Source organism: Variovorax paradoxus B4 (assembly GCF_000463015.1).
Lineage (GTDB): Bacteria > Pseudomonadota > Gammaproteobacteria > Burkholderiales > Burkholderiaceae_C > Variovorax > Variovorax paradoxus_E.
The window spans coordinates 788324-845994 of record NC_022247.1 but is presented as its reverse complement, the minus strand read 5'-3'; the positions used below and the strand labels follow the sequence as shown (position 1 = coordinate 845994).

The window sequence follows — 57671 nt, the reverse complement described above, 5'->3', positions numbered from 1 at the left end:
GCCAGCGGATTGCGCAGCTCGTGCCCGAGCATCGCAAGGAAGTTCGTCACGCGGCGCCCTTCGTCCTCCAGCGCGGTCACGCGGCGGCGCTCCGTGAGGTCGCGCGTGACCTTGGCGAATCCGCGGTGCCTGCCGGAGGCATCGTGCAGCGCGGTGATCACCACGCTGGCCCAGAACCGGCTGCCGTCCTTGCGGATGCGCCAGCCTTCGTCCTCGAAGCGTCCGTCCCGCAGCGCGTTGCGCAGCTCCTGCTCCGGCCAGCCTGCGGCGGCAACCTCCGCCGGATAGAACCTGGAGAAATGCTGTCCGATGATCTCGGAAGCCTCGTAGCCCTTGTTCTTCTGCGCGCCGAGATTCCAGCTCACGATGTGGCCGCCCGGGTCGAGCATGAAGATCGCATAGTCCTTCACACCCTCCACCAGCAGCCGGAAGCGCTCTTCGCTCATGCGCAGCATCTCGTGCTGGCGGCGGTGCTCGCTGCGATCCCTGGTGATGATCGAAAAGCCGCGGACTTCTCCGCTGGCGCCGGTGATCCGCGTGATGACGACACTGGCCCAGAAGCGGGTGCCGTCGCTGCGCAGGCGCCAGCCCTCTTCCGCCAGGCGCCCCTCCCGGCGCGCCGTTTCGAGTTCGTGTTCCGGCCGGTTCTGCTCCAGCAGTTCGCTCGGATAGAAAAGAGAGAAGTGCCGCCCGAGGACTTCCGGGGCGTCGTAGCCATTGAGCCTTCGAGCGCCCTCGTTCCAGCTGATGACGATGCCGCCAGGATCCAGGACGATGATGGCGTAGTCGGTGACCGCATCGACCATCAGCCGGAAATCGGCGTCGGTCAGAGTGCGTTGGTTCAGGGGTGCCCTCCCCGCGCCGTGATCTGCCATTGCTCTTTTTCCCTTCAGTCGCCGCGGGATCGATGCCATAGCGTGTTGTGTGCCCGCCGTGAAACGATGGTGCCAATTTAGGCCGGCAATGGTTGCTTTTGGCGTAGGACAAGGTCCAGATTGCGCACCGCACGCGCGGTGCTGCGGGCCTCAGGCGCTGGAAGGCTTTTCGCGCGGCCATGACGCACCGCCCGGGTTTGCGGGCCTGGGCGCCGCCATCATGAACCGGTTCTTTCCCTCTTTCTTGGCCGCATAGAGCGCCGTGTCGGCCCGCACGAACAGGGACGAAAGATCCTCGTCCTCCTCCGAGATCGCAACGCCGATGCTGGTGGTGGCCTGCAGCGTGCGGCTGGCCAGATGGAAAGCCGGCCGCATGGCGGCCAGCACCTTGCCGGCGACCACCTGGGCCTCGGCGGCGCCGGTGACGCCTTCGAGAAGGATCACGAACTCGTCGCCGGCGTAGCGCGCCGCCATGTCGGTTTCGCGCACGCTCTCCTTGAGCCGGCGGCCGAACTCCCTGAGCACTGCATCGCCCGCCGCATGGCCCAGCGAATCATTGATCGACTTGAAGTAGTCGATGTCCAGGAACAGCAGGCAGACCGGAAGTCCGGCACGCCGGGACCTGGCCATGGCGTCGCGCGCGTGTTCCTCGAACGACCGGCGGTTGGGCAGGCCGGTGAGCGCGTCCTCGCGCGCGAGGGCATCCAGCTTCACCTGCTTTTGCTTGAGCTCGGTGACGTCGTTCGACAGGATGTACAGCCCGGTGACCGCGCCTTCTGCGTTCCTCTGGGGCAGATAGGTCGTCTGCAAGGTCCGCTCGCCGATCAGCAGGCTGGCGGTCTGCTCGAAGGAGACCACCTCGCCCGCGAATGCTCGCGCCAGGAGCGGTTTGCGGATTTCGTAGTGCGCCTCGCCGAGGGCCTCGTGGATGGGCCGGTTCGTCATCGCGTCCGGCGAGACCCCGAGCCAGGCCTGGTATTTGCCGTTGCAGAAGACCACGCGCTCCTCGAGATCCACCTCGGCAAGAAGCGCCGGCACGTTGTCGGTCAACCCGCGCAGGCGCCGCTCGCTTCCGGCGCTGTGCATTTCGGCCTGCTTGCGCTTGCTCACGTCGAAGGTCATCACGTAGTAGCCGGCCAATACGCCGCCGTCGCGGATGTCGGGCGCAAGATGGCACTCGAAGAAGCCTTGCTTGCCGTTGCGCTCGTAGGTGCCTTCGGTCCGGGTTGGCGTTCCCGCGAGCACCTTGGCAATGCCCGGCACGAGCTGCTGGTAGACGTGGTCGGGCAGCGACTCCCGCATGGTCATGCGCCCGATGTCGGCCGGGGTTCTGCCGCGCATGCCGAGCCCGGCCTTGTTCGCGAAAAGGCAGCGCTGGTCGCTGTCGAAGTACGCAACCACCGCCGGCAGGTTGTCGGTCACGTCGCGCAGGAATCTCTCGCTGGCGGCCAGCTTCTCGTTCGCGGCCTGCCGCTCCATCATCAGCAGGTCGAAGGTTCGCGAGAGATCGCCGACCTCGTCGTCCGGCGGCGCCTCCCGCATGGGCGCGTAGGCGGTGGCGGCGCGCGAAACCTGCATGTGCTCGCGCAGGCGCGACAAGGGTGCGAGCTGCGCCCGCGCGGTCATGAAGGCCAGCCCCCCGGCCAGCAGCGTCAGCAGGAGTGCACCGGCCCAGGCGTAGCGCTCGACCTGCTCGATCCGGGCAAAGGCTTCGTCCCGCGGATACATCGCACCCAGCACCCAGTTGGTCTGGCGGATGCGCTTGAAGGCATAGAGGCCATGGACGCCTGCGCGATCGACGGCCTCCATCGTGCCCTCGAAGCCTGCGATGGCGCGCTCGGTGGCGGCGTTCCGGCCCCCGCCGGCGTCCGCGCGCTGAAGAAGCCGGGACTTGTCGGGATGGTCGATGACGATGCCGTCCGTGTTCGCGATGAACATGTACCCGCTCTTGCCGAACTTCACGTTGGAAAGCTCGCCCAGGAAGTTCTGTTCCTTGAGGTTGACGAAGGCCGAAATGACATAGGCGACGTTGCCGCCGCGATCGAGCACGGGTTCGGTCATGGCGATTTGCGCCAGCCCGCTGACGCGGTTGCGGAATGGCTTCGAGATGATGCCCGCCCGGGCGGCGACCGTGCGCTGGAAGTACTCGCGGTCCTTGATGTTGACCTTGCCGATCGGCTGCGTGCCGTTGAGGTTGGCCACGAGCTCGCCGTCCATGCCGGTGAAGGCCACGTTGTCGAACGCCTCCCTGAGCGACTCATGCTGCATGAGCAGGTCCTGCAGTCCTTCGGCGCCAGCCAGATTGCGGCTCTCGACACCGTCGCCGAAGGTCTTGAGCAAGGTGCGCCGGCTCAGGAACTTCTGGTCCATCGCGTCGGCGATGGCCGAGATCCGCTCGAACTCCTCGCTGGCAATGGCCGCCTGCATGTTGCGCTTCACGAAATAGAGCGCTGCGGCGGTGATGCCCATCGTCGTCAGGAAGACGATCGCCAGCACGCCGGCGGACAGGCGGGCGCGCAGGCTCAGGCGGGGCAGGATGGGGAATGGGAGGCGCATCGCAGTCGCTTGATGAGCGCAGCGCGCGTTCAGTTCGCCATCTCGACATCCAGTTGCGCGTCGAACTGGTCGAGCGGCACCGGCCTGCTGAACAGATAGCCCTGGCACAGCATTGCGCCGTGCGCCTGGAGAAATTCGAACTGCGGCTGGGTTTCGACCCCCTCCGCCACGATCTCGAGGTCGAGGTTGCGGGCCATTCCGATGATGGCCTGGATGATCAGCTCGACCTTCGGATCGATGCCGATGCTCTGCACGAAGAACTTGTCGACCTTGATCTGGTTCAGCGGCAGCTGGGTCATGTAGGAAAGCGACGAGAAGCCGGTGCCGAAGTCGTCCATCGAAAAGCGCACGCCCAGGGTCGCGAGCGACTGCATCTTGTCGATCGTTTCGCTCACCTTGTCCTGCAGCAGGCTTTCCGTGAGCTCGAGCTCCAGCCGCGTCGGGTCCGCGCCGGTTCTTTGGAGCACGTCGCGCACGCGGTCCACGAAATCGTCGGTGCGGAACTGGCGCGCGCTGACGTTGACCGCCAGCCGCAGGTGCCGGCGCCTCGGATCATGGCTCCAGCGCTCGAGCTGGATGCAGGCCGTCTCCAGCACCCACATGCCGATCGGCACGATCAGCCCGGTTTCTTCCGCCAGCTCGATGAAGCCCCCGGGCTGCACCAATCCCCGCACCGGGTGCTGCCAGCGGATCAACACCTCGGCGCCCACGATGTGCCCTTCCGACGTCACCTGGGACTGGTAGTGCAGCACGAACTGCCCGCCTGCCAGCGCCGCGTGGAGTTCGCTCTCCAGCGTCGCGCGGGCGGTGATGGCGGTCTGCATCGAGGCCTCGAAAAAGCGCAGCGCGTCGCCGCCTGCGGACTTGGCGTAGAACATGGCGATGTCCGCCTGCTTCAGCAGATCCTCCAGCGACTGATGCGTGCCGCTGAACACCACGGCGCCAATGCTGCAGGTGCTGTGGTACTGGTGGTCGGCGAGCTGGAAAGACCCGTTCAGCGCCGCGAGGATGGCCTCGCCGGCGGCGTTGGCCTGCATCGCGGCAACGCCGGGGTCGTCGCTGAGGTTGTCGAGCAGCATCACGAATTCGTCGCCTCCGAGCCGGGCGACCGTGCCGCCGTCCTTCAGGCTGTCCTGGAGCCGGAAGGCCACCTGCTTCAACAGCGCATCGCCCGTGGCGTGTCCGAGCGCATCGTTGAGCGTCTTGAAATCGTCCAGGTCCATGAACAGCAGCGCGCCATGGCGCGAGCGGCGGACGTTCGAGTCGATGGTGGCTTGCAGTCGATGCAGCAGCAGCCGGCGGTTGGGCAGGCCGGTCAGGGTGTCGTAGAAGGCCAGATGCTCGATCTCGCGGGCGGCCAGCTTGCTCTCGGTGATGTCGCGCAGGATGACGATGAACCGCGCGGCGGCGCCTTCGCCGATCACCTTGCGGGAGACGGAAATCTCGAACCACGTGGCACCCTTGGCGGTTCTGATCTCGAATTGCCGCCCGGCGGAAAACCCTGTTTCGAAGGCGTCGCGCAGCGCCACCATCACCTCGGCAGCGGCATTCGCCGGCAGCAGGTCCGACATCCGCTTGCCCACGGGCTCCCGCACCTTGAACGCGGGCCGGGGCGGCGCGGCGAATGGAAGCTGTAGCACCGGCCATCGATGCCGGCGTCCATCAGCACGTCGGGCAGGGCGTCCAGCGTGGCCTGCAGCTGCGCCTTGCCTTCGAGGATGTCCGCGATGTGGCGCTTCTTCTCGGTCACGTCGCGGTAGACGCACACCAGGCCGCCGTCCGGCGTGGGACTGTTCACCGCAACGATCACCTGGCCGTTCAGCAGCGTGATCTCCTGCTCGTTCTGCGTCAGCAGGTGGCGCGCGTTCAGCTCCGCGATGCGCTGGAACGGCACCAACGGGGCAAGCAACGGCCCTGCCCAGGGAAAGAAATCCACGAACTGGCGGTTCCAGGTGACGACGCGGTCATTGGGGTCGAGCAGCACGAAGCCATCCACCATGGATTCGAGCGCCTGGTCCAGCGTGGCCTTGGAGCGCAGCAGTTCCGCGCGCGCGCGCCACTGCCGCCGCAGCTGCGCAAGGGCGAAATAGGCGACGGCGAGGATCATCAGCGCGAAGGCCAGGGCCGCAGCCGCAATGACATTGCAGTCCCTGCGCCAATCCGCGAGGGCGGACTCGATCGGAATGCTCGCGACGATCAGCAGGCTTCGATGCAGCGTGGGCCGGGCAACGACGATGGCGGGAGCGCCGCTGAGCCGTGAAAGCATGTGCCGGGGACGTCCGTCCGCATGGTCGGTCAAGGGGGGGCTGAGGATGCGCCCGGCAAGGTCGTCGCGCGGCGGCATGCTGGCCAGCAGCAGCCCGGCCTCGCGCTCCAGCGTGACTTCGAGCCCCTTGATGTTGGCCCCTTGCGCAAGGATCGTGGTGAGCATCGAGACCTGCACTTCGGCCACCGCGACAAGCTTGCCGCCGTCCGCGAGCGTGAGTACGTGCGCGAGGTACAGCACCTGCTGAGAAGTTGCCGGGCTGATCGAGGGCGCGCTGATCGACATCACGGATCCGGGGCGGCCCAGAACCTCCTGCAGGAATCCTTTGGGCAGCTGCACCGCCAGCTTTGCTCCCCGCCGGTCGGACGACCCGACCACCTTGCCCTCCGGGGTCAGGAACGCGACGTACCGCGCCAGCAGGCTCTGGCGAATGCTGGTTTCGATCAATTGCGCGGTCTCGGCCAGCGCAATGTCGCCTGCGATGCTGTCTTCGCTGGATTTGCGCAGAAACTGCCCCAGGCCCGCCAGCAGCGTGTTCACCCCAAGCAGGCTGCGGTTGAGCGCAGCCTCCGAGGTGCCGATGAACCGCACGGCCTGGGCCTCGCTGTCGGCCATCTCCTTTTGGCGCATCTGCCAGGCCATCAAGCCGGCAATGGCGAGCACGGCCACGAGAAACAGCGCCGCAACGCCATAGACGAAGCCGGTGATGCGGCTGGGCAGCGGCTTGGTCACTGCCCGACAGGAGCCTTGATCCCCGCGATGGGACCGACGGTCTGGTCCCAGACCTCTGCGCACACGGCCCCGCAGCGCTGCACCCACCGGGTCAGCACGCTCGTGGCGAAAATCTCGCGTCTGCGCCGTTCGTCATCCGCGGAGGGGCGCGCCTCGACCATCGCGCCTTTGGTGCCCTTCATGCAGGTTGCGGCGCCCGTGTTGCACGCAATGCCGTTGCCGGTGTCGCGCTCCGACTCGTTCCAGACCGCGGCTTCGAGTTTCGGCAGCTCGGCTTTCAACAGGGTCTTCAGGTCCGCAGGGAGGGCGTTCCAGGCATCCGTGTTGGCGCCGAAGACGGCCAGGCCCCAGCTGATGGGCATGGTGTAGAGCGAATTCGTCACCCTGTGCAGGCCCAGCGTGTTGCCGGACATCGCGCCGGTGATGGCGCATTCGGTGTTCTCCGAATTCATGTTGGCCATGAGCTCCGCAAATTCGGTGAAAACGGGTACGCCGTTGAGCGCGCGGATGAAGTCGGCCTGGCTGCTGCCCGAAACGCGAACGCGCCGGCCCGCCAGGTCCGAAAGCCGCGTCACGGCCTGCTTGCAGAAGATCACCTGGGCGGGGTACACATACACCGCGAGAAGCTCGACGCCATGGCGTTCGCGCAGCGTCTTCTCGAGGTAGGGCCGGAAGGCCGCGACCACCCGCCGCATCGTGGGCATATCGGGGTTCAGACCGGCGATGTCGGGCGTGCCCAGTTCCGGATACTCGTTGCTGACCTGGCTCAGCAGCGCGGTGCCGAACGGAATCACCCCCAGCCGCATGAGATTGAGCATTTCCTGCCCGGGCACGCCGGCCTGGTTGAACGGCACGATGCTCGCGCTGTACTTGCCCCCGCTCAGGCGGCGCAGGTCCTGGCTCCAGAAACGCTCCTCATGCAGCGTGTACTGGTTCACGCTCGCCAGCCCGCCCACGATCCGCAGCCCCTGCGCGGACGGCGGCGGCTGCTGAGCCTTGCTGTTCGTTGCAGCGAAAGCAAGAAAAAGAACGGCAACGTGCGTCCAGAGCACGCGTTGCCAAGCAGAAGATTCTTCGCCGGACCTCATGGCCCGGATCATGATGCCGAATTGGGCCTTAAGTCACAAATTTTTTACAAAAATGCCGTTTCTGGCGCCAACCGCCCGGAATCGCGAAAGCACGTTGCGTACAGGGCACAGGAATACCATCCGCAGGGCCGAATTCCCGCCCCATTCATCCAGATTCCAGATCGATGCCAGCGCCCGAGCTTTCCAGCCGCCAACTGCGTGCGTTCACGGCCTTGGCCGAGCAGTGCAACTTCACGCGCGCGGCACAGACCTGCCATTTGTCGCAGCCCGCCTTCAGCGCGCTGATCCGCACGCTCGAGGAAACGCTCGGCGCCCGGCTGTTCGACCGCGACACGCGCAGCGTGCAGCTCACGCCAGAGGGCCGGCTGTTCGAACCCTCGGCGCGGCGGCTGCTGGACGACATGCAGGGCGCCATCGGCGACCTGGCCGACCACGCCCAGCGGCGCAAGGGCCGCGTGAGCGTGGCGGCCCTGCCCTCCCTGGCCGCCGGCCGGCTGCCGGCCATCCTGGCGGAGTTCATGCAGGCGTGGCCCGGCATCACGGTCGAGCTGCACGATGCGCTCTCGGACGCCTGCATTGCCCAGCTGCGCAGCCACCAGGCGGACTTCGCGCTCGCGGCAACGGGCGCCGGCGCCGCCGCGGCCAGCGACCTGCGCGGGCGCAAGCTCTGCGACGACCGCTTTCACCTGGTCTGCCGCAAGGACCATCCGCTCGCCAGCGCCGCCAGGCTCACGGCAAGGCAGCTCGCGCCATGGCCTTTCATCCAGATGGCGCGCAACAGCAGCGTGCGCCAGTCGCTCGACGCGGCGCTGCACCCGCTGCGGCTCAATGCGGTGTTCGAGGTCGAGCATCTGGCCACGGTGATGGGGCTGGTCGAGGCCGGCATCGGCATCAGCGTGGTGCCGGAACTCACGCTCTTCCACTTCCAGCGCGAGACGCTGGTGACGCGGCCGCTGCCGCTGCCCGGCCTCACGCGCACCATCTACCTGGTGCAGCGCCGGGAGGGAAGCCTCTCGGTGGCGGCGCAGACGCTGCACGACCTGATCCTCGAGCGGCTGGGCACGCCGGCCTGACAGCCCGCCCGGGAAAAAAAACGGCCCGAAGGCCGTTTTGCGTGGAGGCAGCCTTGCGGCTGCGATCCATTTACTTCTTGGCAGCCTTCTTGGCGGGTGCGGCCTTCTTGGCCGGCGCTGCCTTCTTGGCTGCGGGCTTGGCGGCTGCCTTGTCGGCCTTGCGCTTTGCAGCCTTGGGGTCGATGGCAGCCTTGAATGCTGCGCCCGGCACGAACTTCGGCACCTTCTGCGCGGCGATCTTGATCTTTGCGCCGGCCTGGGGGTTGAAGCCGGTGCGCGCAGCGCGCGCCACTTGCTTGAAGGTTCCGAAGCCGATGAGCTGCACGGGGTCGCCCTTCTTCACTGCGGCGACGATGGAGCCCGTGACGGTTTCCAGGATGCGGGCGGCTTCAGCCTTGCTGACGTTGTGGGCGGTGGCGATCTTTTCGACCAGTTCGATACGGTTCACTTGAAAATTTCCTTTGGTTTGTTCTCGTCATGTTGCCAATGACGGCGCAGCGGCTGAGGCCGGCTGCAAGCGGCGCGGAGTGTAGCGCACGAGCGGCCGCCCTCAGGCCGAAGCCTTGATGGCATCCGTCAAAAACCGCACGAATGCCTTGCCTGCATCGGGCAACGACCGGCCCGCGAGCGTTTCGACTTCGAGGTGGCGCTCGTTCATTTCGCGGTCCTTCAGCGGGATGGCCACCAGGGCCTTCGACTTCAGCTGCGTGCGGATCGACAGCTCGCCATAGAAGGCGATGGTGCCGCCCCCCGCGGCCGCAAAGCTCACCAGCGCATTCGCATGGTTGCTCGACATGGCCTGCAGGTACTGCAGCCCCTGCCTGCTGCAGCTGATGTCGAGCAGCTGCCGGATGGAGCTGTCCCGCGGCGGCAGGCCCAGCGGATAGGCCACCACCTGGCGCAGGGAGAGCTGCCGCTGCGCTGCCAGCGGATGGTCGCTGGCCATCACGGCGAGGATCGGGCTCGGATGACGCAGCTCGATCCTGATGCCGGGCTCGGGCACCGAGCTCAGGGTGATGCCCACGTCCGCTTCGCCGTCGCGTATGCGCCCGGGAATCTCGCTGGGCGAGCAGACCTCCAGATGAAAGCGGATGCCTTCGTGCCTGGCGCGAAAGCGCGAGATCAGCGTGGGCAGGAAGTCGAACGCAAAGCCCTCCGTGCTCGCCACGCGCACCCGCCCGCTGCGCAGCCCGCGCAGGCCCTGGATCTCGCCGGCCACGCGCTCGATGTCCTGCTGCACCCGCTTGGCATGCGCGGCCAGCAGTTCGCCGGCCGCATTGGGCACCATGCCGCGCGCGTGCCGGTCGAACAGCAGGGTGTCGAGCTCGCGCTCCAGGCGCGCCACCTGCCGGCTCACGGCGGAAGGCGCCACGTTGAGCTTGAGCGCGGCCTCCTTCACCGAACCGGTCCTGACCACCTCCAGGAAGTAGCGGACCGCGGTCTCCTGCAGCGCGTGAAGCGACATGTTTCTTCCTTGTCGCAGTGGGGCGACGAGCGTTGGTCGATTGCCGAATCGGCAATCCACAATTCTAAACATTGCGCTTGTGGCAGCGCGTTGCGGCTCCTAGGATGAACCTGCATCCCCGCTCTGTTCCTCCAGGAGTCCTTCATGAAACGCCTCCCCGCACTGGCCCGCATGGTGCTGTTGTCCTGCCTCGGCCTGGCGCCGCTCGCCGCCCTGGCCGCGGAGACCGGGTTTCCGTCGCGCCCGGTCACGCTCGTGATTCCCTTTCCGCCCGGCGGCGCCACCGACGTGAACGGCCGCGTGATCGCCCAGCGCCTGGGCAAGGAGCTCGGCCAGCCCGTGGTCATCGAGAACCGCGGCGGCGCCGGCACGGTGATTGGCGCAAGCTACGTTTCCAAGGCGGCGCCCGACGGCTACACGCTGCTGATCAGTTCGGGCACCACTTTCACCGTGAATCCCGCCATCCGTCCCAACCTTCCCTACGACCCGGTCAAGGGCTTCGAGCCGATCGGCCTGGCCGGGCGCGTGGGCCTCATCCTGCTTGCGAACAGCGAGGTGCCGGTGCAGACCGTCAAGCAGTTCGTCGACTACGTGAAGGCCTCGCCCGGGAAGTATTCGTACGCGTCCTTCGGCACCGGCACCACCTCTCAGTTCGCCGGCGAGACCATCCTGCATGCCGCCGGCCTCAAGATGACGCACGTGCCCTACAAGGGCAGCGCCCCGGCCATGACCGACCTGATGGGCGGGCAGGTTCCGTTCAGCGTCGACACCGTGAGCGCGGCCATTCCCCAGCTCAAGAGCGGCAAGATCAAGGCCATAGCGGTGACCACGGCCAAGCGCTCGACCCTGCTGCCCGACGTGCCCACCATGGCCGAGAGCGGCTACCCCGAGGTCAGCACCGACACCTGGCTGGTCCTGGCCGCGCCGAAGGGCCTGCCGGCCGAGGTGAAGGCCAAGCTCGAGAAGGCGCTGGCCGCGACCATTGCCGATCCCGACACGCGCGCCAAGCTCAGTGCCCAGGGCCTGGAGCCGGGCTACAGCAATTCGGCCGCCGTGAGCGAATTGATCAACAAGGAATTGCCGCTGATGCGCGCCATTGCCGCGCGCGCCAACATCACCGCAGATTGATGAACGCCCCCGAAGCGACATGAGCAGCCACACCGAATTGATCGAACAATCCGCCGTCGAACTGCGCCGGCTCATCGGCAGCAAGGCGGTCTCGCCGGTCGAGCTGCTCGAAGCCTGCATCGCGCGCATCGAACGCGTGAACCCTTTCATCAACGCCGTGACCGCCACCTGCTTCGAGCGCGCGAGGGCCGAGGCCCGGGCGGCGGAAAGCGCCGTCATGCGCGGCAATCCGCTGGGCCTGCTGCACGGCCTGCCGCTCGGCGTGAAGGACCTCGAGCCCACCGAAGGCCTTCTCACCACCTGGGGCTCCGCGATCTTCCGCGACCACGTGCCGCAGGAAGACATCGAGCTGGTGGCCCGCCTTCGCAAGGCCGGCGCCATCGTGGCGGGCAAGACCAACGTTCCGGAAATGGGTGCCGGCGCCAACTCGCGCAACGAGGTGTGGGGCGCCACCGGCAACCCCTTCGATCCGAACCTGAATGCCGGCGGCTCCTCCGGCGGCTCGGCCGCCGCGCTGGCCTGCGACATGCTGCCCGTGTGCACCGGCTCCGACACCGGCGGCTCGCTGCGCATTCCGGCCGCCAAGTGCGGCGTGGTGGGCTTCCGGCCCTCGCCGGGCATCGTGCCGAGCGTGCGAAAGCTGCTGGGCTGGACGCCCATCTCGGTCGTGGGCCCGATGGGCCGCACGGTGGAAGACGCCTGCCTGCAGATGGCCGCCTCCGCCGGCATGCACGCGGGCGATCCGCTGAGCTATCCGCTCGATCCGCTCAGCTTCCTGAAGCCGGCCGGCATCGACCTGAGCAACCTGCGCGTGGCGTGGACCGAGGACTTCGGCACCTGCGCGGTGGACGACGGCATCCGCGCCACCATGCGCAGCAAGATCGGCGCGATGCGGCACCTGTTCAAGCGCTGCGACAAGGTCGAGCTCGACCTCGGCGAAGCGCACCGCTGCTTCGACGTGCTGCGCGCCGAGGCCTTCGTGGCCGGCATGCATGCCGCCTACCAGCGCGACCCCGCCAGCCTGGGTCCCAACTCCCGCGCCAACTACGAGATGGGCGCGCAGATGAGCCTGCTCGACAGCGCCTGGGCCCAGGCCGAGCAGACCCGGCTCATCAAGCGCTTCCAGGCCACCTTCGCCGACTACGACCTGATCCTCTCGCCCACCACGCCCGTGTCGCCCTTTCCGTGGACGCAGCTGTACGCGGACACCATCAACGGCGAGAAGCAGGCGAACTACTACCGCTGGCTGGCGCTGACCTACGTCGTCACGCTGACGACGCACCCGGCGCTGTCGCTGCCCTGCGGCCTCGACCATGCGGGCATGCCGTTCGGGCTGCAGATCGTGGGTGCCTTCAGGGCCGACCACCAGGTGCTGGGCGCGGCGCACGCCATGGAAAAGGCATTCGCCGCCGACGCGCAGCTGCGCCGCCCGCGCCCCGACCTGGCGTCCTTGCGCGCGGCCGAACCGGCGCTCACCTCGATCGTCACGGCGCCGCCGGGTGCGGGCAGCAGCGCGCCTGCCGCCGCCACCTCCGCCGTCTGAGAAGGCCCAGTGGCCGGCCACCGCGCCGGCCTTGACCTTGACACGGTGTCAACGCGGAAACTGGACATGCGCTCCACATGGCGCGCATCCTCTCTTGTTTTCTCGTTGGAGAGTTCGAATGAACCACGCGCATTCCGGCCCGCCGGAGCACCCGCATCTCGAAAGCCGCCACGCGCCGCACGCACATGCGCCCGTGGGCGAGGCGCCGGTCGAGGCCGCCGGAACCATCTACACCTGCCCCATGCATCCGGAGATCCGGCAGGACCATCCGGGCAACTGTCCCAAGTGCGGCATGACGCTGGAACCCGTGATGCCGACGCTCGAGGAGGGCGAAGACCCCGAACTGCGCGACTTCAAGCGGCGCTTCGTGTGGACGCTGCCGCTCACCATCGCGGTCACCGTGCTCGCGATGGCGGGGCACCGCCTGCAGTGGTTCGAGATGGCCACGCAGAGCTGGATCGAACTGGTTCTTTCGGCGCCGATCGTGCTCTGGGCGGGATGGCCGTTCTTCGAGCGTGCCGTGCAATCCGTTGCAAACCGCAGCCCCAACATGTGGACGCTCATCGGCCTGGGCACCTCGGCCGCCTTCGCCTACAGCGTGGTGGCCACGGTGGCACCCCGCGTGTTTCCCGATTCGTTCATGTCGATGGGCCGCGTGGCGGTGTACTTCGAGGCGGCTGCGGTGATCATTTCGCTCACGCTGCTCGGCCAGATCCTCGAGCTCAAGGCGCGCTCGCAGACCTCGGCAGCCATCAAGTCGCTGCTGGGCCTCGCGCCCAAGACGGCGCGGCGCATCGGTGCCAACGGCGCCGAGGAAGACGTGCCGATCGCGCACGTGCACGTCGGCGACAGGCTGCGCGTGCGGCCCGGCGAAAAGGTGCCGGTGGACGGCGTGGTGGTCGAGGGCGCGAGCGCGGTCGACGAGTCGATGCTCACCGGCGAGCCGCTGCCCGTGACCAAGCGGGTGGGCGACAAGCTCATCGGCGCCACGCTGAACACGAGCGGCGCGCTGGTGATGCAGTCGGAAAAGGTCGGTTCGCAGACCGTGCTCGCGAGCATCGTGCAGATGGTGGTGCAGGCCCAGCGCTCCAGGGCGCCGATGCAGCGCATGGCCGACCGGGTGGCCGGCTACTTCGTGATGGCCGTCATCGGCATTGCGGTGCTGACGTTCTTCGCATGGGGGTTCTTCGGTCCGGCGCCGAGCTGGACCCACGGCCTCATCAATGCGGTGGCGGTGCTCATCATTGCCTGCCCCTGCGCGCTCGGCCTGGCCACGCCGATGTCGATCATGGTGGCCACCGGCAAGGCGGCCACGCAGGGCGTGCTGTTCCGCGATGCGGCCGCCATCGAGAATTTCCGCAAGGTCGACACGCTCATCGTCGACAAGACGGGCACGCTGACCGAAGGCAGGCCGAGCTTCGAACGCGCGGCGGCCCTGCCCGGCTTCACCGAAGACGAGGTGCTGCGCCTCGCGGCAAGCCTGGACCAGGGCAGCGAGCATCCGCTGGCGCATGCCATCGTCCGCGCGGCACGCGAGCGCGATCTCGCGCTGGCCGCGGCCGACGAGTTCGAGTCCAGCAGCGGCATCGGCGTGAGCGGCAGCGTCGGCGGCCAGCGGCTGGCACTCGGCAACACCGCGCTGATGGATCAGCTTGGCGTGCCGGTCGACGCGCTCAGGCCGCAGGCCGAGGCGCTGCGCGCCGAAGGGGCCAGCGTGATGTTCCTGGCCGCCGACGGCAAGCTTGCCGGCCTGCTTGCCGTGTCCGATCCCATCAAGGCCACCACCGTGGAAGCGCTCGCGGCGCTCAAGGCATCGGGCATGCGCGTGATCATGGCCACGGGCGACGGCCTCACCACGGCGCGCGCCGTTGCCGCCAGGCTGGGCATCGACGAGGTGCATGGCGAAGTCAAGCCGGCCGACAAGCTGGCGCTGGTCGAGAAACTGCAGCGCGAAGGGCGCGTCGTCGCCATGGCCGGCGATGGCATCAACGATGCACCCGCACTGGCCAAAGCGGACGTCGGCGTGGCCATGGGCACCGGCACCGACGTGGCGATGAACAGCGCCCAGGTCACGCTGGTCAAGGGCGACCTGCGCGGCATTGCGCAGGCGCGCATCGTCTCCGAGAAGACCATCGCCAACATGAAGCAGAACCTGGGCTTCGCGTTCGTCTACAACGCGCTCGGCGTGCCCCTGGCCGCAGGCGTGCTGTTCCCGTTCACGGGCTGGCTGCTGTCGCCGATGATCGCGGCGCTGGCGATGAGCCTGAGCTCGGCGTCGGTCATCACGAATGCATTGCGGCTGAGAGCGGAAGGCGAAGGCAGGAAGCCCGGCTGACGAACCGCCCCCATCGGGCGCGGGGCCGGCAGCATTCGAATTCGGCCTACATACATTTGGCGCGGGTTGATGCAAGTTGCATGGATGACACAGCCCATCGAACTCATCATCGAGGAGCCAGCCCTCGGTTCATTTGTCTGGCGCCTGCTCGAAACGGATGCGAACGGAGCGAACCCCAAGGTGCTTCGCGACGCCTTCGATCCGGCGGACACCTATGAACTCGCGCTGGCCGCCGGACAACGCGCGCTCCACAGCGAGATTCGCCGCCGGGCGCCGGGCCAGCCCCACGCCCAGGGCGCCTGAGACAGCGCCCGAGCGAAGACAGACTCTCGCACACGGCTGGCCTCGAGGGCCTTGGCCGCCTGCACGATGGTGCCGCCCGGCGCCACCGTGCGAACGCCGCGCGTCATCACTTCGTGAGGCGGGTACGTAAGATTGGCGTCTGCCGGTTTTCCACAACGACAAAAGGAGATCTACAGATGCAGAACGCAACCCTCAAGCCTCGCCGCCGCTTCCTGACGAATGCCGCAGGCTCGGGACTGGCCGCCTTCGCCGGGCTGGCCGGCGCGCAGTCTTTCGACTTCAAGCCCAACCAGCGCTACCCGGACCCGTCGGTGCTGATCCTGGACCCGAGCTTTGCCAAGTACCGCATCTACAGCAGCACCGTCGAGCAGCTGGGCAGCGGCATGCGATGGGCGGAGGGCCCGGTTTATTTTCCGGAGGGCGGCTACCTGCTGTGCAGCGACATTCCGAACAACCGGCTCATGAAGTACGACGAGAAGACCGGCAAGTTCACGGTGCACAAGCACAACGCCAACTACGCCAACGGCAATACGCGCGATCGCCAGGGCCGCCTCGTCACCTGCGAGCATTCGGTCACGCGCCGCGTGGTGCGCACCGAGAAGAACGGCCGGATGACCGTGCTCGCCGACAGCCACGAGGGCAAGAGGCTCAACGCGCCCAACGACGTGGTCGTCAGGTCCGACGACACCGTGTGGTTCACCGACCCGACCTTCGGCATCAATGGCGAGTGGGAAGGGTCCAGGGCAATGCCCGAGCAGGCCACCACCAACGTCTACCGCATCGCGAAGGACGGCAAGCTCAGCGCCGTCATCACCGATCTCGTGAACCCGAACGGGCTCGCGTTCTCGCCGGACGAGAAAAAGCTCTACGTGGTCGAGTGGAAAGGCACGCCGAACCGCAGCATCTGGAGCTACGACGTTGCAGCCGACGGCGCCAGCGTGTCGAACAAGACCAAGCTCATCGACGCGGACGGGCCCGGCGCGCTCGACGGATTCCGCGTCGACCGCGACGGCAACCTCTGGTGCGGATGGGGCTTCAGCGGCGCCTTCGCGCCCGAGCCCACCGACGTGGGCGGTGGCATGAAGGCCCACTTGCCGCTCGGAAAATCCGAAGAGATGGACGGCGTGAAGATCTTCAACCGCGAAGGCAAGCCGATCGGCTTCATCCGTCTTCCAGAGCGCTGCGCGAACCTCGAGTTCGGCGGGCCCAAGCGCAACCGCCTCTACATGACGAGCAGCCATTCGCTCTATGCGCTCTACGTGGAGGCGCACGGCGCGGTCTAGCGTTCGGCCCTCCCGCGCGCTCTTCCGGGCGGGGCGCCGCAACAGGCCGAGAAGTGCGCCACGGACATCGCATCACCCGAAATCCTCATGGCCTCCATCGAAGAGAAGAGTCTTTCGCTCGGCGCCTGCTCGGCCAGCGGCGGGCCCAAGATGCGCCTGGTGGCCAATTCGTCCGCGGTGCAGCAGTTCCTGCCTTCGGAGATCAGCAGCTTCTCGCGCCGTGCGCCCGAGACGCGCGTCGACCTGATGGAGGCCTTCAGCTGCGACATTCCCCGCCTCGTGGCGAATGGCGAGGCGGACATCGGCGTCTACCACGCCGCGCATCCGGCCTCCGGCGTGGTGTCGCTGCCCTATCGCACGGACCGCGTCGGGCTCGTCGTGCCGGTGGGCCATCCGCTGTGCATGCGGGAAAGGCTGCGGCTGGAAGACGCGCTCGACTACGACTTCGTGGGCTACTTTCCGCGGCACAGCCTGGAAGAGTTCATGCAGCTGATCGGCGCGCCGCTGCCGCGCCCGCTGCGCGTGCGCGCACAGGTGTCGAATACCGAGGCACGATGCGACCTGGTGCGCGAAGGCCTGGGCCTGGCCATCGTTCCGGTCGGCATCGCGGTCCACTACGAGGCACGGATGGGCCTGATCGTGCTCCCGCTGGACGACGACTGGGCGCACCGGCAGCTCTGGGTCTGCGTGGCCGACCGGGCGGCACTGTCGCCGGCGGCGCAGGAGTTCCTGGCCCACCTGGTGTCCGATGGCAGCCTCGGCAAATCGGCCTGAGGCCAGCGCTGGACCAGAACCCGGCCCCTGCGCGCCGGCGCTAGGCCAGCAACGAAATCTCCGCAGCGCTCAGCGCGCCCTGGTACACGCGGAAATCGTCGAGGCGCCCGCGCAGCGGCGGATCGTTCGGATACTGCGAACGCCCGAGAAAGTTCTGCGTCGTCTCTCCGAGTTCGCAGGGCGCGAAGGTCATCTGCGCATTGCTGCCGGCCACCGCACCATCGATGTACAGCGTGCCGAGCGTGCCGGACAAGGTCACCGCCACATGCACCCAGCGGCCGGTCGGCAGCGGCGACGAGCCTTCGATCATCTGCATGTTGTAGCCGTGGACAGGAGAGATCGCATAGCGCACCGTGCCGGCGTTGCTGCGCGGCGTCAGCATCATGTAGCGGCGCTCGCCGGAGCCGAAGTCGAAGACGCGCGACCAGGTCGCAATCTCGTCCAGGTGCACCCGGCATGCGATGGTGAAGTCGGCCACGTTCTTCAGCAGGCCCACGGGAAGGTCCGCGTAGTCCGCCGCGTTCTGCGTCTCGCCGAAGCCGAGCTGCAACAGCAGTTCGGCCTTGATGGGAGCCCTGGCCTCGTCGGAAGGGTCGCCTTCTCCGGCCGCGGTCAGCGCAACCACCGCATAGTGGTACACCACGCCGGGCGCGACAGTGCTGTCGGTGAAGGTCAGCGTATCGCTGATGCCCGTGGCCACCGTGGCGTACGGGCCGCCCGCCACGGTGGCGCGCTTGACCGAGTAGCTCAGCGCGCCCGTGCAGCCCCACCACGACAGCTCGACCTGCGATCCATGCACCCGCGCGGTGAGCCCGCTCGGCCGCACGGGCGTCGCGATCGGATCGCGTGTGTAGGTGAGCGTTCCGAAGCCGAGCTGGTCGCCATTGCCGCCGTCCGATTCGGGCCGCATCTGCGCGGCCTGCAGCGCGGTGTAGGGCGTGGCGATGCCCAGGCGGTTCGCATAGTGGTTGTAGACGCTTTCCCAGATGCCGCGCTGGTGGCCGAGGCCGCTGGTCGACAGCACGGTCTTCGTTCCCTGCCGGTTGGCGCTGGTGAGGAAGGGCACGGTGTAGAAGTTGCCGGCGCCGTCGCGCAGGTTGGACTTCGCCACGTATTCGGCGCCGGCAAGGAAGCGGTTGTTCTCGTAGCCGTAGATGTCGTCGCCCTGGTTCCACGCCATCTCGCAGAATGCGCCCGCCAGGCCGATGCCCAGCGTGCAGTGGCCCTGGTCGCGGCCGCTCTCCTGCCATTGGCCAAGGTAGCCGGGATGCACGTGGTAGACCGCCTGCAGGCCCGCGCCGTTGCCCGCGCCGTTCCTGTAGTAGTCGAGCGCCTCGTCGTAGATGTCCTGCCGGTCGCACAGCACGCCGATGGCCAGGATCGAGCCCATCGCGCACTGGTCCCAGTTGGCCCAGTAGTTGGTGATCTCGGAGCCGTTGTGATTGACCAGGAAGCTGTGGTTGAGCGGATAGAACACGGTCAGCATCATGTTCTGGAAGCGCGCGAGGTCGCTGGCCGCCCATCCGGCGTAGGACCGCATGATCTCGGCCGCGTTCGCGAACTGCTGGCCATAGATCCCCGCGGCCAGGAAGCGGTCCGCATTGCCTTCGATCGACGTCAGCGTGGACGACCACGCGTTCAGGAACACAACCGCCAGGTCGGCATAGCGTGTATCCCCGGAAACCTTCCAGCGCAGCGCGAGCTGGTAGGTCCGCGCGATGTCGATGTACATCTGTGCGAAGTTCTGCCCGTCGCCGCCGCGTATCACCGTGGCCAGCGGCCGCGGGGTGGCGCCGAGCTGAGAACGGCCGTTGGATATCAGCGCATTCCATCCGGCGAGCCAGGGCTGCGCATTGGCCGCGACCTTCAGGCGCATGCGCTCGAAGTCGGCTTCGGTGTGCAGCAGGCCGGGATGCGCGAACTTTCGCGCCTGCGGTGCAGGAGGCGCCGCGTCGGGCACGGTCGCGGGGGCCGGGGCGGCCGCCACGGCCGATGCATCCGCCGGCGGCGCACTGCCCAGCGCGCCGAGGCCGCCCGCTGTGCCGCCGCCGCCGCCACCACCTCCTCCGCAAGCGGTGGTGCCCAGGGCGACGAGGCTCATGGCGCCCACGCAAAATGCACGGCGGTCCAAGGGATTGATGTTGTCTTCGCTGTTTGGCTGATGCATGTCGGATCGAGTTTTGTTAAATCTCGTTACTGCAACATGCATGCCCAATCCGCGGATGCATCCTTTCCTATTCGCCGCATGGCCGGACCGGGACGCAACGGCGCCGCGAACGTGCAGGAAGATGCGCCCCAGATGACATTCAGTGTCACCCGTGGCGCCGATGCGCTCAGAAATGTCATGCCATGCAGCCATGGCGGCCCTCGTCTTCTCAGGACGTCCAGCAGCAGGATTCGAATGGAATTGCAGCAGCAGCACCTTGACGCCGTTCTCCTGGCCGCCTTGCGCGCCGCACCGCGCAGGTACCGCCTGCCGCCCCTGCCGGCCAATGCGGAGGCGGCCGTGGCCGGCGGCACGGAAGCCGCGCTCGCCTTTGCGATAGAGGCTGCGCGCATCGAGAAGGCATCGCCTGCATCTTCGCCCGGCCACGATGCCATACAAGCGCTTTTCACCCGCGCGCTGGCGCAGTTGATCCGCGAGGCGCTCGCGCCCGAACGCGGCGACCCGGCATTCCAGGCCGCCATGCTGCAGGCGCAGGATGCGGCGGTGCATGAGCACGTGCAGCTTTCCAGGCAGCGCGCGGCCGATCGGCGCAGCGTGAGGATGGCGGCCGATGCCATCGCGCACCCTGGCAAGCTGCGGCGCGAACCGGCCGGAGCCGTGCGCGACGCGCTGGCCCGTCTGCATGGCCTCGCGGCAACGGACGCGTGGACGGAGCTTGCGCGAGCCATCGAGCAGTTGCTGGCGCAGGAACTCCCCGGCCCCGGAAATTTTCAGGCGCCGTTGGAGGCGATCCGTTCCAGCCCCGCGCTGCAGCGGCTGGAACGCGGCAGCGAGCTGCTCCGGTTCGAGAGCGTGCAGCGCTACCAGGCGCTGTGCGAACGGCGCGGACCGCTCGCGGGCAGTGATGCCGCGGCCGCCGAAGGGCGCGCATCGGCGCAGCAGGGCCGGATCGCCGAACACGCCGCGGTCGAGGCGTTCCGCAAGATCGCCGATTCGCTGAATCGCCATCGCAAGGGAGCCGCCATCTACCGCGTCGCACGCGGTCTTCGCACGCCCCGCGGGTTTCCGGGAGAAGCGAACAAGGCGAAGGAAGAATGGGACGCCGCGATCGTGCGCGGCGATGGGAACGGCGCCGCCGACCTTGTTCTCCTTGCCGAAACCAAGGCATCTCCCGCGGCCGCCACGTCCGACTTTCCGCGCCTGCTGCGCGGCCTGCGGCGCCTTGCGCAGGCCCACGCCGAAGCGGTTTACGCCTTTGCATCGGCCGACGGCGAGCAGCGCATCCTTGGCACCTCGCTTCAGGGCCTGCGCCCGATCCGCCGCCTGTTGCCGCCCCACGTGATCTATTGCTGCTCGGCGCCGCTCGAAGCCTTGCCGCAGCCGCTGGGCGCCGCAACGAAGGCCGTGCTGCTCGCCGAGCCCGCGAGCCTCGCCTTCGCGCAGCAGCTCGCGCGCGGCGAGGCGCCATCGCATGCCGCGCTGGCCCCGGTATGGAATGCGCTGGCCACGGCGCCGCGGCTGCAGTCCGCATTGCACCAGTACGAAACTGCACAGAAGGCGCGCGCGGCCATGCTGCATCCTGACGACCTGCTGGCGTCCGTGGAGCGCGGCCTCCATCCATCCTGAGTGGTCAGCGCCTTCGCCGAAGCTCGGCAGTTCAGCTGTTCGGACGAACGTGGATCTCCGGAAACCTGTCGTCGTAGAAAGCCATGCGGCCCTTCAGCGCCTGGTGCTCGTCGTACGGATCTTCATACGACCAGATCGCGTCGTCGAGCCGCCGTTCGCCCACGTTCAGGCTGTAGTAGCTCGCGGTGCCCTTGAACGGACATTCGGACGTGGTTTGCGAGCGCATCAGCTTCTCCGTGCGAACGTCGGTGCGCGGAAAGTAGTAGCGCACCGGCGACTTGTCCTCGACAACCTTGATCACGTCCGTCGAGCTCGCGACGACCACGCCTTCGACCTCGACCTCCATCGGCTGCTGCCGCAGCGGCTCTTCGCGGACCTGGTGGCCGGGCCATTTCTGGTGCCCTGGTGATTTGCTCATCTTTTCGTACTCCTGGAGGGATCGAGATGGTCCCGGAACCAGTCGCGTGCCAGTTTCGAGACCGCGCCAAGGGCGTCGGGCTCTTCGAACAGATGCGTTGCGCCGGGCACGAGCGAAAGCCGCTTCTCGCAGCGCAGCGCCGCAAGGGCTTGCCAGTTCATGTCGATCACGGGTCCGTCGCTCCCGCCGACGATCAGCAGCGTGGGGGCGCGCACGCGCTCGAGCGCCTGCCCGGCCAGGTCGGGCCGCCCGCCGCGGGAAACCACGGCGTGCACCGTATCGGGCCGCTGCGCCGCCGCCACCAGCGCGGCACCGGCACCTGTGCTCCCGCCGAAGTAGCCGATCCTCAAGCCGGCGGTCGGCTCGTAGCCGCGCAGCCAGTCGGTCAAGCCGACGAGCCGGTCGGCCAGCATGTCGATATCGAAGCGCAGCTCCCGCGTGCGTTGGTCGACAGCCTCTTCGTCGGGCGTCAGAAGGTCGACCAGCAGCGTGGCCAGCCCTGCCTCGTTGAGGCTCGCCGCGACCTCGCGGTTGCGCGGGCTGAAGCGGCTGCTTCCGCTGCCATGCGCAAACAGCACGATCCCGCGGGAGGCCGCCGGCAGCCCAAGGTCAGCCTCCAGTGTTACGGACGAACGCAGGGGAATTCGGAGCGCGCGGCGCTCGAAGGTTCTGGATGGGGGGTCCAATTTTGGCTTCCTTTTGCGCGAGGCACTTCACACTTTGCTCGGCCTCGCCATCGGTCACCTTATTTTTTTGCGGCTGTTCTTCTGTAGGGCGATGCTCACATTCGCGTAGGTGCAGTGGAGCGTTGCATATTGAAAGAAAACCGCGCCGCAGGTGGGTCAATGGCGCCGAGTGCTCGTGGTGCGAGGCGCTCCATGCCAAGATTAATTTGCAGGCGCGGCATCGAGTCCTGCAAAGGAGGCAGCCATGAAAGTCGAGATCACAAAAGCGCCTGTGGCAAAGACGGAGATGCTCATCCGCAAGCCCGCCGCAGAGGTGGTTCGGGGCGTTCATCGATCCCCGTGTGACAACCAACTTCTGGTTCACCAGGAGCAGCGGCCGGCTCGAGACCGGTCATGAAGTCAGATGGGACTGGGAGATGTATGGAGCATCCACATCGGTGCTCGTGAAAGACATTGAAACCGACAAGCGCATCGTGATCGAGTGGGACGGATACAGCGGCCGCACGACGGTCGAATGGAAGTTTTCCGCACGCGAGGATGGAACGACCTATGTCGTCATCACAGAGTCTGGCTGGACAGGTGATGGAGACGAACTCGTCAAGTACGTTGCCGAGTCGACACAAGGCTTCACCTGGACGCTTGCAGGGCTCAAGGCGTTTCTTGAGCATGGCATCAAGCTGAATCGTGTCGCGGACAAGAACCCGATGCGCACAAGGCTGGCTGGCAGCCGGCCTGACGGTTCATCGCGGACTGCGCGGCCACGCGCGGGACACGCACTCGGGCTTAGAAAGTTTCCCAGTCCCCGCTGGCTGCGGACGTCCCCGTGATGGCAGCCGCCGGCTTGCGCTGCGGAGCGGCGGCAATGGCGCGCCGAACCGGCGGGACCGACTGCACGACAGGCCGCGCCTGAACGGGCACAGGCCGGGGCAGCGCCACGGCGAGCTCCTCATCGTCATCGAGCTTGAAGGTTGCCACCACCTGCGACAGGCTGTCGGCCTGCTCCTGCAGCGATTGGGCCGCGGCCGCAGCCTCTTCGACCAGCGCCGCATTCTGCTGCGTCACCTGGTCCATCTGCGCGATCGCCTGGTTCACCTGCTCGATGCCCTGAGCCTGCTCGTGACTCGCCGCCGTGATCTCGCCGATGATGTCGGTCACGCGTTTGACACCGCTCACGATCTCTTCCATTGTCTTGCCCGCTTCGCCCACGAGCGCGCTACCCACGTCGACCTTGCCGACGGAGTCGTCGATCAGGCCCTTGATTTCCTTGGCCGCTGCGGCCGAGCGTTGTGCCAGGCTTCTCACTTCCGACGCAACGACCGCGAAGCCGCGGCCCTGCTCGCCCGCGCGCGCGGCTTCGACAGCCGCATTGAGCGCCAGGATGTTGGTCTGGAACGCGATGCCGTCGATCACGCCGATGATGTCGACGATCTTCCGGGAAGAAGCATTGATCGACGCCATGGTGTCGACCACCTGCCCCACGACGCTGCCGCCCTTGACCGCCACTTCGGAGGCCGAGAGCGCAAGCTGGTTGGCCTGCCGCGCGTTGTCCGCGTTCTGCTTGACGGTGCTCGTGAGCTCTTCCATCGAGGCCGCGGTCTGCTCGAGCGAGCTGGCCTGCTCTTCTGTGCGCGAGGACAGCTCCTGGTTGCCGGCAGCGATCTGCCCGGATGCCACCACGATCGAATCGGTCGATGCCTTGATGCGCGTCACCACGTCCGTCAGGGTGTCTTCCATCTCACCCATGCCGCGCAGCAGCCGCCCGAAATCGCCGCCGCGCTCGGTCTCGAATTCCTTGCTGAGGTCGCCCGAGGCCACGGTCTCCGCGATGAAGATCGCTTCGCCAAGCGGCTGCATGATGCTGCGCGAAAGCCAGACGCTGCAGCCGATGCCCGCCAGCAGCGCGAGGAGCCCGAAGCCCACCATGAGGTTCTGTGTCGACTCGATACGCCGTGCGAGTTCCGGGGCGATGCCGCCGCCAGCGATGTCCTGGAGGCATGCGATGCCGATCACGAGCCCTGTTGCCATCAACAGCAACACGATTCCGAACGCCGCGCCCAGCTGGGCGCTGATCTTCCAATTGCGCATGTGCTTTTCCATACGGCTCCGATGCGGGGCCAGTAACCAGGGATATCGGCAGTGCTGCGCGGAAACTTGAGGGTCCAGATCCAAGCGTAAACCCGCGGTTCGAAAAACTGTGGGCCGCTTCGAAATGGAAAAAGCCCTAAGCAGTTGATTTACTTAGGGCTTTTTGATTTTGACGGACGTCTGCGGACGACCTCAAAATGGTGAATGGTGAATGGTGCGACCACCGGCTCCCCGACTTCACGATCGACGATGCTGCCTCCATTCATTCCGCTCGCAGAGCAAGCCCACACGGCCGCTGCATAGACTTCCTCACGGCCCAATCAAGCGGAAGACCTCCGCTGTCGATACCCGTTCGAGGCTTTCTCGGTGTTCGGCATGCCGAACACCGAGAAATAGAGCCGGACAGAGAGGGGAATTCGGCACGTAGCGAATTCGGGGGGGCCCATCGAATGGGCATCCGCGTCGCACCGCTGCGCGGCAGTCCCGCCAAGAACAGCCTACTCTCGCAGCGTGAACACCACTGACAGGTACGACACCGGCCCGTTCTGAATGGCTTCGATCCCATGCAGTGCGGTCGCATCGAACAGCAGCGCGTCCCCTGCCCCAACCGCAACCGACTTGGCGCCGTATCGGTAGGTGACCTCCCCGGACAGGAAGTACAGAAACTTGAGGCCCGGATGTTGGAAGGTCACGTAGGGATCGGCGCCGGGTAGCAACGCGACCAGATAGGGCTCGACGAACAGGTTGCCCGACAGCAGATGGCCCAACAGCTCATAGCGGTAGTCCGCCACCGCACCGATGCGATCGACCAAGACACCATGTCCTGCACGCACATGGCAAAAGTCAGTACGCCGCGCCTGATCACTGAAGAAGCGTGAGGTCGGCACATGCAGGCCCTGCGCGAGGCGCTCCAAGGTCTCCACCGACGGCGAGACCAGACCGCGCTCGATGCGAGAAAGCATCGAGGCAGAAATCCCCGAGGTCTTGGCCAGTTCGCCGCCAGACACCTCGGCCGCCATGCGAAGCGCCCTGACCTGTGCGCCGATGCGCGCCGCGGACAGGCTGCGCACGACAGGTGCGGACCGTCGCGGGCGGGCGCGCGTCACCGACACCGGCAGACGCAAGGGCCGTGCACTAGGGAGCGGAGACGCAAACGTTCGATTGGGCATGTGGAACAACTCGCCGACGATGGAGAAGTCTCAGCTAGAGCAGTTGATTCTAGTCTGTTTACGACTATTCCGAAAGAGACTTAACGATTGATGGATGTCCGTTTCGCTCTACGATGCCAAATATGAGGAACTCCGCTCTCTACTGCGCAGCTTGCGGTTGGAAGCGGGGCTCACACAAGCTCAGTTGGCAAGCGCACTTCGCGTAGGGCAGTCATACATTTCAAAAATTGAACGTGGCGAGAACTTTCTGGACGTCTTGCTCTTTGCAAGCTGGTGTTCCGCCTGTGGTGTGAAAGCCGGGAGTACCTTGGACAAATTCTTGGGTACCAAGATTCGCCAGACTCCTGTACGCGCACATTGAAGCTGAGGGTCGGGCCGGCTCAATTGCACGGCGTCGCGATAGCGTTTGGCCGGGCAAAACTACCTCTGGCGTCCGCAATGCAGCGATTGCTGTCGGCTGTGGCCGCAGCTTGACCTCACGGTGCCTGCCCCGCAGCAATCATCCGAGTTCCGGCAATCTTGCCGGCCCGACAGCTGATTTGAGGGGGACAGCTCCAATATTGGCGGCGTACCGCTGCAGGCGGCATCTTGAACGTCCGCTGCTTGCGATCGGGTACTGCTGCTCTCGACCTGGCGCAGTCAAAGTCGGGGCTGAATTCAGAGAATCAAGACTGACATCCAACGATTGGATTCAGCGGATGCCAAAGACGGCCCGATGGAAAGTCCTGCTAGGTTGTCCCGTCTCAGAGCTCCTCTCCCGAACGAGACCGCCCCAGAACCTCGGCGTCGAGACCAACGCGCGGGTGGTAGGGGTAGTGGATGCGAACCAGCTCTGCGAGCTGTTCGCGGGCAGTATGAACCGCCCCGGCGGTCAAGTTTCGGCCGGCGCCAACAGCATTGAGGCGTGCAACGCGATTGCGCTCCTCCTCCACGCGCCGCGCCTCCCGTGGGTCCACGCCTTCGGCGCGCTTCTCGGCTTCGGCACGCGCCTTCCTGCGCGCCGCCGCAAGCGTCACCGCCGGGTAGTGCCCGATGCTGAGCTTGGCCTCCTTGCCATGCCGCTTGTAGCGATAAACCCACGCTTGCCGGTCGGCCGCACGCGAAGGTAGAGACCGTCGCCGTCCGCCAGCAAATATTCCTTGTTGCGCGGCGCTGCCGCCTTGATCTGAAGCTCGTTGAGTTGCCCCATGGTGTACCCAAAATCGACTGCGATTGAAAAGCAGTCTGGGGTACACCGTGGGGTACGCGCAAGAACGGGACTTTGTGAGATTCGGTGATGCCGCTTGAGCCGCCTTTTTGAGGCTAAGTCCTTGATGTACAAGGGCTTTTGAGCTGACTTGGGATCTACCGAGAAAGAAAATGGTGGCCTGGGGCGGAATCGAACCACCGACACGCGGATTTTCAATCCGCTGCTCTACCAACTGAGCTACCGGGCCTTGGTGTGCAGCCTTAAATTATACAGCGCTTCTGCGCCCTCTCGAAAGATCGACGCCAAGTTGTTTGAGCTTGCGATAGAGGTGGGTGCGCTCCAGCCCGGTCTTCTCGGCCACGCGGGTCATCGAGCCGTTCTCCATGGCCAGATGGAATTCGAAGTAGGCCTTCTCGAAACCGTCGCGCGCGTCGCGCAGCGGGCGGTCGAGGTCGAAGCTCTGGGTCGACTGCGGTCCGGCGTCGGGCACCGGCACGGAGGCGAGCGACGCCAGCAGCAGGCTGTCGCCGGTGGTGGTGATGGCGGCCGAGGGATTGATGCCAGGGGCTGGGGGCACGACGCCCGCCGCCGCGCGCCTGGCGTTCTCGCGCGCAAGGCCCTGCTCCACGGCCTTCAGGAGCTTCTGCAGCGTGATGGGTTTCTCGAGGAACGCGAAGGCCCCGATGCGGGTGGCGTCGACGGCGGTATCGATGGTGGCGTGGCCGCTCATCATGATGACGGGCATGCTCAGCAGCCCGGCGGTGGACCACTCCTTGAGCAGCGTGACGCCGTCGGTGTCGGGCATCCAGATGTCGAGCAGCACGAGGTCGGGCCGTGCGCGCTGCCGCGCAGCGCGTGCCTCGGCCGCGTTTTCCGCCAACTCCACGTTGTGGCCTTCGTCATTGAGAATTTCGAAGAGCAGGTCCCTAATGCCCAGCTCGTCATCGACCACGAGAATGTTTGCCATGAGTGCTGCTTGTTGTATGCGCCGGTATCTGCAATGTGTGTAGGGTCCGCCAGCCGTTCCATCGTCTGCGCGATGGATTTCTTTCGCGCTCAGGCGGCGGAAGACTTCGGATCTTCAATGTGAGCGACCGCTGTTTGCGGCTCGCCTGCCAGCGCGAATGATAGCGAGACTTGCGCCCCTGCCACAGCCCCATCGACAACGCGGTTGGAAAGCTCGATGCGGGCACCGTGTTCGTCCGCGATCTTCTTGACCACGGCCAGCCCCAAACCTGTACCTTTTGTTTTCGTGGTGACGTACGGTTCGAAGGCGCGCTTCAGGATGTTCTCGGCAAAACCCGGCCCGCTGTCCTGCACGGTCAGGCGCACGCGCTGGCCCGAATCGCCCAGGCGGGTGCGAATGACAACCTCGCCGGCCCGGCCGGTGGTGCTGGCGGCCGCCTCGGCGGCGTCCTGCGCGTTCTGCAGCAGGTTGTGGATGACCTGGCGGATCTGCTGCGCGTCGCCGCGGATGGGCGGGCAGCGCTCGTCGAGCTCCGAGCGCAGCGCAATGGGCGAGCTCTCGGCGCTGTAGAGGTGGAGCACGTCGGTCAGCAGCGCGTTGAGGTCGACGGGCTTGAGATCGGCCGCGGGCAGGCGGGCATAGTCGCGGAACTCGTTGACCAGCCGCTTCATGGCGTCGACCTGGTCGACGATGGTCTTGACCGACTTGACGAGCACGGCCTGCTCGGGCGGCGCAACCTTGCCGGAGAGCTTCATTTCGAGCCGTTCGGCCGAGAGCTGGATGGGCGTGAGCGGGTTCTTGATTTCGTGGGCCAGGCGGCGCGCCACTTCGCCCCAGGCCTGCGCGCGCTGGGCGGAGACGATTTCGGAGATGTCGTCGAACACCAGCAGCCGCGCGGCGCCCGGCAGCTCCGCACCGCGCGCGACGATGTTGATGGCGCTGTCCTGCTGCGGCAGGTCGTTGCCGGTGGCGTGCAGCTCGAAGGCGTGCTGCCAGTGGTCGAGGCCGTGCTGCAGGCGCTCGACCTGGAATTCGTCGAACTGCTGCTGCACGCTGTTGCCGAAGTCGGCCAGGCCGGGCACCTGGGCGAGCGGCATGCCCTCGTAGGCGGCCAGGGGCGCGCGCAGCACGCGGGTGGCGCCCGGATTGGTGGAAAGTATGGTGCCCTTGGCGTCGAGCACGATCACGCCGGAGGTCAGGTTGTCCAGGATGGTCTGCAGGTTGGCACGCGCGGCGTCGAGCTGGCCCATGGTCTTTTCGACCGCGCCGCGGGCGTCGGCCAGCTGCTGGGTCATGACGGCGAAGGAGCGCGTGAGGCCGCCCAGCTCGTCCTTGCCCTGCAGCACGGCGGTCGGCCGCAGGTCGCCGCCGGCCACCTGGCGCACGCCGTCCGCCAGCACGAGCAGCGGCCGCGCGAGCTGGTTGCCGAACAGCACCGCCAGCAGCACGGCGCCGAACACGGCCAGGAAAAGGCTCAGCGTGAGGGTACCGATGTACATCCGCCGCAGGCCCTCGCGGGCGAGGGCCCGCTCCTGGTATTCGCGGTTGGCCTCCTGCACGGCGAGCGCGTTGGCAACCACCGCGGGCGGCAGCGGCTGCGTGACCTGGAGGAAGCGCGGCGCCGTGTCGAAGTCGAAGCCCGGGCGCTGCACCATCGCGAGTGCGCGCACGCTGGCGGGCGGCAGGTTGGTGCCCGGCGCCGCGGTTTCGTCCAGGCCTTCGATGTGGGCGATGGCGCGGTCGGCGCGCACCTGCCGCAGCTGCTGGGTGGTCGGCCGTTCGGGGTTGAGCTGAAAGCGCGAGGCGCCCGCGCCGGCAATCAGCTGGCCGGAGCCGGTCCAGAGCACCACGTCGCTGGCCTGGAGCTGGTCGCGGATGCGCTCGAGGACGAGGCCGGCGCTCGCATCGGGCACCTGGACCAGCTGGGCGCTGGCCACGCGCGTCTTGGCGGCCAGGTCGTCCGCGAGCGAATCGAGCGTGGCGCGGCCAAGGTTCAGGCCGGCGTCGAGCGCGCCTTCGACCTTGACGTCGAACCAGCTTTCGATCGAACGCGCGACGAACTGGTAGGACACCACGTAGACCAGCGCGCCCGGCACCACGCCCACCAGCGCGAAGATGGCCGCGAGCTTGATGAGCAGGCGGCTGCCGAACTTGCCCTGGCGCAGCCGCCGCAGCAGCCGGAAGGCGACCCAGCCGATCACCAGCACCAGCAGCACCGCCACCACCACGTTGATGCCGAAAAGCCGCACGTAGTAGCGCTCGTACAGCGCGCGGTTGTTGGTGGCCTGGGCCAGCAGGAACATCAGCACCAGGCCGATGGCCGTGACCAGCGCGGCGCCCACGCCCACGGCCCAGCGGACCGCGCGCGAGCGGCGTGCGGCGGGTGTGGCCGCCGCGCCGCTGCGCGGTTTGTTGCTCACCGCTGTTTCTCCAGCGCCAGCTTGGCGCTGCGCTCGGCCACGATGTTCCAGTCGGCCTGGCCGACCACGCCGATCTGGAACGGACGCGGCAGCTGCGAGGTGTCGAGCCGGAAGCGGAACATGACCTGGTGCAGCGGCTCGTCGCCGATTTCGGCCGCATCGCCCAGCCGCAGCCGGCCCACGCGCTTGACGGCATCCATGGCGTCGGCAAGGCTGTCGAAGTTCTGGTTCAGCGAAACGCCGAAGCCCGCGGCGCCGGTAATGGGCACCGGCGACACGTTGAGCCGCCAGCGGCGCGTGAGCGGCTGGTAGGCCAGCCGCATGTGGCGCGTGACCTGCGCCACCTTGCGGTCGGTCCAGTACCAGCGCTCCTGGAAGACCTCGGCCTCGGCCACGAAGTAGATGGCAATGCCCTTGTCGAGCACCTCTTCGACCAGCGACGGCAGCTCGAACTGCACGGCCGCAGTGAGATAGACGCCGTCGTCGGCCTGCTCCAGGCGCATCTGGGCGACCGATGGAACGACGCGCCCCTGCGCCACCGCGATGGGGAGCAGGCAGGTCAGCAGCAATGCCCAGGCCAGCACCAGCCCGGCCAGCGGCGCCAGGAGGCGCCGCCTGCGGGCCTCAGCGCGGACGTTTTTCAAGCAGGGCGTAGAAGAAGCCGTCGTGGTCACCTGAGGGATTGTCCGGGACGGCACGGGCATTCGCCCCGCTTTGGGGAAGCAAATGGCCTGGCGACGCCCCCAATCGGGCGTCGGTGTTGTGCGCAAGAAACGCATCGATTTGTTGCGAGCCCTCTTCCCGGAACACGGAACAGGTGCAGTAGAGCAGCCGGCCGCCGGGCCGGACCAGGGGCCAGAGGGCCGCGAGCAGCGCCGCCTGCTGGACCGCCAGCTGGGCGGTGTCGCTCTCGCGGCGCAGCCAGCGCACATCGGGATGGCGCCGGACAATGCCCGAGGCGGTACAGGGCGCATCGAGCAGGATGGCGTCGAAAGGCTTGCCGTCCCACCACGTGGACGGGCGCGCGGCGTCGGCCACCACCACCTTGGCGGAGAGGCCGAGCCGGGCCAGGGTTTCGTCGATGCGGCGGCTGCGGGCGGCATCGACCTCGAGCGCCGTCACTTCGATGGCCGCCGGGCCGGCGAATTCCAGCAGGTGCGCGGTCTTGCCGCCAGGGGCGGCGCAGGCGTCGAGCACGCGCAGCGGCGTTGCCCCGGCCGCCCCGGCCGCCCCGGCCACGGGCAGCAGGCCCTCGAGCAGCAGTGGCGCAGCCAGTTGCGCGGCGGCATCCTGCACCGAGCATTCGCCGTCGGCAAAACCGGGCAGCTGCTGCACCGGGCGCGCACGCGCCAGCTGCAGCCCCGCCTCCCCCACCCGGATGGCCGCCAGGCCCACCGACTGGAGCGCCAGCTGATAGGAAGGCACGGTGGTCTTCCGGAGATTGACGCGCAGCGTCATCGGCGGCTGCGCGTTGTCGGCGGCAAGCACCCGCTGCCAGTCGCGCGGGTGGTCGCGCTTGAGCCGCTCGATCCACCAGCGCGGGTGGTTCCACTGCGCCACCGGTTCATGGTCGGTCGCGGCCACGAGCTCGTCGCGCTCGCGCAGGAAGCGCCGCAGGCAGGCATTGATGAAGCTCGCCTGCGCGCGCGTGGCGGGATTGCGCTTTGCCGCCTCGACGGCCTGGTCGACCAGCGTGAAGGGCTCGTAGGGCGCGTGCTGCGCATCCCAGGCCAGCGCCAATGCGGTGCACAAGAGCGCGTCGGGCAGCGGTGGCGGCGTGCGCTTGGCCAGATGGCGGCGCAGGGCCTCGGCGCGGCCAAGCCAGCGCAGCACCTGGAAGCCGAGCGCCTGCACGCCGGGGCGCATGGCGGGCTCGACGGCGTCGAACGCGGCGGTGCCCGAGCTGCCGGCGCGAATCGACGCGAGCGCCGCCGCGGTCAGCTGCAGTTGGCGCCACAGCGGGGGTTGCATCGGCGCAGCCGTGCCGGCGGGATGATCGGAAGGTAGTTCTGACAAGTTGGGGCGATGGTAATGGGCGTTAACGGGCGTGCGGCAAGCGCGGCGCCCCACGAGCGTACGAAGAAAAAATGCAACGCCGGCGTCCGGACAACTTCAAAGCAGCGGCGCGGCCGGGCGCAAACGCACCATCCATGCCACCAGCAGCGCCGGAAACTGGACGATGGCCGCGTTGTACTGCCCCACCGCCAGGTTGAACTGGCTGCGTGCAATTTCCGCCGCGGCCGACGGCTCGGGCCAGGCCATGGGTTCGAGTGTGCCGGATGCCGCACTGGCGCCGGCCGGCAGCAGGGGCGCCGGCCGCGAGAGCGTTCCGTCGGCGTCGAAAACCGTCACTGCGTCCGGGTGCTGGCGCTGCCAGGCCGTGATCAGCACCTGCAGTGCGGTGGCCAACGCGGCCATGCCGCCGGGGTCGAGCGGATGCTGCCGGGTCGCGCCCAGCAGGGTTGCAAGCTGGGTGGTGGCGGCCTGCAGCGGCGCCACGGCCGACGAATGGCTGGATGCATCTTTTTCCGGCGAGGCGGCCGTGATGCTGGCCTGGACGAAGTCCAGCTGCTTTCGAAGGGCCGCATCGAGCGTGGCGTAGGCCTGCAGCACTGCCGCGCGCAGGCGCACGAGCCGGTTGTATGCGCCCACGAACCAGAACAGGAGCACGGCAACGACGATCCAGCCGGCCATCGAATCGGGCAACACGCTCATCGGCAAAAACGCTTCGTAATAAAAAACTCAAAGAAAAACGCCCCCCAACCGGAGGCGGTCGGGGGGCGTCGGGTACCGGTCATGGCCGGTGATGCTAACCAGTTATTCGGTCGCGGCGCCTTCGCTGGCGTCGGCCGTGGTGGAAACATCGCTGGTCGAACCAGCCAGTTCGGCGGCTTCGGATTCGGCGATGGCGCGGCGCTCGGCCTCGTCCATCTGATCCTTGGCCTTGCGCGCCTGGTGGTAGGCCATGCCGGTGCCTGCGGGAATCAGGCGGCCGACGATGACGTTTTCCTTCAGGCCGCGCAGCTCGTCGCGCTTGCCCATGATCGCGGCTTCGGTCAGCACGCGCGTCGTTTCCTGGAACGACGCGGCAGAGATGAACGAATCGGTCGACAGCGATGCCTTCGTGATACCCAGCAGCAGGTTGGTGAACGTCGCGGGGATCTTGCCTTCGGCGCGCAGGGCGTCGTTGGTGTTGAGCATTTCGCTGCGTTCGACCTGTTCGCCGGAGATGTAGCTGGTCTCGCCGATGTTGTCGACCACGACGCGGCGCAGCATCTGGCGAACGATCACCTCGATGTGCTTGTCGTTGATCTTCACACCCTGCAGGCGGTACACGTCCTGCACTTCGTCCACGATGTAGCGCGCGAGTTCCTCCGAACCCAGCAGGCGCAGGATGTCCTGCGGGTCCGCCGGACCGTCGACCACGCTCTCGCCCTTGTTCACCACCTGGCCTTCGTGCACCAGGATGTTCTTTTCCTTCGGCACGAGGTCTTCGTAGACGCCGCCTTCCGGATCGGTGATCTGCAGGCGGATCTTGCCCTTGGTCTCCTTGCCGAACGACACGGTACCGGTCATTTCGGCCAGCATGCCCTTGTCCTTCGGCGAACGGGCCTCGAACAGCTCGGCAACGCGCGGCAGACCGCCGGTGATGTCGCGGGTCTTCTGGCCTTCGACCGGAATACGCGCCAGCACTTCGCCGGGGCCCACGTCCTGGCCGTCGCGGATCTGCACCAGGGCGCCGATCGGGAAGCCGATCGTCACCGAGTGGTCGGTGCCCGGGATCTTCACTTCGGCGCCGGAGGCGTCGATGAGCTTCACCTGCGGGCGCACGACCTTCGCGGCGCCGCGGCGCTTCGGATCGATCACCACCAGGGTCGACAGGCCGGTCACTTCGTCCACCTGCTTGGCAACCGTGAGGCCTTCTTCCACGTTCTCGAACTGCGTCTTGCCGGCGAATTCCGTGATGATCGGGCGCGTCAGCGGATCCCAGTTGGCGAGCACGTGGCCGGCCTTGATCTGCTGGTCGGCCTTGACCGCCAGGATCGCACCGTACGGCACCTTGTGGCGTTCGCGCTCGCGGCCGTGTTCGTCATGGATGACGATCTCGCCCGAACGCGCGATCACCACCAGCTCGTTCTTGCTGTTGGTCACGTAGCGCATCGTGGCGTTGAAGCCGATCACGCCGTTGGACTTGGCTTCGACGCTCGAGGCCACCGCTGCACGCGAGGCCGCACCACCGATGTGGAACGTACGCATCGTGAGCTGCGTGCCGGGTTCGCCGATGGACTGCGCAGCGATCACACCGACGGCTTCGCCGATGTTGATCAGGCCGCCGCGGCCCAGGTCGCGGCCGTAGCAGGTCGCGCAGATGCCGAAGCGGGTTTCGCAGGTCAGCGCGGTACGCACCTTGACCTCGTCGACGCCTTGCGCCTCGAGCTCTTCGATGTTGTCCTCGTCGAACATCTCGCCGGCCTTCAGCAGCACCGAGCGGTTTTCCGGATGCAGCACGTCGTCGGCAGCCGAGCGGCCGAGGATACGGTCGCGCAGCGATTCGATGACTTCACCGCCTTCGACGATGGCGCGCATCAGGTAGCCGCCGTGCGTGCCGCAATCCTGCTCGGTCACGACCAGGTCTTGCGTCACGTCGACCAGACGGCGGGTCAGGTAGCCCGAGTTCGCCGTCTTCAGCGCCGTGTCGGCCAGACCCTTCCGGGCACCGTGGGTGGAGATGAAGTACTCCAGCACGTTCAGGCCTTCGCGGAAGTTCGCGGTGATGGGCGTCTCGATGATCGAGCCGTCCGGCTTGGCCATCAGGCCCCGCATGCCCGCCACCTGGCGAATCTGCGCGGCGGAACCACGGGCGCCGGAGTCGGCCATCATGTAGATGGAGTTGAACGACTCCTGCTCCACTTCCTTGCCGTGGCGGTCGATGACCTTCTGCTTCGACAGCTTGGCCATCATGACCTTCGACACTTCGTCGCCGGCCTTGCCCCAGATGTCCACCACCTTGTTGTAGCGTTCGCCGGAGGTCACGAGACCGGAGACGTACTGCTGCTCGATCTCCTTCACTTCCTTGGCCGAGCGCTCGATGATGCCGTGCTTTTCAGCGGGCACCAGCATGTCGTCGATGGCGATCGAGATACCGGCCTTGGTTGCCAGGCGGAAGCCGTTCTGCAGCAGCTTGTCGGCAAACACCACGGTCTCTTTCAGGCCGCACTTGCGGAACGAGACGTTGATGAGCTTGGAGATTTCCTTCTTCTTCAGCGCCTTGTTGATGTTCGAGAACGGCAGGCCCTTGGGCAGGATCTCGGACAGCAGTGCACGGCCCACGGTGGTGTCCACCAGCGAGGTCGACGGCGTGAACACGCCGGTTTCCTTGTCCTTGGTGTACTCCGTGATGCGCACGGCAACCTTGGCGGTCAGCTCGACTTCGTTGGCGTCGAGCGCGCGCTGCACTTCACCGATGTCGGAGAAGATCAGGCCCTCGCCCTTGCCATTGATGCGGTCGCGGGTCGTGTAGTACAGACCCAGCACCACGTCCTGCGAAGGAACGATCGACGGTTCGCCCGAAGCCGGGAACAGCACGTTGTTGGAGGCCAGCATCAGCGTGCGGGCTTCCATCTGCGCTTCCACCGACAGCGGCACGTGGACGGCCATCTGGTCGCCGTCGAAGTCGGCGTTGAAGGCCGCGCAAACCAGCGGGTGCAGCTGGATCGCCTTGCCTTCGATCAGGATCGGCTCGAACGCCTGGATGCCCAAACGGTGCAGCGTAGGCGCACGGTTCAGCATGACCGGGTGTTCCTTGATCACTTCTTCCAGGATGTCCCAGACCACCGGCGTGCCCGATTCGACTTCCTTCTTGGCAGCCTTGATCGTCGTCGCGATGCCCATGGCTTCCAGGCGCGAGAAGATGAACGGCTTGAACAGTTCGAGCGCCATCAGCTTCGGCAGGCCGCACTGGTGCAGCTTGAGCGTCGGGCCCACCACGATGACCGAACGGCCCGAGTAGTCGACGCGCTTGCCCAGCAGATTCTGGCGGAAGCGGCCGCTCTTGCCCTTGATCATGTCGGCGAGCGACTTGAGCGCGCGCTTGTTGGCGCCCGTCATGGCCTTGCCGCGGCGGCCGTTGTCCAGCAGCGAGTCGACAGCCTCTTGCAGCATCCGCTTTTCGTTGCGCGCGATGATTTCCGGAGCCTTGAGCTCCAGCAGGCGGCGCAGACGCGAGTTGCGGTTGATGACGCGGCGGTACAGGTCGTTCAGGTCGGAGGTCGCGAAGCGGCCGCCGTCCAGCGGCACCAGCGGACGCAGGTCCGGCGGCAGCACGGGCAGCACGTCGAGCACCATCCACTCGGGCTTGATGCCCGACTTGCGGAAGGCTTCCAGCACCTTCAGGCGCTTGGAGTTCTTCTTGACCTTGACTTCGGAGCCGGTCAGGTCGCCGCGCAGGCGTTCGATCTCGCTGTCGAGTTCGATGCCTTCGAGCAGGTCCTTGATGCCTTCGGCGCCCATCTTGGCGACGAACTCGTCGCCGTATTCCTTGCGCTTCGCGTCATAGTCGTCCTCGGACATGATGCCGAACTTCTTCAGCGGGGTCATGCCGGGGTCGGTGATCACGTAGGCTTCGAAGTACAGCACGCGTTCGATGTCGCGCAGCGTCATGTCGAGCACGAGACCCAGGCGCGACGGCAGCGACTTCAGGAACCAGATGTGGGCGCAGGGCGCAGCCAGGTCGATGTGACCCATGCGCTCGCGGCGCACCTTGGTCTGCGTGACTTCAACGCCGCACTTCTCGCAGATCACGCCGCGGTGCTTCAGACGCTTGTACTTGCCGCACAGGCACTCGTAGTCCTTGATGGGGCCGAAGATCTTGGCGCAGAAGAGGCCGTCGCGCTCGGGCTTGAACGTGCGGTAGTTGATCGTCTCGGGCTTCTTCACCTCGCCGAAAGACCACGAACGGATCTTCTCGGGCGAAGCCATGCCGATCTTGATGGCATCGAAATGCTCATCGGGCGTGAATTGCTTGAACAGGTCGAGTAGCGATTTCATAAGACTCTTTCCCTTTTCAAATTAAGAACGCTCGAGCTCGATGTCGAGCCCCAGCGAACGAATTTCCTTGACCAGCACGTTGAACGATTCCGGCATGCCGGCTTCGATCGAGTGCTCGCCCTTGACGATGCTCTCGTACACCTTGGTACGGCCTTGCACGTCGTCGGACTTCACGGTCAGCATTTCCTGCAGCACGTAGGCGGCGCCGTAGGCTTCCAGCGCCCACACTTCCATTTCGCCGAAACGCTGGCCGCCGAACTGCGCCTTGCCGCCCAGCGGCTGCTGCGTGACGAGCGAGTACGGGCCGGTCGAACGGGCGTGCATCTTGTCGTCCACCAGGTGATGCAGCTTCAGGAAGTGCATGTAGCCGACGGTGACGGGACGCTCGAACTGGTCGCCGGTGCGGCCGTCGTACAGGTAGGCCTGCGTGCGCGTCTCGGTCAGGCCCTTGAGCTTGGCGATGTCGTCCGGATAGGCGAGCTTCAGCATGCCGCGGATTTCATCTTCCGAAGCGCCGTCGAACACCGGCGTGGCGAAGGTGGCGCCCGAGGACAGGTTGGCCGCCATTTCGAGCACGTCGGTGTCGCTCAGCAGGCTGAGTTCTTCCTTGCGGCCCGAGCCGTTGTACAGCTGCTCCATGAACTTGCGCAGCTCGGCCACCTTGGCCTCTTGCTGCAGCAGGTCGCCGATGCGGTTGCCGATGCCCTTGCCGGCCCAGCCCAGGTGCACTTCGAGCACCTGGCCCACGTTCATCCGCGAAGGCACGCCCAGCGGGTTCAGGCAGATGTCGCACGGCGTGCCGTCGGCCATGTGGGGCATGTCTTCGACCGGAACGATCTTCGACACCACACCCTTGTTGCCGTGGCGGCCGGCCATCTTGTCGCCGGGTTGCAGGCGGCGCTTGACGGCCAGGTAGACCTTGACCATCTTGAGCACGCCCGCGGGCAGCTCGTCGCCCTGCGTGAGCTTCTTGCGCTTTTCTTCGAACGCGAGGTCGAAGCTGTGGCGCGTCTGCTCGAGCGAGTTCTTGATCGACTCGAGCTGCGTCGCCACTTCGTCGTCCGCCGGGCGGATGTCGAACCAGTGGAACTTCTCGACCGACGACAGGTAGGCCTTGTCGAGCTTGGTGCCCTTGGCCAGCTTGTTCGGGCCGCCGTTGGCGACCTTGCCGGTCAAGAGCTTCTCGATACGGTCGAACGCGTCGGCTTCGACGATGCGAAGCTGGTCGTTCAGGTCGAGGCGGAAGCGCTTGAGCTCGTCGTCGATGATCTGCTGGGCGCGCTTGTCGCGCGTGATGCCTTCGCGGGTGAACACCTGCACGTCGATCACGGTGCCTTGCGAGCCCTGGTCCACACGCAGCGAGGTGTCCTTCACGTCGGAAGCCTTCTCGCCGAAGATGGCGCGAAGCAGCTTCTCTTCGGGCGTCAGCGTGGTCTCGCCCTTCGGCGTGACCTTGCCCACCAGCGTGTCGCCCGGCTGCACTTCGGCGCCGACATAGATGATGCCGGATTCGTCCAGGCGGTTGAGCTGCTGCTCGGCCAGGTTCGGGATGTCGCGCGTGATTTCTTCGGCACCGAGCTTGGTGTCGCGGGCCATCACCACCAGTTCCTCGATGTGGATCGAGGTGTAGCGGTCTTCGGCGACCACGCGTTCCGAGATCAGGATCGAGTCTTCGAAGTTGTAGCCGTTCCACGGCATAAACGCGATCAGCATGTTCTGGCCCAGGGCCAGTTCGCCGAGGTCGGTCGATGCGCCGTCAGCCACCACGTCGCCCTTGGCGATCTTGTCGCCGCGCTTGACGATCGGGCGCTGGTGGATGTTGGTGTTCTGGTTCGAACGCTGATACTTGATCAGGTTGTAGATGTCCACACCGACTTCACCGGCAGCCGCTTCGGCGTCGTTCACGCGCACCACGATGCGGGTCGCGTCGACGTAATCGACGATACCGCCACGGGTGGCCGTGACCACGGTGCCCGAGTCGACCGCGGAGACGCGCTCGATGCCGGTACCGACGATCGGCTTCTCGGGACGCAACACAGGCACGGCCTGGCGCTGCATGTTGGCGCCCATCAGCGCGCGGTTCGCATCGTCGTGCTCGAGGAACGGCACGAGCGATGCAGCCACCGACACGATCTGCGCGGGCGACACGTCCATGTACTGCACGCGCTCGGCGCCGACCAGGATCGATTCGCCGGCTTCGCGGGCGGAGACCAGGTCGCCGATCAGCTTGCCTTCCTTGTCCAGGACCGCATTGGCCTGGGCGATGACGTACTTGCCTTCTTCGATGGCCGACAGGTAGTCGATGTCCATCGTGACCTTGCCATCGACCACGCGGCGGTACGGCGTCTCGATGAAGCCGTATTCGTTCAGGCGGGCGTACAGGGCCAGCGAGTTGATCAGGCCGATGTTCGGGCCTTCAGGCGTTTCGATCGGGCACACGCGGCCGTAATGCGTGACGTGCACGTCGCGCACTTCGAAGCCTGCACGTTCGCGCGTCAGACCGCCCGGGCCAAGGGCCGACACGCGGCGCTTGTGGGTGATTTCGGACAGCGGGTTCGTCTGGTCCATGAACTGCGACAGCTGCGAGGCGCCGAAGAATTCCTTCAGCGCGGCCGAGATCGGCTTGCTGTTGATCAGGTCGTGCGGCATCAGCGGCTCTTGCTCCGCCTGGCCCAGACGTTCCTTCACGGCCTTCTCGATGCGGGCCAGGCCGGTGCGGTACTGGTTCTCGGCCAGTTCGCCGACGCAGCGCACGCGGCGGTTGCCCAGGTGGTCGATGTCGTCGACTTCGCCGTTGCCGTTGCGCAGGTCCACGAGGATCTTGACCACGGCCAGGATGTCTTCGTTGGTCAGCACCATCGGGCCGGTCGATTCGTCGCGGCCGACCTTGGCGTTGAACTTCATGCGGCCGACGCGCGACAGGTCGTACGTGTCCGGGTTGTAGAACAGGCGCTGGAACAGGGCCTGCACTGCGTCTTCCGTCGGCGGCTCGCCGGGGCGCATCATGCGGTAGATGGCCACGCGGGCTGCGAACTCGTCCACCGTCTCGTCGATGCGCAGGGTCTGCGAGATGTACGCGCCCTGGTCGAGTTCGTTGGTGTAGATCACCTGGATGTCCTGCACGCCGGCCGTGCGCAGCTTCTTCAGCAGCGCTTCGGTCAGCTCGTCGTTGGCCTTGGCCAGGATTTCGCCGGAGTCGGCGTCGACGATGTTGCGGGCGATGACGCGGCCGACCAGGAAGTCTTCCGGCACGCTGATGTGCGTGGTGCCCGACTGCTCGAGTTCACGCGTGTGGCGCGCGGTCACGCGCTTGTCCTTGGCGACCACGACCTTGCCCGACTTGTCGGTGATGTCGAAGCGCGCGACTTCGCCGCGCAGGCGCTCGGGAACGAATTCCATCTGCGCACCGCTGTCCATCAGGCGGAAGTTGTCGTTCACGAAGAAGTTCGCGAGGATCGATTCCGGGTTCAGGCCGATGGCCTTCAGCAGGATCGTGACCGGCATCTTGCGGCGGCGGTCGACGCGGAAGTACAGCATGTCCTTCGGGTCGAACTCGAAGTCGAGCCACGAACCGCGGTAGGGAATCACGCGGGCCGAGAACAGGAGCTTGCCCGAGCTGTGCGTCTTGCCCTTGTCGTGTTCGAAGAACACGCCCGGCGAACGGTGCAGCTGCGAGACGATCACGCGCTCGGTGCCGTTGATGATGAAGGAACCCTTTTCGGTCATGAGCGGCACTTCGCCCATGTAGACCTCTTGTTCCTTCACTTCCTTGACCACCTTCGACTGCGAAGTCGACGATTCGCGGTCATAGATGATGAGCTGAACCTTGGCGCGCACGGCCGAGGCGAAGGTCAGGCCACGGGTCTGGCATTCGCGCACGTCGAAGGCGGGCTTCGCGAGGTTGTACTCGAGGAACTTCATCTCGACAAAACCATTGTGCGAGACGATCGGGAAGGCAGCGTCGAACGCGGCCTGCAGGCCTTCGACGGTGCGCTGTTTGGGAGGAATGCCGGCTTGCAGGAACGCGGTGTACGCGTCTTTCTGCATCTGCAGCAGGTAGGGGATTTCTACGACGCTGTCGCGATTGCCGAAACTTTTTCGGATGCGCTTGCGTTCGGTGTAACTGTACGCGGACGATTGGGCCATGAGAGCTCCGGAGCTTGAGATCTTCAGCGACTTGTCAGCAGTGCCGAGGCACCACTGCTTGGCGGCTGGCCACTACCAGCCGTTGGCGGACAGCGATGCGTTGCACATCGCCCGAACCAAGGGGTCTTCTGCAGTCGGGGTCAGAAGACACTCAAAAAACGCGTTGGGATGGCGGCTTTTGGGTGCGCTCTGAAAGCGGCAAAGGCTGGAGGGCCTTTTCAGGCACCTCCAGCCCTCCAGGGGGTCTGAATTACTTCAGTTCCACCTTGGCGCCAGCGTCTTCCAGCTTCTTCTTGGCGGCTTCAGCGTCAGCCTTCGACAGGCCTTCCTTGACAGCCTTGGGAGCGGCTTCCACCAGGTCCTTGGCTTCCTTGAGGCCCAGGCCGGTGATTTCGCGCACGGCCTTGATCGCCGACACCTTGTTCGCGCCTGCATCCATCAGCATGACGTTGAACTCGGTCTGCTCTTCGGCCACGGCGGCGGCAGCACCACCGCCGGCACCGGCGGGAGCGGCCATTGCAGCGGCGCTCACGCCGAACTTCTCTTCGATGGCTTTCACCAGGTCGTTGAGTTCCAGGACCGTCATGCTGTCGAGCGCGGTCAGAAATGCGTCTTTATCGAATGCCATTTTTGTTTCCTAACAATTGGGTTGAATATTTCAAACGCAAGGCTTATGCAGCCTGCGCTTCTGCCGGTGCATCGGCGGGTGCAGCTTCGCCACCACCGCGCTTCTCGGCCAGCGCCGCGAGCACGCGGGCGGTACGAGAGATCGGGGATTGCATCAAGCCCAGCAATTGCGCCAGCAGCACTTCCTTCGAAGGGATGTTGGCCAGTTGCTTCACGCCGTTCACGTCCAGGGCCTTGCCGCCGAATGCGCCGCCGCGAATCACCAACTTGTCGTTGGTCTTCGCGAAATCGGCCACCACCTTGGCGGCGGCCACTGCGTCTTCGGAAAAGCCATAGATCAGCGGACCGGTCATCTGGTCGCCAACAATCTCAAACGCGCTACCAGCGACAGCACGGCGTGCCAGCGTGTTCTTCAACACGCTGAGGGTCACACCCTTGCTGCGAGCTTCGCTGCGCAGTTTGGTCATATCGGCCACCGTGATGCCACGGTATTCCGCCATCACGAGCGTTTGAGCTTTAGCGGCGAGGCTGGTCACATCACTGATGACCGCTTCTTTCTCACTGCGATTCAGACTCAAGGTCTACTCCTTTTAATGCGACCTTCGGCCGGGGCCTCGGATCGCGCTTCATGCAGCGACCAACTGTCAGGAACAAAAATCAAATTCCTTGCAGCGGGATCGCCATCTGCGCTGGCTGCCGGACAAAAGGTCCGGCAATTAAGTGCAGGCACCCTGCACACCAGCGGTCTTGGATGGCCCACGGCAACCGAAGCTGCCGCGACCCACCACATTCGCCCCACCCTTCCGGGTGAAGCAAATCTCTTTAGCTCGCCGAGATGGTTTGCGTGTCCACGCGGACACCCAGACCCATGGTCGACGACACAGCCACCTTGCGCAGGTACACGCCCTTGCTGGTCGCCGGCTTGGCCTTGACCAGAGCGTCGATCAGCGCAGCGAGGTTGCCTTGCAGCTTGTCGCTGTCGAACGAGCGGCGGCCGATCGTGCCGTGCACGATGCCGGCCTTGTCGACGCGGAACTGAACCTGGCCAGCCTTGGCGTTCTTCACGGCCGTGGCGACGTCCGGAGTCACCGTGCCAACCTTGGGGTTGGGCATCAGGCCGCGCGGGCCGAGGATCTGGCCGAGCGTACCGACGACGCGCATCGCGTCAGGGGCAGCAATCACGACGTCGAAAGGCATGTCGCCAGCCTTGACCATGGCAGCCAGGTCGTCCATGCCGACGATGTCGGCGCCGGCGGCCTTGGCTTCTTCAGCCTTGGCGCCCTGGGCGAACACGGCCACGCGCTTGGTCTTGCCGGTGCCGTTGGGCAGCACGACGGCGCCACGCACGACCTGGTCCGACTTCTTCGCGTCGATGCCGAGCTGCACGGCCACGTCGATCGATTCGTCGAACTTGGCGGTGGCGGCGTCTTTCACGATACCGATCGCGTCAGCCAGCGGGTACAGCTTGTTGCTGTCGACCTTGCCAGCGAGCGCTTTTTGCTTCTTGGTCATCTTGGCCATTTACACGCCCTCCACATTCACGCCCATCGAACGGGCAGAGCCGGCGATGGTGCGAACTGCCGCGTCCAGGTCGGCGGCAGTCAGGTCCTTCATCTTGGTCTTGGCGATCTCTTCGAGCTGTGCGCGCGTGATCTTGCCGACCTTGTCGGTGTGCGGACGGGCCGAGCCCTTGTCCAGCTTGATGGCCTTCTTGATCAAGGTGATCGCCGGCGGCGTCTTGATGATGAAGGTGAAGCTCTTGTCAGCGAACGCGGTGATGACCACCGGCAGCGGCAGACCAGGCTCGACGCTCTGGGTCTGCGCGTTGAACGCCTTGCAGAACTCCATGATGTTCAAACCACGCTGGCCCAGTGCGGGACCGATGGGTGGTGACGGGTTGGCCTTACCAGCTGGGACTTGCAGCTTGATGAAGCCGACGATTTTTTTCGCCATGCTTTGCTCCTTGCGGGTGATATCGCCTTGGCTTTCGCCGCGGCTCCCCGGGGTTGAACGACTCTTCGATCAAGGCCGCGCGCCGAGTCGGACAACGCGCAGCCGGGAATGGTTCCGGTCCGCGGACCGGCGGGGGCTCAGGTCTTCTCGACCTGGCTGAACTCGAGCTCCACGGGCGTTGCGCGGCCGAAGATCATGACCGACACGCTGACCTTGCTCTTCTCGTAGTTGACTTCCTCGACGGTGCCGTTGAAGTCGGTGAACGGGCCTTCCTTGACACGCACGAATTCGCCCACGGTGAACTCGACCTTGTGGCGCGGCTTCTCGGTGCCCTGCTGCATCTGGCTGACGATGCCTTCGACCTCTTTCTGCGAGATCGGGGCCGGACGGTTCTTGGCGCCGCCCACGAAACCCGTCACCTTGTTGGTGTGCTTCACCAGGTGCCAGCTCTCGTCGTCCATGATCATTTCGACCAGCACGTAGCCGGGGAAGAAGCGGCGCTCGGTGGTGCGCTTCTGGCCGTTCTTGATCTCGACCACTTCTTCGGTCGGCACCAGGATGCGGCCGAACTTGTCCTGCATGCCGGCGCGGTTGATGCGCTCGATGATGTTGCGCTCGACGGCCTTTTCCATGCCCGAGTAGGCATGCACCACGTACCAACGCAGATCAGGGTTGGCGGCGGGAGCCAGCACGGAGGTGCTTTCTTCCTCCGGCGTGCCCGGCGTGGTGTCAACTGCGTTCACTGGATCAGCGGTCATTTATTTTCTCCAGCCCAGAATGAGGTCGAAAAACACCCATTCGAGCGTCTTGTCGGTGAGCCAGAGGAAAACGGACATGACTGCCACGAAGGCAAACACGTAAGCCGTCATCTGCATTGCTTCCTTGCGGGTCGGCCAGACGACCTTCTTGACCTCGCGCCACGAATCGCGGCCGAAGGCCCACAACTGGCGGCCATTCTCCGAGCTGCCGAAGGCGCCCACGGCCGCGGCCAGGCCGACCAGCAGCGCAGCCCATTGCACCAGCGAGCCCTGGCGCGCCAGCAGATAGAACGCCACGATGGCGCCCACTGCCAGCACCACCGACGCGGCCAATTTGGCCTTGTCGGCACCCGTGCTCACGGTTTCGATTTGAGAAGTGGCCATGTTTGGCTGATTTCCTGTGGCCTTTCGGCCTTCAATTCAATGCGCCTTCTTGAGACGCCGAAGCCCATCGGGTCACGATGGGCTTTTTTAGCCTCCCATCGGGTCAACGACGGGCTTCTTTCGGAGGCGCCACCTAGGTGGCAGGGGCAGTAGGAATCGAACCTACAACCTTCGGTTTTGGAGACCGACGCTCTGCCAATTGAGCTATACCCCTCCGGTACTCTTTGCTCGACTTAGATGTCGAGGATCTTTGCCACGACGCCCGAACCCACGGTGCGGCCGCCTTCGCGGATGGCGAAGCGCAGGCCTTCTTCCATCGCGATCGGGTTGATCAGCTTCACGGTGATGCTGACGTTGTCGCCGGGCATGACCATTTCCTTGTCCTTGGGCAGCTCGATCGCGCCGGTCACGTCCGTCGTGCGGAAGTAGAACTGCGGACGGTAGTTGTTGAAGAACGGCGTGTGACGCCCGCCTTCGTCCTTGGACAGCACGTACACCTCGGCGGTGAAGTGCGTGTGCGGCTTGATCGAGCCGGGCTTGCACAGCACCTGGCCGCGCTCGACTTCTTCGCGCTTGGTGCCGCGCAGCAGCACGCCGACGTTGTCGCCAGCCTGGCCCTGGTCCAGCAGCTTGCGGAACATTTCCACGCCGGTGCAGGTGGTCTTGACGGTCGGACGGATACCGACGATCTCGATTTCCTCGCCAACCTTGATCACGCCACGCTCGACAGCACCGGTCACCACGGTGCCGCGGCCGGAGATCGAGAACACGTCTTCCACGGGCATCAGGAAGGTGCCGTCCACGGCGCGCTCGGGCGTCGGGATGTAGGTGTCCAGGGCGTCGGCCAGCTTCATGATGGCCTGCTCGCCCAGCGGGCCCTTGTCGCCTTCGAGGGCGAGCTTGGCCGAGCCGTGGATGATGGGGGTGTCGTCGCCCGGGAACTCGTACTTGTCGAGCAGTTCGCGCACCTCCATTTCGACGAGCTCGAGCAGTTCGGCGTCGTCCACCATGTCGCACTTGTTCAGGAACACGATGATGTAGCCCACACCCACCTGGCGCGCCAGCAGGATGTGCTCGCGGGTCTGGGGCATGGGGCCGTCGGCGGCCGAGCACACAAGGATGGCGCCGTCCATCTGGGCGGCACCGGTGATCATGTTCTTGACGTAGTCGGCGTGGCCGGGGCAGTCGACGTGGGCGTAGTGGCGGTTGGCCGTTTCGTACTCGACGTGGGCGGTGTTGATGGTGATGCCGCGGGCCTTTTCTTCGGGCGCCGCGTCGATCTGGTCGTAGGCCTTGGCTTCGCCGCCGAACTTGGCCGACAGAACGGTGGCAATCGCCGCCGTCAGCGTGGTCTTGCCGTGGTCAACGTGACCGATCGTGCCCACGTTCACGTGCGGCTTGGTGCGGGTGAATTTACCTTTTGCCATTTTTCGACTCCGAAAAAAACGATTTCAACGCATGCAGATGGGTTGCAAACCTGCAGTTGCAACCCCCTAGAAACTGGTGCCCTTTGCGGGAATCGGACCCGCGACCTCTCCCTTACCAAGGGAGTGCTCTACCACTGAGCCAAAAGGGCTTTGTCTAACCAATCGCTTCCGGCGTCGAACCGGGTCTCTGGAGCGGGAGACGGGAATCGAACCCGCGTCATCAGCTTGGAAGGCTGGGGTTCTACCATTGAACTACTCCCGCATCGGGGGCACTTCAAGGCACCCAAAGCGCTAGATCCAATCGCTCTTAGAAACCAAATTCATCGCTGGTGGAGAGGGCTGGATTCGAACCAGCGTACTCGTAAGAGGGCAGATTTACAGTCTGCTGCCATTAACCACTCGGCCACCTCTCCGGCGAACCTCGAAATATAGCACGGTTTTGTGACTACGCAGAACCCCAGCACCAAGAAGAAGCGTGAGAACTGCACGAGGCGTGAACTGCAGGGATTATCCGCGAATTCACTCGCCCGCCCGGCGCGCCTCCCGCCACGCACGCGCTTCGCCAAAATGTCCGCAGCCGATGAAGGGCGCGGGCGGACGCAACGCAGAAAGCGGCGACGGATGATTGGACATCAGCACCTTATGGCGCCCAATATCGATCAACGCACGCTTACTTTGGGCATGCGAGCCCCAGAGCATAAAAACAACAGGTTTCTCGCCGTCCGATACATGGCGGATGACCGCATCGGTCAGCACCTCCCAGCCGCGGCCCGAATGGCTGGCCGGCTGCCCCTCCTCGACCGTGAGGCAGGTGTTGAGCAGCAGCACGCCGTGGGTCGCCCACTTCACCAGGCTGCCGCCCGGATTCGGGAACGGCGGCGGCGGCGCGCCAAGGTCGCGCTGGAGTTCCTTGAAGATGTTGCGCAGCGACGGCGGCAGCGCCACGCCGGGCGCCACCGAGAACGCGAGCCCCTCGGCCTGGCCACGCCCGTGGTACGGGTCCTGCCCCAGGATGACGACGCGCACGTCTTCGGGCGGCGTCAGTTCCAGTGCCCGCAGCGGCTGCGGCGGGAAGATGACTGCGCCCGCATCAAGGCGCTCGCGCAGGAAGCTGCGCAGCTTCTGCCCCACGATGCCGGCAAAGAAGTCGTCCACCAGCGGCTGCCAGCCTGGCGCAACGGGCCAGTCGGCGGGATCGCTGCTCGCCAGCTGATCGGGCCGGTTCATTTGAACAATGCAGCGAGCGCCTCGCCGGGTTCCTTGGCACGCATGAAGGCCTCGCCAACCAGGAAGGCGTGGACGCCGGCCGCGCGCAGCGTGGCCACGTCCTCACGCGTGGCAATGCCCGATTCGGTGACGGCCAGCCGGTCGGCCGGCAAGCGGGGCAGCAGGTCGATGGTGGCCTGGATCGACACCTCGAAATTGCGCAGGTTGCGGTTGTTCACGCCGATGAGCGGCGTCTTGAGCTTGAGCGCGCGCTCGAGCTCGGCCGCGTCGTGCACTTCGACCAGCACCGCCATGCCCAGCCCGCGTGCAATGGCCTCGTAGTCCTTCATCTGCGCGTCGTCGAGGCAAGCGGCAATCAACAGGATGGCATCGGCGCCCATCGCACGCGATTCGTACACCTGATAGGCGTCGACGATGAAATCCTTGCGCAGCACCGGCAGGTCGCACGAGGCGCGGGCCTGCTTGAGGTAATCGACGCCGCCCTGGAAGAACTGCTTGTCGGTCAGCACCGAAAGGCAGGCCGCGCTGATCTCGCCGTCGCCTTCGGCATAGCTCTGCGCGATGTCGGCCGGAATGAAGTCTTCGCGCAGCACGCCCTTGCTCGGGCTGGCTTTCTTCACTTCGGCGATCACGGCCGCATGGCCGGCGGCGATCCTGGCGCGCAGGGCGCCTTCGAAATCGCGCGTCAGCACGCGGCTTTCCGCGTCGAAGCGCACGGCTTCCAGCGGGCTTCTTTTTTGCGCTGCAGCAATTTCCTGCCGCTTGACGGCAATGATCTTGTCGAGGATGTCGGACATTTTTCTGCGTTCCTGCCTGTTTTATCGCTTCACGCTGCCGTGGAGGCCTTGACCAGTTCGGCCAGCTTGGCCCGCGCTGCGCCCGATGCGACGGCTTCGCGCGCGCGCTCGACGCCTGCGGCCACCGAGTCGACCACGTTGGCCGCATACAGCGCCGCACCGGCGTTCAGCAGCACGATGTCGAGGGCCGGACCGGCCTGGTTGTCGAGCACCCCCAGCAGCATCGCCTTCGATTGCTCCGGCGTTTCCACGCGCAGCGCGCGGTTGCTCGACATCGCAAAGCCGAAATCCTCGGGGTGCAGTTCGTACTCGCGGATCTCGCCGTCCTTCAGTTCGCCCACCATGGTGGCGGCGCCGAGCGAAATCTCGTCCATGCCGTCACGCCCGTAGACCACCATCGCGTGCTCGGCGCCGAGCCGCTGCAATGCGCGCACCTGGATGCCCACGAGATCGGGGTGGAACACGCCCATCAGGATGTTCGGCGCGCCGGCCGGATTGGTCAGCGGCCCGAGGATGTTGAAGATCGTCTTGATGCCGAGCTCCTTGCGCACCGGCGCCACGTTCTTCATGGCCGGATGGTGGTTCGGCGCAAACATGAAGCCGATGCCCACCTCCTCGATGGAACGCGCGATCTGCTCCGGCTGCAAATTGATGTTGACGCCCAGCGACTCCAGCACGTCGGCGCTGCCCGACTTGCTCGACACGCTGCGCCCGCCGTGCTTGCTGACCTTGGCGCCCGCCGCGGCCGCGACGAACATCGAGCAGGTCGAGATGTTGAAGGTGTGCGATCCGTCGCCGCCGGTGCCGACGATGTCGACGAGGTGCGTGGTGTCCTTCACCGGCACCTTGGTCGCCACCTCGCGCATCACCTGCGCGGCCGCGGTGATCTCGCCGATGGTTTCCTTCTTGACGCGCAGGCCGGTGATCAGCGCCGCCATCATCACGGGCGAGCACTCGCCGCTCATGATGAGCCGCACGATGTGCAGCATCTCGTCGTGGAACACCTCGCGGTGCTCGATGGTGCGCTGGAGCGCTTCCTGGGGGGTGATCATGGTGAGTCTCCTCGGTGTTTTCAGGGACCGACGCGGCCGGCCGGCGCGTCCGTGAATGCAAGCTTGAGGCCGAAGCCGATGAACAGGACGCCTGCCGCGCGGTCGAGCCAGTGCATGCCCTTCTGCACGGCGCTCTTGCGCGCCATCCAGCCCGCGAATGCGGCCCATCCCACGATGACCGGAATGGAGTTCAGGTTGAACAGCACGCCCAGCAGCACGAAATACAGGCCCTTGTTGTCGGCGCCCGGCGCGATGAACTGCGGCACGAAGGCCAGGAAGAACAAGGCGACCTTGGGGTTCAGCACATTGGTCCAGAAGCCGCCGAAAAAGATGTCCTTGAGCCCGCGCTCGCCGGACGCGGCGGCAGCTTCCTGCAGATCGGCCGGCGGCCCGGCGCGCGAGAACACCATGCGCACGCCAAGGTACAGCAGGTAGGCCGCGCCGACGTACTTGAGCACCGTGAAGGCCGCCGCCGAGGTGGCCAGCAGCGTGCCGACGCCGACCGCCGCCGCGAAGATGTGGACGAAGCAGCCGGTGAGGATGCCGAAGCCGCCGACGATGCCCGCGCGCACGCCGGAACGCAGCGAGTTGGCGACGATGTAGAGCACGTCGGGCCCCGGCGTCAGGTTCAGCAGCCAGCCGGCGGCCATGAAAGCGAGCAGATGCGGAAGATCGGGCATCACGGGCTCCTTCTGGTCAGGCGTTGAAGAAACCGCGGATGGCGGCCACGGCGCGGTCCACGCCGGCCGCATCGACGTCGAGGTGGGTCACGAAGCGCAGGCGATAGAGCCCGGTCGCGAGAATGCCCTGCTGGTTCAGGCTCGCGATCAGCTCCGACGAACGCGCCTGCGCAGCCCCGGTGAGATCCGCGAACACGATGTTCGTGTGCGGCGCCTCGACCGTCAGGCCCTCGATGCCTTCGAGCCCTTGTGCAAGCCGCTGTGCCGATGCGTGGTCGTCGGCGAGTCGGTCGACGTGGTGGTCGAGCGCATGCGAGGCCGCGGCGGCGAGCAGCCCGGCCTGCCGCATGCCGCCGCCCGCCATCTTGCGGATGCGGTGCGCCCGTGCAATGAACTCGCGCGAACCGACCAGCGCCGAACCGATCGGAGCACCCAGCCCCTTGCTGAAGCAGACCGACACGCTGTCGAAGCACTGCGCGATGCGGCGCGCCTCGGCGCGGATGTCGCTGCGCTTGTTCAACGCCGCCTGCGCTGTCGCGGCATTGAAGAGGCGGGCCCCGTCCAGATGCCGCTGCAGCCCCTTGCGCTTCGCCAGGTCCGTCGCCGCCTGCACGTATTCGAACGGCAGCAGCTTGCCGCCCAGCGTGTTCTCCAGCGCCAAGAGGCGCGTGCGCGCGAAGTGCGCGTCGTCGGGCTTGACGGCCGCCTCGATCTGCGCCAGCGGCAGCGTGCCGTCGGGTGCATGGTCGAGCGGCTGCGGCTGCACGCTGCCGAACACCGCGCCGCCGCCGCCCTCCCATCGGTAGCTGTGCGCCTGCTGGCCCACGATGTACTCGTCGCCGCGGCCGCAGTGCGAAAGGATCGCGCACAGGTTGCTCTGCGTGCCGGTCGGCACGAACAGCGCGGCCTCGAAGCCCAGCAGCGCGGCGATCTTTTCCTGCAGCGCGTTGACGCTCGGGTCGGTGCCGAAGACGTCGTCGCCGAGCGGCGCCGCCATCATGGCCTCGCGCATCGCCGGGGTGGGCTGCGTGACGGTGTCGCTGCGCAGGTCGACGAGCAAGGAGCGGTCTGTCATGGGGGGTCAGTCCAGAAAGTTCTTGAGCATGGCGTGGCCGTGCTCGGTGAGGATCGATTCGGGGTGGAACTGCACGCCCTCGATGCGCACGTCGTGCGCAAAGCCGGTGTGGCGCACGCCCATGATCTCGCCGTCGTCGGTCCAGGCGGTGATCGCCAATTCCTTCGGGCAGCTTTCGCGCTCGATGGACAGCGAGTGGTACCGGTTGACGATGAACTTCTCGGGCAGCCCCGCGAACACGCCTTCCTGCGTGGTCGTGATCTCGCTGGTCTTGCCGTGCATGAGCTGCTGCGCGCGCACGATCGTGCCGCCGAAGGCCGCGCCGATCGCCTGGTGGCCCAGGCACACGCCGAGGATCGGCAGCTTGCCCGCGAACTCCTTGATGGCCGCCACCGAAACGCCCGCTTCCGCCGGCGAACAAGGCCCCGGCGACACCACGAGGCGCGTGACGCCCGAAGCGATCAGCTCGCCGATCTGCGCCACGGTGATCTCGTCGTTGCGGTGCACCTGCACGTCCGCACCCAGCTCGCCCAGGTACTGGACGATGTTGTAGGTGAAGGAATCGTAGTTGTCGATCATCAGCAGTTTCATGGCTTGCTCACAATCCGGTGCACGCCCTTGACGACGGGGAACACGTTGAAGTTGATCAGAAGGCCCAGCTTGAGGCCCGAGAGACGCAGCGCGGCCAGCACCTGCGCGCGGTGCAGGTCGGTCAGCACGTCGACCGCCTTGAGCTCGACGATGACCGACTGCTCGATCACGAAGCCCGCGCGGTACACCTCGCCGAGCGAGCGGCCCTTGTAGCTGGCCGACAGCGCCACGTCGCGCGTGAAGCCGATCTCGCGCTCGGCGAGTTCGATGGCCAGTGCCGCGGCATAGGCGTCCTCGCTCAGGCCCGTGCCGAGCACGCGCTGCACCTCGACGGCGGCGCCGATGATCTCGTGCGAGAAATCGTTCTGGATGTCGGGTACGTTGCTCATTCCAGGCCTTCCTCGACCAGTTCGGCGGCACGCAGCAGTGCGCGCGCCTTGGCTTCCGTCTCTTTCCACTCCAGCTCGGGCACCGAATCGGCGACCACGCCGGCCGCGGCCTGCACATGCAGCATCTGGTCCTTCACGATGCCGGTGCGAATGGCGATGGCCACGTCCATGTCGCCCGCATAGCTGATGTAGCCGCAGGCGCCGCCGTACAGGCCGCGCTTGGTGGGCTCGAGCTGGTCGATGAGCTCCATCGCATGCACCTTGGGCGCGCCGGTGAGCGTGCCGGCCGGGAACGTGGCCTTGAGCACGTCGATGGCGGTCATGCCGTCCTTCAACGTGCCTTCGACGTTGCTCACGATGTGCATCACGTGGCTGTAGCGCTCCACCGCGAAGGCCTCCGTCACCTTGACGGTGCCGGTCTTGGCGATGCGGCCGATGTCGTTGCGCGCGAGGTCGATCAGCATCACGTGCTCGGCGCGCTCCTTCGGGTCGTTGATGAGTTCTTCCTCGGCCGCCTTGTCGAGCTCGAGCGAAGCGCCGCGCGGGCGCGTGCCGGCCAGCGGGCGGATCGTGATCTTCTGCTCGCCCTCGCCCGTGTTCTCCTGGCGCACCAGGATTTCGGGCGAAGCGCCCACCACGTGGAAATCGCCCAGGTGGTAGTAGTACATGTAGGGCGAGGGGTTGAGCGAACGCAGCGCGCGGTACAGAGACAGCGGCGACTCGGTGTAGCGCTTGCTGATGCGCTGGCCCACCTGCACCTGCATGAAGTCGCCGGCGGCGATCATTTCCTTGGCGCGCTCCACGGCCGCAAGATAGTCGGCCTTGGCAAAGCTGCGCTCGGGCGGATGCGGCTGCGTGGGCTTCACGACGGGTGCGCTCACCGAATACTTGAGCTTTTCTTTCAGCTCGCGCAGGCGGCGCTTGCCCACCGCGTAGGCCTCGGGCTGCTTCGGATCGGCATAGACGATCAGGTAAAGCTTGCCCGAGAGGTTGTCGATGACCGCCAGTTCCTCGCACTGCAGCAGCAGGATGTCGGGGCAGCCCAGCGTATCGGGCGGGCAGCTTTTTTCGAGCTTGCGTTCGATGTGGCGCACGGTGTCGTAGCCGAAGTAGCCGGCAAGGCCCCCGCAGAAGCGCGGCAGGCCGGGCCGCAGCGCCACCTTGAAGCGCTTCTGGTACTCGGCGACGAAATCGAGCGGATTGCCTGCAGCCGTCTCGACGACCTGGCCATCGGTCACCACTTCGGTCTTCGCATCGGCACCGAAGCCGCTGGCGCGAAGCAGCGTGCGGGCGGGCAGGCCGATGAAGCTGTAGCGCCCGAAGCGCTCCCCGCCCACCACCGATTCGAGCAGGAAGCTGTGCTTGCCGCCGCCCTGCGAATGGGCCAGCTTGAGATAGAGGGAAAGAGGCGTTTCGAGGTCTGCAAAGGCCTCGGCCATCAGCGGAATACGGTTGTAGCCCTGGGCGCTGAGGCTCTTGAATTCAAGTTCGGTGATCACGGATTCGTTCTCCAGTTGCCTGCGGCACTTCTGGGGCCGGTGGCAAGGTCATTCACTGGTGGTCCGGCGTCGAGAAGCGATCCGGTACCGCGGGCGCACGGCGTGCGCCGTGCAATCAAACAGTCAGCGATGTATGGCGACGCCAGGGCCAGGCTCCCCGGCTGCCTTCACCTGTTTGAATGATGTGATGAACGAACATGGAGCGTGGAGTTTAGCCCACGAAAACGCCGCCGGGTGCAACCGCCGTCTTCAGGGTTCCCCCGAGGGCACGCAGTAAAACGAAAAGATACATTCGCACGATCGTTCGCAAATCAAGGAAGCCACGTGCCTGCCCTTTCGCTCCCGACCCTGTTCTCCCGCCTGGCCGTGCTGGCCTGCGTCTGGTTCGCACTCGGCGCCTCGGCCGCGCAGGTCGATGTGGCGGGCGTCAAGCTGAACGACACCGTCGACCTGCGCGGCAGCACCCTGCAGCTCAACGGCGCGGGGGTGCGCTACAAGGCCGTCTTCAAGGTGTACGCGGCGGGACTGTACGTCGGGAAAAAAGTCTCCACGCCCGAGGAGGCGCTGGCCGCGCCCGGGCCCAAGCGCGTGGCCATCACCATGCTGCGCGACATCGATGCCGACGAGCTGGGCAAATTCTTCACCAAGGGCGTGGAAGAAAACTCGCCGAAGAGCGAAATGGTCAACCTCATTCCAGGGCTGCTGCGCATGGGCCGGATGTTCTCCGACCAGAAGCAGCTCAAGGCCGGCGACACCTTCACCATCGACTGGCTGCCCGGCACCGGCACGCTGGTGAGCGTGCGCGGCGTGCCGCAGCCCGATCCGGTGAAGGAGCCGGCGTTCTTCAACGCCCTGCTGCGCATCTGGCTCGGGCCGGCACCGGCCGACTGGAAGCTCAAGGACGCGCTGCTCGGCAAGTAGCCGCAGCGCCGCAGCCTTCTTGCCAAATTCGTCAGGAAGCGGCCCGGTCGAGCTCGGCGAGCGAATCCAGGAAGCCGTCGGCATCGACGCCGCGTACCGGCTCGCCGTGGTTGTAGCCGTAGGTCACGAGCACCACCGGGCAGCCGGCGGCGCGCGCGGCCTTGGCGTCGTTGCTCGAGTCGCCGATCATCAGCGTGCGCGCGGGAGCGGTGCCCAGCGCCTCGCAGGTCTTCAGGAGCGGCAGCGGGTCGGGCTTCTTGCGCGCGAAGGCATCGCCGCCGAACGCGAAGTCGAAGAAGCCGTCGAGCCCCTTCGCAGCCAGCAGCGGCTTGGCGAACGAGGTCGGCTTGTTGGTGAGGCAGGCCAGGCGCAGGCCGCGCGAGCGCAGCGCCTTCAAGCCCTCGGCCACGCCCGGGTACACCGCCGAGTGCTGTCCGTTGATGGCGAGATAGTGGTGCTGGTAGCGCTCCCAGGCCCGGTCGAAAAGCGCCTGCGCGCGCGCGTGCAGCGCCTGTGCGTCGGCGCCCTGAGGCGCCGCGCCGCCGGATGACATCACGTGCGCGAGCGCCGAAAGAATCAGGTGCTCCGATCCCTTTCCCACCATTTTCTCGATGGCGGCCGGCGCCACTGCCGGCAGGGAAAGGTCGTCGAGCATGTGATTGAGCGACACCGCGAAATCGCCGAGGGTATCGACCATGGTGCCGTCGAGATCGACGATGGCGGCATCGAAGCGGGTGTGGTTGAAGCTAATAGAGTTCAAAACAAACTAATAGAGTTCAAAAAACTGCTCTGTACTTTACCGGGCATGAAGAAATAGAGTTCAAAACATTTCGATGGCGTAGACGGAAGGCGAAGGCTCCAGACTTAGCTCATCGACGATGGCCGCGCCGAGCCGGGTGAAGTGCAGTTTTCGCCGATGCAGTCACAATTAAACGATCAGATTTTGTACGTCGCCCGACTTGGGGAGGACGCGGGACGCGACATGTGACAAGCAGGTTGCGCGCGCCGACCGGGCCCGCCCGAGAAACCGGTAGGCCCCGACCGAGAGCCGAGGTTGAAGACGCCTTGATGTCACTCACTGATGAGCCAATAAGCCCTGGCTACGCCGCCTCGCTTCGCGTATTCAACCCCGAACATCATCAGGTCAGCCAAATGGCCGTCGACCGCCTCGCGACTTATGCCCGGTTGCACTCCAACAACGGTAAAGCTTCGTTTTGTGGCCACCGTATCTTGCAGCAGTTGAGCAAGTTCCTGGAGATTTCCGACAACGAAGCTAGAGGGAAACCGGTGTCGCTGATGCATACGGTCCCGCATATGAGCCAACAGCGTGGCTACATCACAGTAGTACACCGATTTTACCAGTTGGCCGGCGACTTCGTATACATCACCGACTCGCCCTCCGGTCGGAGCGCCGCCGGCTCCTTTGCAGTGATAGAGAGCAATATCAACATCTCCCGCAGCTGAGACGGTCACGGCAATGTAGTCCGCCGCCTCTCCAGAGCGATGATCGTAGAACAGAGCCACCAGACCCGGTACAGCCCGCAAGTGCTGCTCCAGATGCTCTTGAACCGTGGTTTGACCGGCGAGCGCTGCACGCTTCCGCGCCGCGTCAGCCGTTCCATCGTTGGGTAAAAACTCGACTCCGATGGAGCACCCGTTCCAGTCAATGAACTCTGCATCTCCAGGCGTCAATGCCGCCGCTTGAATTTGCGGTGCAGCCATAAGATTCATCCCCTCAAAAGAGGACTTGTCGGCCGCATAAAAAACCGGCGGATGCTCTCGCAGCCATTCGTCGAGCGGCATCCAATCGTCGATTGCCGACTCGACCTGGATGGCTATCACCTCGTCCAGGAGAGAGACCATTGGTCCGTTTTGGATCGAGAATCGCATGAGAATGGAGTCTTCTTCATGGATGACCTTGAAGTCCATTCTTCCTTCCGCTGGCAAAGGGACGAACTCAGCCAGCTCGCAGTCGGTGAGTCTCTTGTAGGAAGCATCACCCCCGGCCCGCCAGTACCGTATGCGCGGATTCGTCTTGAACCCGGCTTTGGACCAGCTCCCCGCAATGACCACTTGGGGAATTTCTCGCAGTTGCGTTGCAGCGCGCACGATGTCCAGTTGCGTTTGGGCAAACGGGGCGTTCCCGACAAGCCGAGCATTCATCCGCTCGACCCAATCCATAAACTCGGACACGGAGAGATTCTGATTGCTCCAGATGCGCGAACTGCTGCTTGCGCCTATGGTCTCCTTTTCGCTACCGGCCATGCCGCTGCCGAAGAAGTGTCCCTGCGAATAGGCTCTGCCATCTCCAGCCGTGACCGCACGTTCTGCGGCGGGCCCCGTGAGGGTCCGATACGTCTCGCCTTGAGAGTTGAAAGTGGTGTTCTTCAAGCCGACGTTGTAGAAGCGCACCTCATCCAGACCAGCTCGGGCCCGACTGGTCTCCTCGTAGCTCAGAGGTCGCGAGCTTTCACAGACTTCATTCATGAGGCCCTGATAAATCTTCTCGGTTCGCCTTGTTGACCCGATGTAGCAGAGCCCGCCGGCCGGGAAATACATCAGCAAGAATGCGTCATGCCGGATGTTCATCAGCACGTCAGAAGTCGCCCACTTGGGCGGATTCTCATCGACCGTCAGCACAAGGCTGACCGTTCCGTCCTCCGTGACCCATTGCTTGACGGCACGCAGTGCCTTGCCCACCGTATCGCCAATCTTCGAGAAGTCGGGGGCCTCTGAGCAACGAAAGACGCGAACATGCGCATAGAGCTGAAGGACGAGTGGAGACACCGCGTCGTAGTCGGACTCTGCGACCTTGCTCACAGAGAATCGCTCAAGAACTGCCTGCTCCTCCGCATTTCCTTCAAGTTCTTCTTGAGCCGCGTTGTCAATCATGAGGGCGAGGTCAACGCCTTCTTTCAACAGTGCATTTGGAGCGTCAACAATACGCGCG

The 57671-nt window shown here is 65.7% G+C and carries 48 protein-coding genes and 5 tRNA genes (2 of these 53 running past the window's edge); 11 read left to right on the top strand and 42 right to left on the bottom strand.

The window, feature by feature from the left end; all coding sequences use genetic code 11:
* The 5 genes from VAPA_RS03815 to VAPA_RS03800 all read right to left on the bottom strand — a co-directional run.
* Positions 1-875: the beginning of a hybrid sensor histidine kinase/response regulator gene (locus tag VAPA_RS03815; RefSeq protein ID WP_021005447.1), read on the bottom strand. It extends 1051 nt beyond the left edge of the window; the window shows 875 of its 1926 coding nt (coding positions 1-875); its start codon is at positions 873-875; the stop codon falls past the left edge of the window.
* A 150-nt stretch (positions 876-1025) separates the two neighbouring features.
* The gene (locus VAPA_RS03810; protein ID WP_021005446.1) at positions 1026-3431 is read right to left on the bottom strand and encodes a sensor domain-containing diguanylate cyclase; all 2406 of its coding nucleotides are present in this window, start codon (positions 3429-3431) and stop codon (positions 1026-1028) included.
* Positions 3432-3460: 29 nt separating this feature from the next.
* Positions 3461-5014 (bottom strand): putative bifunctional diguanylate cyclase/phosphodiesterase, encoded by a 1554-nt coding sequence (locus VAPA_RS35500; RefSeq protein WP_329604094.1) that lies wholly within the window; start codon positions 5012-5014, stop codon positions 3461-3463.
* Positions 4963-6429 carry a PAS-domain containing protein gene (locus VAPA_RS35045; RefSeq protein WP_230558959.1) on the bottom strand — a complete coding sequence of 489 codons (1467 nt, stop codon included), beginning with the start codon at positions 6427-6429 and terminating at the stop codon, positions 4963-4965. The genes VAPA_RS35500 and VAPA_RS35045 overlap by 52 nt, the downstream gene beginning before the upstream one ends.
* Positions 6426-7529 carry a TRAP transporter substrate-binding protein gene (locus VAPA_RS03800; protein WP_080666777.1) on the bottom strand — a complete coding sequence of 368 codons (1104 nt, stop codon included), beginning with the start codon at positions 7527-7529 and terminating at the stop codon, positions 6426-6428. Before VAPA_RS03800 ends, VAPA_RS35045 begins: the two co-directional genes overlap by 4 nt.
* A 152-nt stretch (positions 7530-7681) precedes the next feature.
* Here VAPA_RS03800 and VAPA_RS03795 point away from each other — a divergent pair, with 152 nt between their 5' ends.
* Positions 7682-8590 (top strand): LysR family transcriptional regulator, encoded by a 909-nt coding sequence (locus VAPA_RS03795; protein WP_021005444.1) that lies wholly within the window; start codon positions 7682-7684, stop codon positions 8588-8590.
* Positions 8591-8660: 70 nt separating this feature from the next.
* On the opposite strand, the gene VAPA_RS03790 is transcribed toward VAPA_RS03795, so the two are convergent.
* Both VAPA_RS03790 and VAPA_RS03785 read right to left on the bottom strand, forming a co-directional pair.
* Positions 8661-9038: an HU family DNA-binding protein gene (locus VAPA_RS03790; RefSeq protein WP_021005443.1), complete on the bottom strand. Its 378-nt coding sequence runs from the start codon at positions 9036-9038 to the stop codon at positions 8661-8663.
* 102 nt (positions 9039-9140) lie between these two features.
* The gene (locus VAPA_RS03785; RefSeq protein ID WP_021005442.1) at positions 9141-10055 is read right to left on the bottom strand and encodes a LysR family transcriptional regulator; all 915 of its coding nucleotides are present in this window, start codon (positions 10053-10055) and stop codon (positions 9141-9143) included.
* A gap of 144 nt (positions 10056-10199) precedes the next feature.
* On the opposite strand from VAPA_RS03785, the gene VAPA_RS03780 reads away from it, so the two are divergent.
* The 6 genes from VAPA_RS03780 to VAPA_RS03755 all read left to right on the top strand — a co-directional run bounded on the left by VAPA_RS03780 (position 10200) and on the right by VAPA_RS03755 (position 17421).
* Positions 10200-11183 (top strand): Bug family tripartite tricarboxylate transporter substrate binding protein, encoded by a 984-nt coding sequence (locus VAPA_RS03780; RefSeq protein ID WP_021005441.1) that lies wholly within the window; start codon positions 10200-10202, stop codon positions 11181-11183.
* 19 nt (positions 11184-11202) lie between these two features.
* Positions 11203-12726 carry an amidase gene (locus tag VAPA_RS03775; protein ID WP_021005440.1) on the top strand — a complete coding sequence of 508 codons (1524 nt, stop codon included), beginning with the start codon at positions 11203-11205 and terminating at the stop codon, positions 12724-12726.
* A 118-nt stretch (positions 12727-12844) separates the two neighbouring features.
* Entirely contained in the window at positions 12845-15061 is a 2217-nt protein-coding gene (locus tag VAPA_RS03770) for a copper-transporting P-type ATPase (protein WP_021005439.1), read from the top strand.
* An 84-nt stretch (positions 15062-15145) separates the two neighbouring features.
* Complete coding sequence (locus VAPA_RS03765) at positions 15146-15364, top strand: hypothetical protein (RefSeq protein ID WP_230558958.1); 219 nt, start codon at positions 15146-15148, stop codon at positions 15362-15364.
* A 176-nt stretch (positions 15365-15540) separates the two neighbouring features.
* The gene (locus tag VAPA_RS03760; RefSeq protein ID WP_021005437.1) at positions 15541-16647 is read left to right on the top strand and encodes an SMP-30/gluconolactonase/LRE family protein; all 1107 of its coding nucleotides are present in this window, start codon (positions 15541-15543) and stop codon (positions 16645-16647) included.
* 87 nt (positions 16648-16734) lie between these two features.
* Positions 16735-17421: a LysR substrate-binding domain-containing protein gene (locus VAPA_RS03755; protein ID WP_021005436.1), complete on the top strand. Its 687-nt coding sequence runs from the start codon at positions 16735-16737 to the stop codon at positions 17419-17421.
* Between the two features lie 40 nt (positions 17422-17461).
* Here VAPA_RS03755 and VAPA_RS03750 read toward each other — a convergent pair whose 3' ends face one another.
* Entirely contained in the window at positions 17462-19588 is a 2127-nt protein-coding gene (locus VAPA_RS03750; protein WP_021005435.1) for a LamG-like jellyroll fold domain-containing protein, read from the bottom strand.
* A gap of 234 nt (positions 19589-19822) precedes the next feature.
* Here VAPA_RS03750 and VAPA_RS03745 point away from each other — a divergent pair, with 234 nt between their 5' ends.
* A complete protein-coding gene (locus tag VAPA_RS03745; protein ID WP_021005434.1) occupies positions 19823-21214 on the top strand; it encodes a hypothetical protein in 1392 nt (463 codons plus the stop codon).
* Positions 21215-21245: 31 nt separating this feature from the next.
* Here the strand turns inward: VAPA_RS03745 and VAPA_RS03740 are convergent, their stop codons facing one another.
* Positions 21246-21632, bottom strand: a complete 387-nt coding sequence (locus tag VAPA_RS03740) for a DUF427 domain-containing protein (RefSeq protein ID WP_021005433.1) — start codon at positions 21630-21632, stop codon at positions 21246-21248.
* Positions 21629-22318 carry a dienelactone hydrolase family protein gene (locus VAPA_RS03735; protein ID WP_021005432.1) on the bottom strand — a complete coding sequence of 230 codons (690 nt, stop codon included), beginning with the start codon at positions 22316-22318 and terminating at the stop codon, positions 21629-21631. The genes VAPA_RS03740 and VAPA_RS03735 overlap by 4 nt, the downstream gene beginning before the upstream one ends.
* 341 nt (positions 22319-22659) lie before the next feature.
* On the opposite strand from VAPA_RS03735, the gene VAPA_RS33755 reads away from it, so the two are divergent.
* On the top strand, positions 22660-23145 hold the full coding sequence (locus VAPA_RS33755; RefSeq protein WP_230558956.1) for an SRPBCC family protein: 486 nt from the start codon (positions 22660-22662) through the stop codon (positions 23143-23145).
* On the opposite strand, the gene VAPA_RS03730 is transcribed toward VAPA_RS33755, so the two are convergent.
* Both VAPA_RS03730 and VAPA_RS03725 read right to left on the bottom strand, forming a co-directional pair.
* Positions 23102-24403 carry a methyl-accepting chemotaxis protein gene (locus VAPA_RS03730; RefSeq protein ID WP_021005431.1) on the bottom strand — a complete coding sequence of 434 codons (1302 nt, stop codon included), beginning with the start codon at positions 24401-24403 and terminating at the stop codon, positions 23102-23104. The two genes, VAPA_RS33755 and VAPA_RS03730, sit on opposite strands and share 44 nt — an antisense overlap.
* Before the next feature lie 497 nt (positions 24404-24900).
* Positions 24901-25473: a helix-turn-helix domain-containing protein gene (locus tag VAPA_RS03725; RefSeq protein WP_021005430.1), complete on the bottom strand. Its 573-nt coding sequence runs from the start codon at positions 25471-25473 to the stop codon at positions 24901-24903.
* A 193-nt stretch (positions 25474-25666) separates the two neighbouring features.
* On the opposite strand from VAPA_RS03725, the gene VAPA_RS33750 reads away from it, so the two are divergent.
* Positions 25667-25933 (top strand): helix-turn-helix domain-containing protein, encoded by a 267-nt coding sequence (locus tag VAPA_RS33750; RefSeq protein WP_021005429.1) that lies wholly within the window; start codon positions 25667-25669, stop codon positions 25931-25933.
* A gap of 382 nt (positions 25934-26315) precedes the next feature.
* Here VAPA_RS33750 and VAPA_RS35040 read toward each other — a convergent pair whose 3' ends face one another.
* The 28 genes from VAPA_RS35040 to trpE all read right to left on the bottom strand — a co-directional run bounded on the left by VAPA_RS35040 (position 26316) and on the right by trpE (position 53800).
* A complete protein-coding gene (locus tag VAPA_RS35040; protein ID WP_230558955.1) occupies positions 26316-26807 on the bottom strand; it encodes an integrase arm-type DNA-binding domain-containing protein in 492 nt (163 codons plus the stop codon).
* Positions 26808-26932: 125 nt separating this feature from the next.
* Positions 26933-27008, bottom strand: a tRNA-Phe gene (locus VAPA_RS03715).
* An 18-nt stretch (positions 27009-27026) separates the two neighbouring features.
* Positions 27027-27728, bottom strand: coding sequence for a response regulator (locus VAPA_RS03710; protein ID WP_012745757.1), 702 nt, complete (start codon positions 27726-27728; stop codon positions 27027-27029).
* A gap of 89 nt (positions 27729-27817) precedes the next feature.
* Positions 27818-30148, bottom strand: coding sequence for a sensor histidine kinase (locus VAPA_RS03705; protein WP_021005426.1), 2331 nt, complete (start codon positions 30146-30148; stop codon positions 27818-27820).
* Positions 30145-30792: a DUF4390 domain-containing protein gene (locus VAPA_RS03700; protein WP_041946004.1), complete on the bottom strand. Its 648-nt coding sequence runs from the start codon at positions 30790-30792 to the stop codon at positions 30145-30147. Before VAPA_RS03700 ends, VAPA_RS03705 begins: the two co-directional genes overlap by 4 nt.
* Positions 30773-32119 (bottom strand): 16S rRNA (cytosine(967)-C(5))-methyltransferase RsmB, encoded by a 1347-nt coding sequence (gene rsmB, locus VAPA_RS03695; protein WP_021005424.1) that lies wholly within the window; start codon positions 32117-32119, stop codon positions 30773-30775. Before rsmB ends, VAPA_RS03700 begins: the two co-directional genes overlap by 20 nt.
* 141 nt (positions 32120-32260) lie before the next feature.
* The gene (locus VAPA_RS03690) at positions 32261-32863 is read right to left on the bottom strand and encodes a LemA family protein (RefSeq protein ID WP_021005423.1); all 603 of its coding nucleotides are present in this window, start codon (positions 32861-32863) and stop codon (positions 32261-32263) included.
* A gap of 102 nt (positions 32864-32965) precedes the next feature.
* On the bottom strand, positions 32966-37195 hold the full coding sequence (gene rpoC / locus VAPA_RS03685; RefSeq protein ID WP_021005422.1) for a DNA-directed RNA polymerase subunit beta': 4230 nt from the start codon (positions 37193-37195) through the stop codon (positions 32966-32968).
* A gap of 21 nt (positions 37196-37216) precedes the next feature.
* Positions 37217-41341 (bottom strand): DNA-directed RNA polymerase subunit beta, encoded by a 4125-nt coding sequence (gene rpoB, locus VAPA_RS03680; protein ID WP_021005421.1) that lies wholly within the window; start codon positions 41339-41341, stop codon positions 37217-37219.
* 250 nt (positions 41342-41591) lie between these two features.
* Positions 41592-41969: a 50S ribosomal protein L7/L12 gene (gene rplL / locus VAPA_RS03675; protein ID WP_012745750.1), complete on the bottom strand. Its 378-nt coding sequence runs from the start codon at positions 41967-41969 to the stop codon at positions 41592-41594.
* Between the two features lie 43 nt (positions 41970-42012).
* Positions 42013-42546, bottom strand: coding sequence for a 50S ribosomal protein L10 (gene rplJ / locus VAPA_RS03670; RefSeq protein WP_012745749.1), 534 nt, complete (start codon positions 42544-42546; stop codon positions 42013-42015).
* A 244-nt stretch (positions 42547-42790) separates the two neighbouring features.
* Positions 42791-43489 (bottom strand): 50S ribosomal protein L1, encoded by a 699-nt coding sequence (gene rplA / locus VAPA_RS03665; RefSeq protein ID WP_021005420.1) that lies wholly within the window; start codon positions 43487-43489, stop codon positions 42791-42793.
* A complete protein-coding gene (gene rplK, locus VAPA_RS03660; RefSeq protein WP_012745747.1) occupies positions 43490-43921 on the bottom strand; it encodes a 50S ribosomal protein L11 in 432 nt (143 codons plus the stop codon).
* 137 nt (positions 43922-44058) lie between these two features.
* Positions 44059-44679 (bottom strand): transcription termination/antitermination protein NusG, encoded by a 621-nt coding sequence (gene nusG / locus VAPA_RS03655; protein ID WP_021005419.1) that lies wholly within the window; start codon positions 44677-44679, stop codon positions 44059-44061.
* Positions 44680-45063: a preprotein translocase subunit SecE gene (gene secE, locus VAPA_RS03650; protein ID WP_012745745.1), complete on the bottom strand. Its 384-nt coding sequence runs from the start codon at positions 45061-45063 to the stop codon at positions 44680-44682.
* A gap of 138 nt (positions 45064-45201) precedes the next feature.
* Positions 45202-45277: transfer RNA gene (locus VAPA_RS03645), tRNA-Trp, on the bottom strand.
* Between the two features lie 19 nt (positions 45278-45296).
* The gene (gene tuf, locus VAPA_RS03640; protein WP_021005418.1) at positions 45297-46490 is read right to left on the bottom strand and encodes an elongation factor Tu; all 1194 of its coding nucleotides are present in this window, start codon (positions 46488-46490) and stop codon (positions 45297-45299) included.
* A 74-nt stretch (positions 46491-46564) separates the two neighbouring features.
* Positions 46565-46639: transfer RNA gene (locus VAPA_RS03635), tRNA-Thr, on the bottom strand.
* 39 nt (positions 46640-46678) lie between these two features.
* A tRNA-Gly gene (locus VAPA_RS03630) sits at positions 46679-46752 on the bottom strand.
* A 65-nt stretch (positions 46753-46817) separates the two neighbouring features.
* A tRNA-Tyr gene (locus VAPA_RS03625) sits at positions 46818-46903 on the bottom strand.
* 106 nt (positions 46904-47009) lie between these two features.
* Positions 47010-47717 carry a uracil-DNA glycosylase gene (locus VAPA_RS03620; protein ID WP_021005417.1) on the bottom strand — a complete coding sequence of 236 codons (708 nt, stop codon included), beginning with the start codon at positions 47715-47717 and terminating at the stop codon, positions 47010-47012.
* Positions 47714-48514: an indole-3-glycerol phosphate synthase TrpC gene (gene trpC / locus VAPA_RS03615; RefSeq protein ID WP_021005416.1), complete on the bottom strand. Its 801-nt coding sequence runs from the start codon at positions 48512-48514 to the stop codon at positions 47714-47716. Before trpC ends, VAPA_RS03620 begins: the two co-directional genes overlap by 4 nt.
* Before the next feature lie 29 nt (positions 48515-48543).
* Positions 48544-49566 carry an anthranilate phosphoribosyltransferase gene (trpD, locus tag VAPA_RS03610; RefSeq protein WP_021005415.1) on the bottom strand — a complete coding sequence of 341 codons (1023 nt, stop codon included), beginning with the start codon at positions 49564-49566 and terminating at the stop codon, positions 48544-48546.
* A gap of 20 nt (positions 49567-49586) precedes the next feature.
* The gene (locus VAPA_RS03605) at positions 49587-50246 is read right to left on the bottom strand and encodes a LysE family translocator (protein ID WP_021005414.1); all 660 of its coding nucleotides are present in this window, start codon (positions 50244-50246) and stop codon (positions 49587-49589) included.
* Between the two features lie 16 nt (positions 50247-50262).
* Positions 50263-51321 (bottom strand): low-specificity L-threonine aldolase, encoded by a 1059-nt coding sequence (ltaE, locus tag VAPA_RS03600; protein ID WP_021005413.1) that lies wholly within the window; start codon positions 51319-51321, stop codon positions 50263-50265.
* Between the two features lie 6 nt (positions 51322-51327).
* Positions 51328-51912 carry an aminodeoxychorismate/anthranilate synthase component II gene (locus tag VAPA_RS03595; protein ID WP_021005412.1) on the bottom strand — a complete coding sequence of 195 codons (585 nt, stop codon included), beginning with the start codon at positions 51910-51912 and terminating at the stop codon, positions 51328-51330.
* Positions 51909-52301: a GxxExxY protein gene (locus VAPA_RS03590; RefSeq protein ID WP_021005411.1), complete on the bottom strand. Its 393-nt coding sequence runs from the start codon at positions 52299-52301 to the stop codon at positions 51909-51911. Before VAPA_RS03590 ends, VAPA_RS03595 begins: the two co-directional genes overlap by 4 nt.
* The gene (gene trpE / locus VAPA_RS03585; RefSeq protein ID WP_021005410.1) at positions 52298-53800 is read right to left on the bottom strand and encodes an anthranilate synthase component I; all 1503 of its coding nucleotides are present in this window, start codon (positions 53798-53800) and stop codon (positions 52298-52300) included. Before trpE ends, VAPA_RS03590 begins: the two co-directional genes overlap by 4 nt.
* Before the next feature lie 324 nt (positions 53801-54124).
* Here trpE and VAPA_RS03580 point away from each other — a divergent pair, with 324 nt between their 5' ends.
* Positions 54125-54721: a chalcone isomerase family protein gene (locus VAPA_RS03580; protein ID WP_021005409.1), complete on the top strand. Its 597-nt coding sequence runs from the start codon at positions 54125-54127 to the stop codon at positions 54719-54721.
* A gap of 31 nt (positions 54722-54752) precedes the next feature.
* Here the strand turns inward: VAPA_RS03580 and gph are convergent, their stop codons facing one another.
* Both gph and VAPA_RS03570 read right to left on the bottom strand, forming a co-directional pair.
* A complete protein-coding gene (gene gph / locus VAPA_RS03575; RefSeq protein WP_021005408.1) occupies positions 54753-55481 on the bottom strand; it encodes a phosphoglycolate phosphatase in 729 nt (242 codons plus the stop codon).
* 311 nt (positions 55482-55792) lie between these two features.
* Positions 55793-57671, bottom strand: partial view of a DEAD/DEAH box helicase gene (locus tag VAPA_RS03570; RefSeq protein WP_021005407.1) — the 3' portion only. 1085 nt of this gene lie beyond the right edge of the window; only the last 1879 of its 2964 coding nucleotides appear in the window; its start codon lies beyond the right edge, outside the window; it ends in the stop codon at positions 55793-55795.

Excerpts from the sequence above, each read along its gene's own strand:
- VAPA_RS03770 (WP_021005439.1), top strand. The coding sequence starts at position 12,845 with ATGAACCACGCGCATTCCGGCCCGCCGGAGCACCCGCATCTCGAAAGC.
- VAPA_RS03775 (WP_021005440.1), top strand. The coding sequence starts at position 11,203 with ATGAGCAGCCACACCGAATTGATCGAACAATCCGCCGTCGAACTGCGC.
- VAPA_RS03785 (WP_021005442.1), bottom strand. The coding sequence starts at position 10,055 with ATGTCGCTTCACGCGCTGCAGGAGACCGCGGTCCGCTACTTCCTGGAG.
- VAPA_RS03595 (WP_021005412.1), bottom strand. The coding sequence starts at position 51,912 with ATGAAACTGCTGATGATCGACAACTACGATTCCTTCACCTACAACATC.
- rpoB (WP_021005421.1), bottom strand. The coding sequence starts at position 41,341 with ATGGCCCAATCGTCCGCGTACAGTTACACCGAACGCAAGCGCATCCGA.
- VAPA_RS03590 (WP_021005411.1), bottom strand. The coding sequence starts at position 52,301 with ATGAGCAACGTACCCGACATCCAGAACGATTTCTCGCACGAGATCATC.
- rpoC (WP_021005422.1), bottom strand. The coding sequence starts at position 37,195 with ATGAAATCGCTACTCGACCTGTTCAAGCAATTCACGCCCGATGAGCAT.
- tuf (WP_021005418.1), bottom strand. The coding sequence starts at position 46,490 with ATGGCAAAAGGTAAATTCACCCGCACCAAGCCGCACGTGAACGTGGGC.
- VAPA_RS03795 (WP_021005444.1), top strand. The coding sequence starts at position 7,682 with ATGCCAGCGCCCGAGCTTTCCAGCCGCCAACTGCGTGCGTTCACGGCC.
- VAPA_RS03765 (WP_230558958.1), top strand. The coding sequence starts at position 15,146 with ATGACACAGCCCATCGAACTCATCATCGAGGAGCCAGCCCTCGGTTCA.
- VAPA_RS33750 (WP_021005429.1), top strand. The coding sequence starts at position 25,667 with ATGTCCGTTTCGCTCTACGATGCCAAATATGAGGAACTCCGCTCTCTA.
- VAPA_RS03620 (WP_021005417.1), bottom strand. The coding sequence starts at position 47,717 with ATGAACCGGCCCGATCAGCTGGCGAGCAGCGATCCCGCCGACTGGCCC.
- VAPA_RS03710 (WP_012745757.1), bottom strand. The coding sequence starts at position 27,728 with ATGGCAAACATTCTCGTGGTCGATGACGAGCTGGGCATTAGGGACCTG.
- VAPA_RS03605 (WP_021005414.1), bottom strand. The coding sequence starts at position 50,246 with ATGCCCGATCTTCCGCATCTGCTCGCTTTCATGGCCGCCGGCTGGCTG.
- nusG (WP_021005419.1), bottom strand. The coding sequence starts at position 44,679 with ATGACCGCTGATCCAGTGAACGCAGTTGACACCACGCCGGGCACGCCG.
- rplL (WP_012745750.1), bottom strand. The coding sequence starts at position 41,969 with ATGGCATTCGATAAAGACGCATTTCTGACCGCGCTCGACAGCATGACG.
- VAPA_RS03760 (WP_021005437.1), top strand. The coding sequence starts at position 15,541 with ATGCAGAACGCAACCCTCAAGCCTCGCCGCCGCTTCCTGACGAATGCC.
- trpC (WP_021005416.1), bottom strand. The coding sequence starts at position 48,514 with ATGTCCGACATCCTCGACAAGATCATTGCCGTCAAGCGGCAGGAAATT.
- VAPA_RS03740 (WP_021005433.1), bottom strand. The coding sequence starts at position 21,632 with ATGAGCAAATCACCAGGGCACCAGAAATGGCCCGGCCACCAGGTCCGC.
- VAPA_RS03810 (WP_021005446.1), bottom strand. The coding sequence starts at position 3,431 with ATGCGCCTCCCATTCCCCATCCTGCCCCGCCTGAGCCTGCGCGCCCGC.
- trpD (WP_021005415.1), bottom strand. The coding sequence starts at position 49,566 with ATGATCACCCCCCAGGAAGCGCTCCAGCGCACCATCGAGCACCGCGAG.
- VAPA_RS03800 (WP_080666777.1), bottom strand. The coding sequence starts at position 7,529 with ATGATCCGGGCCATGAGGTCCGGCGAAGAATCTTCTGCTTGGCAACGC.
- VAPA_RS03750 (WP_021005435.1), bottom strand. The coding sequence starts at position 19,588 with ATGCATCAGCCAAACAGCGAAGACAACATCAATCCCTTGGACCGCCGT.
- VAPA_RS03780 (WP_021005441.1), top strand. The coding sequence starts at position 10,200 with ATGAAACGCCTCCCCGCACTGGCCCGCATGGTGCTGTTGTCCTGCCTC.
- VAPA_RS03755 (WP_021005436.1), top strand. The coding sequence starts at position 16,735 with ATGGCCTCCATCGAAGAGAAGAGTCTTTCGCTCGGCGCCTGCTCGGCC.
- rsmB (WP_021005424.1), bottom strand. The coding sequence starts at position 32,119 with ATGCAACCCCCGCTGTGGCGCCAACTGCAGCTGACCGCGGCGGCGCTC.
- rplK (WP_012745747.1), bottom strand. The coding sequence starts at position 43,921 with ATGGCGAAAAAAATCGTCGGCTTCATCAAGCTGCAAGTCCCAGCTGGT.
- VAPA_RS03730 (WP_021005431.1), bottom strand. The coding sequence starts at position 24,403 with ATGCGCAATTGGAAGATCAGCGCCCAGCTGGGCGCGGCGTTCGGAATC.
- rplA (WP_021005420.1), bottom strand. The coding sequence starts at position 43,489 with ATGGCCAAGATGACCAAGAAGCAAAAAGCGCTCGCTGGCAAGGTCGAC.
- ltaE (WP_021005413.1), bottom strand. The coding sequence starts at position 51,321 with ATGACAGACCGCTCCTTGCTCGTCGACCTGCGCAGCGACACCGTCACG.
- VAPA_RS03745 (WP_021005434.1), top strand. The coding sequence starts at position 19,823 with ATGGAATTGCAGCAGCAGCACCTTGACGCCGTTCTCCTGGCCGCCTTG.
- secE (WP_012745745.1), bottom strand. The coding sequence starts at position 45,063 with ATGGCCACTTCTCAAATCGAAACCGTGAGCACGGGTGCCGACAAGGCC.
- VAPA_RS03690 (WP_021005423.1), bottom strand. The coding sequence starts at position 32,863 with ATGAGCGTGTTGCCCGATTCGATGGCCGGCTGGATCGTCGTTGCCGTG.